55 protein-coding genes, 2 pseudogenes and 1 riboswitch (1 of these 58 running past the window's edge) are annotated in these 54,680 nt (G+C 74.0%); of the genes and pseudogenes, 28 read left to right on the forward strand and 29 right to left on the reverse strand.

Annotated features, from left to right (window positions below; translation table 11 throughout):
* From K7G60_RS23470 to K7G60_RS23480, 3 genes are all read left to right on the forward strand, one after another.
* A partial coding sequence (locus tag K7G60_RS23470; protein WP_225802907.1) for an FCD domain-containing protein occupies window positions 1-536 on the forward strand: 536 nt, incomplete at its 5' end.
* Window positions 490-1,275 (forward strand): cache domain-containing protein, encoded by a 786-nt coding sequence (locus tag K7G60_RS23475; RefSeq protein ID WP_225802908.1) that lies wholly within the window; start codon window positions 490-492, stop codon window positions 1,273-1,275. The genes K7G60_RS23470 and K7G60_RS23475, both read left to right, overlap by 47 nt.
* Before the next feature lie 146 nt (window positions 1,276-1,421).
* Entirely contained in the window at window positions 1,422-2,816 is a 1,395-nt protein-coding gene (locus K7G60_RS23480; RefSeq protein ID WP_225802909.1) for a VanZ family protein, read from the forward strand.
* A gap of 18 nt (window positions 2,817-2,834) precedes the next feature.
* Here the strand turns inward: K7G60_RS23480 and K7G60_RS23485 are convergent, their stop codons facing one another.
* The 3 genes from K7G60_RS23485 to K7G60_RS23495 form a co-directional block, all read right to left on the reverse strand.
* The gene (locus K7G60_RS23485) at window positions 2,835-3,473 is read right to left on the reverse strand and encodes a TOPRIM nucleotidyl transferase/hydrolase domain-containing protein (protein WP_225802910.1); all 639 of its coding nucleotides are present in this window, start codon (window positions 3,471-3,473) and stop codon (window positions 2,835-2,837) included.
* Between the two features lie 64 nt (window positions 3,474-3,537).
* Complete coding sequence (locus K7G60_RS23490; protein ID WP_225802960.1) at window positions 3,538-3,855, reverse strand: cupin; 318 nt, start codon at window positions 3,853-3,855, stop codon at window positions 3,538-3,540.
* Window positions 3,855-5,117, reverse strand: a complete 1,263-nt coding sequence (locus K7G60_RS23495; RefSeq protein WP_225802911.1) for an MFS transporter — start codon at window positions 5,115-5,117, stop codon at window positions 3,855-3,857. Before K7G60_RS23495 ends, K7G60_RS23490 begins: the two co-directional genes overlap by 1 nt.
* 128 nt (window positions 5,118-5,245) lie before the next feature.
* Here K7G60_RS23495 and K7G60_RS23500 point away from each other — a divergent pair, with 128 nt between their 5' ends.
* Together K7G60_RS23500 and K7G60_RS23505 are read left to right on the forward strand one after the other, a co-directional pair.
* A complete protein-coding gene (locus tag K7G60_RS23500) occupies window positions 5,246-6,124 on the forward strand; it encodes a LysR family transcriptional regulator (protein ID WP_225802912.1) in 879 nt (292 codons plus the stop codon).
* Between the two features lie 59 nt (window positions 6,125-6,183).
* The gene (locus K7G60_RS23505) at window positions 6,184-7,068 is read left to right on the forward strand and encodes a DMT family transporter (protein ID WP_225802913.1); all 885 of its coding nucleotides are present in this window, start codon (window positions 6,184-6,186) and stop codon (window positions 7,066-7,068) included.
* Here the strand turns inward: K7G60_RS23505 and K7G60_RS23510 are convergent, their stop codons facing one another.
* The 5 genes from K7G60_RS23510 to K7G60_RS23530 all read right to left on the reverse strand — a co-directional run bounded on the left by K7G60_RS23510 (window position 7,069) and on the right by K7G60_RS23530 (window position 11,671).
* Window positions 7,069-8,355: a M20 family metallopeptidase gene (locus K7G60_RS23510; protein ID WP_225802914.1), complete on the reverse strand. Its 1,287-nt coding sequence runs from the start codon at window positions 8,353-8,355 to the stop codon at window positions 7,069-7,071. It abuts the gene before it with no gap.
* A gap of 154 nt (window positions 8,356-8,509) precedes the next feature.
* Window positions 8,510-10,168, reverse strand: coding sequence for an acyl-CoA dehydrogenase family protein (locus K7G60_RS23515; protein ID WP_225802915.1), 1,659 nt, complete (start codon window positions 10,166-10,168; stop codon window positions 8,510-8,512).
* Entirely contained in the window at window positions 10,152-10,769 is a 618-nt protein-coding gene (locus tag K7G60_RS23520; RefSeq protein WP_225802916.1) for a TetR/AcrR family transcriptional regulator, read from the reverse strand. The genes K7G60_RS23515 and K7G60_RS23520 overlap by 17 nt, the downstream gene beginning before the upstream one ends.
* A gap of 88 nt (window positions 10,770-10,857) precedes the next feature.
* On the reverse strand, window positions 10,858-11,004 hold the full coding sequence (locus K7G60_RS23525) for a hypothetical protein (RefSeq protein WP_225802917.1): 147 nt from the start codon (window positions 11,002-11,004) through the stop codon (window positions 10,858-10,860).
* 82 nt (window positions 11,005-11,086) lie between these two features.
* On the reverse strand, window positions 11,087-11,671 hold the full coding sequence (locus tag K7G60_RS23530) for a TMEM165/GDT1 family protein (RefSeq protein WP_225802918.1): 585 nt from the start codon (window positions 11,669-11,671) through the stop codon (window positions 11,087-11,089).
* Between the two features lie 298 nt (window positions 11,672-11,969).
* Between K7G60_RS23530 and K7G60_RS23535 the strand changes: the two genes are divergently transcribed.
* From K7G60_RS23535 to K7G60_RS23545, 3 genes are read left to right on the forward strand one after another with little or no spacing between them, the layout of a single operon-like run.
* Complete coding sequence (locus tag K7G60_RS23535) at window positions 11,970-12,557, forward strand: TetR/AcrR family transcriptional regulator (RefSeq protein WP_225802919.1); 588 nt, start codon at window positions 11,970-11,972, stop codon at window positions 12,555-12,557.
* Window positions 12,554-14,026, forward strand: coding sequence for an MFS transporter (locus K7G60_RS23540; RefSeq protein ID WP_225802920.1), 1,473 nt, complete (start codon window positions 12,554-12,556; stop codon window positions 14,024-14,026). The genes K7G60_RS23535 and K7G60_RS23540 overlap by 4 nt, the downstream gene beginning before the upstream one ends.
* 1 nt (window position 14,027) lies before the next feature.
* A complete protein-coding gene (locus K7G60_RS23545; RefSeq protein WP_225802921.1) occupies window positions 14,028-15,137 on the forward strand; it encodes a PP2C family protein-serine/threonine phosphatase in 1,110 nt (369 codons plus the stop codon).
* A 78-nt stretch (window positions 15,138-15,215) separates the two neighbouring features.
* Here the strand turns inward: K7G60_RS23545 and K7G60_RS23550 are convergent, their stop codons facing one another.
* The 3 genes and pseudogenes from K7G60_RS23550 to wrbA all read right to left on the reverse strand — a co-directional run bounded on the left by K7G60_RS23550 (window position 15,216) and on the right by wrbA (window position 16,975).
* Window positions 15,216-15,677: a dirigent protein gene (locus tag K7G60_RS23550; protein ID WP_225802922.1), complete on the reverse strand. Its 462-nt coding sequence runs from the start codon at window positions 15,675-15,677 to the stop codon at window positions 15,216-15,218.
* Window positions 15,678-15,886: 209 nt separating this feature from the next.
* Complete coding sequence (locus K7G60_RS23555; RefSeq protein ID WP_225802923.1) at window positions 15,887-16,327, reverse strand: nuclear transport factor 2 family protein; 441 nt, start codon at window positions 16,325-16,327, stop codon at window positions 15,887-15,889.
* A 38-nt stretch (window positions 16,328-16,365) separates the two neighbouring features.
* Window positions 16,366-16,975: pseudogene (gene wrbA, locus K7G60_RS23560) on the reverse strand (NAD(P)H:quinone oxidoreductase).
* 152 nt (window positions 16,976-17,127) lie between these two features.
* Between wrbA and sigJ the strand changes: the two are divergent.
* Both sigJ and K7G60_RS23570 read left to right on the forward strand, forming a co-directional pair.
* Window positions 17,128-18,063 (forward strand): RNA polymerase sigma factor SigJ, encoded by a 936-nt coding sequence (gene sigJ, locus K7G60_RS23565; RefSeq protein ID WP_225802924.1) that lies wholly within the window; start codon window positions 17,128-17,130, stop codon window positions 18,061-18,063.
* Window positions 18,064-18,382: 319 nt separating this feature from the next.
* Window positions 18,383-20,278 carry a CocE/NonD family hydrolase C-terminal non-catalytic domain-containing protein gene (locus tag K7G60_RS23570; protein ID WP_225802925.1) on the forward strand — a complete coding sequence of 632 codons (1,896 nt, stop codon included), beginning with the start codon at window positions 18,383-18,385 and terminating at the stop codon, window positions 20,276-20,278.
* Between the two features lie 53 nt (window positions 20,279-20,331).
* Here the strand turns inward: K7G60_RS23570 and K7G60_RS23575 are convergent, their stop codons facing one another.
* Both K7G60_RS23575 and K7G60_RS23580 read right to left on the reverse strand, forming a co-directional pair.
* Window positions 20,332-21,696: an NtaA/DmoA family FMN-dependent monooxygenase gene (locus K7G60_RS23575; protein WP_225802926.1), complete on the reverse strand. Its 1,365-nt coding sequence runs from the start codon at window positions 21,694-21,696 to the stop codon at window positions 20,332-20,334.
* On the reverse strand, window positions 21,693-22,814 hold the full coding sequence (locus K7G60_RS23580; RefSeq protein WP_225802927.1) for an LLM class flavin-dependent oxidoreductase: 1,122 nt from the start codon (window positions 22,812-22,814) through the stop codon (window positions 21,693-21,695). The genes K7G60_RS23575 and K7G60_RS23580 overlap by 4 nt, the downstream gene beginning before the upstream one ends.
* A 607-nt stretch (window positions 22,815-23,421) precedes the next feature.
* Here K7G60_RS23580 and K7G60_RS23585 point away from each other — a divergent pair.
* Window positions 23,422-24,600: an alpha/beta hydrolase gene (locus tag K7G60_RS23585; protein WP_225802928.1), complete on the forward strand. Its 1,179-nt coding sequence runs from the start codon at window positions 23,422-23,424 to the stop codon at window positions 24,598-24,600.
* 18 nt (window positions 24,601-24,618) lie between these two features.
* Here K7G60_RS23585 and K7G60_RS23590 read toward each other — a convergent pair whose 3' ends face one another.
* The 4 genes from K7G60_RS23590 to K7G60_RS23605 all read right to left on the reverse strand — a co-directional run bounded on the left by K7G60_RS23590 (window position 24,619) and on the right by K7G60_RS23605 (window position 27,824).
* Window positions 24,619-25,203, reverse strand: coding sequence for a nucleosidase (locus tag K7G60_RS23590; protein WP_225802929.1), 585 nt, complete (start codon window positions 25,201-25,203; stop codon window positions 24,619-24,621).
* A gap of 49 nt (window positions 25,204-25,252) precedes the next feature.
* Window positions 25,253-25,453, reverse strand: a complete 201-nt coding sequence (locus K7G60_RS23595) for a DNA-binding protein (RefSeq protein WP_225802930.1) — start codon at window positions 25,451-25,453, stop codon at window positions 25,253-25,255.
* A 53-nt stretch (window positions 25,454-25,506) separates the two neighbouring features.
* Window positions 25,507-26,835, reverse strand: a complete 1,329-nt coding sequence (locus K7G60_RS23600) for a VWA domain-containing protein (protein ID WP_225802961.1) — start codon at window positions 26,833-26,835, stop codon at window positions 25,507-25,509.
* Between the two features lie 119 nt (window positions 26,836-26,954).
* On the reverse strand, window positions 26,955-27,824 hold the full coding sequence (locus K7G60_RS23605; RefSeq protein ID WP_225802931.1) for a MoxR family ATPase: 870 nt from the start codon (window positions 27,822-27,824) through the stop codon (window positions 26,955-26,957).
* 182 nt (window positions 27,825-28,006) lie between these two features.
* Here K7G60_RS23605 and K7G60_RS23610 point away from each other — a divergent pair, with 182 nt between their 5' ends.
* Together K7G60_RS23610 and K7G60_RS23615 are read left to right on the forward strand one after the other, a co-directional pair.
* Complete coding sequence (locus K7G60_RS23610) at window positions 28,007-29,242, forward strand: PP2C family protein-serine/threonine phosphatase (RefSeq protein ID WP_225802932.1); 1,236 nt, start codon at window positions 28,007-28,009, stop codon at window positions 29,240-29,242.
* Between the two features lie 136 nt (window positions 29,243-29,378).
* Window positions 29,379-29,744 carry a luciferase family protein gene (locus K7G60_RS23615; protein ID WP_225802933.1) on the forward strand — a complete coding sequence of 122 codons (366 nt, stop codon included), beginning with the start codon at window positions 29,379-29,381 and terminating at the stop codon, window positions 29,742-29,744.
* A gap of 22 nt (window positions 29,745-29,766) precedes the next feature.
* Here K7G60_RS23615 and K7G60_RS23620 read toward each other — a convergent pair whose 3' ends face one another.
* The gene (locus K7G60_RS23620) at window positions 29,767-30,258 is read right to left on the reverse strand and encodes a PaaI family thioesterase (RefSeq protein ID WP_225802934.1); all 492 of its coding nucleotides are present in this window, start codon (window positions 30,256-30,258) and stop codon (window positions 29,767-29,769) included.
* A gap of 98 nt (window positions 30,259-30,356) precedes the next feature.
* Here K7G60_RS23620 and K7G60_RS23625 point away from each other — a divergent pair, with 98 nt between their 5' ends.
* Window positions 30,357-30,833 carry a helix-turn-helix domain-containing protein gene (locus K7G60_RS23625; RefSeq protein ID WP_225802935.1) on the forward strand — a complete coding sequence of 159 codons (477 nt, stop codon included), beginning with the start codon at window positions 30,357-30,359 and terminating at the stop codon, window positions 30,831-30,833.
* A 16-nt stretch (window positions 30,834-30,849) separates the two neighbouring features.
* Here the strand turns inward: K7G60_RS23625 and K7G60_RS23630 are convergent, their stop codons facing one another.
* Entirely contained in the window at window positions 30,850-31,161 is a 312-nt protein-coding gene (locus K7G60_RS23630; RefSeq protein WP_225802936.1) for a hypothetical protein, read from the reverse strand.
* A gap of 181 nt (window positions 31,162-31,342) precedes the next feature.
* On the opposite strand from K7G60_RS23630, the gene K7G60_RS23635 reads away from it, so the two are divergent.
* Window positions 31,343-32,197: a YhjD/YihY/BrkB family envelope integrity protein gene (locus tag K7G60_RS23635; protein ID WP_225802937.1), complete on the forward strand. Its 855-nt coding sequence runs from the start codon at window positions 31,343-31,345 to the stop codon at window positions 32,195-32,197.
* Window positions 32,198-32,204: 7 nt separating this feature from the next.
* On the opposite strand, the gene K7G60_RS23640 is transcribed toward K7G60_RS23635, so the two are convergent.
* Both K7G60_RS23640 and K7G60_RS23645 read right to left on the reverse strand, forming a co-directional pair.
* Window positions 32,205-33,047 carry an ABC transporter permease gene (locus K7G60_RS23640; protein WP_225802938.1) on the reverse strand — a complete coding sequence of 281 codons (843 nt, stop codon included), beginning with the start codon at window positions 33,045-33,047 and terminating at the stop codon, window positions 32,205-32,207.
* On the reverse strand, window positions 33,044-33,952 hold the full coding sequence (locus tag K7G60_RS23645; protein WP_225802939.1) for an ABC transporter ATP-binding protein: 909 nt from the start codon (window positions 33,950-33,952) through the stop codon (window positions 33,044-33,046). The genes K7G60_RS23640 and K7G60_RS23645 overlap by 4 nt, the downstream gene beginning before the upstream one ends.
* Before the next feature lie 98 nt (window positions 33,953-34,050).
* On the opposite strand from K7G60_RS23645, the gene K7G60_RS23650 reads away from it, so the two are divergent.
* The 3 genes from K7G60_RS23650 to K7G60_RS23660 all read left to right on the forward strand — a co-directional run bounded on the left by K7G60_RS23650 (window position 34,051) and on the right by K7G60_RS23660 (window position 36,760).
* Entirely contained in the window at window positions 34,051-35,469 is a 1,419-nt protein-coding gene (locus K7G60_RS23650) for a sensor histidine kinase (RefSeq protein WP_374115668.1), read from the forward strand.
* Window positions 35,466-36,143, forward strand: a complete 678-nt coding sequence (locus K7G60_RS23655) for a response regulator transcription factor (protein ID WP_225802941.1) — start codon at window positions 35,466-35,468, stop codon at window positions 36,141-36,143. Before K7G60_RS23650 ends, K7G60_RS23655 begins: the two co-directional genes overlap by 4 nt.
* Window positions 36,144-36,256: 113 nt before the next feature.
* On the forward strand, window positions 36,257-36,760 hold the full coding sequence (locus K7G60_RS23660) for an NUDIX domain-containing protein (protein WP_225802942.1): 504 nt from the start codon (window positions 36,257-36,259) through the stop codon (window positions 36,758-36,760).
* Between the two features lie 42 nt (window positions 36,761-36,802).
* On the opposite strand, the gene K7G60_RS23665 is transcribed toward K7G60_RS23660, so the two are convergent.
* Entirely contained in the window at window positions 36,803-37,327 is a 525-nt protein-coding gene (locus K7G60_RS23665) for a hypothetical protein (RefSeq protein WP_225802943.1), read from the reverse strand.
* Between the two features lie 109 nt (window positions 37,328-37,436).
* Here K7G60_RS23665 and K7G60_RS23670 point away from each other — a divergent pair, with 109 nt between their 5' ends.
* The 3 genes from K7G60_RS23670 to K7G60_RS23680 all read left to right on the forward strand — a co-directional run bounded on the left by K7G60_RS23670 (window position 37,437) and on the right by K7G60_RS23680 (window position 38,950).
* Entirely contained in the window at window positions 37,437-38,102 is a 666-nt protein-coding gene (locus tag K7G60_RS23670; protein WP_225802944.1) for a DUF6629 family protein, read from the forward strand.
* A gap of 11 nt (window positions 38,103-38,113) precedes the next feature.
* Complete coding sequence (locus tag K7G60_RS23675; RefSeq protein ID WP_225802945.1) at window positions 38,114-38,326, forward strand: hypothetical protein; 213 nt, start codon at window positions 38,114-38,116, stop codon at window positions 38,324-38,326.
* 123 nt (window positions 38,327-38,449) lie between these two features.
* Entirely contained in the window at window positions 38,450-38,950 is a 501-nt protein-coding gene (locus K7G60_RS23680; RefSeq protein ID WP_225802946.1) for a peptidylprolyl isomerase, read from the forward strand.
* A 120-nt stretch (window positions 38,951-39,070) separates the two neighbouring features.
* Here K7G60_RS23680 and K7G60_RS23685 read toward each other — a convergent pair whose 3' ends face one another.
* The 3 genes from K7G60_RS23685 to K7G60_RS23695 form a co-directional block, all read right to left on the reverse strand.
* On the reverse strand, window positions 39,071-39,907 hold the full coding sequence (locus K7G60_RS23685) for an SDR family oxidoreductase (protein ID WP_225802947.1): 837 nt from the start codon (window positions 39,905-39,907) through the stop codon (window positions 39,071-39,073).
* A 120-nt stretch (window positions 39,908-40,027) separates the two neighbouring features.
* Window positions 40,028-40,276, reverse strand: a complete 249-nt coding sequence (locus K7G60_RS23690) for a type B 50S ribosomal protein L31 (RefSeq protein WP_030690121.1) — start codon at window positions 40,274-40,276, stop codon at window positions 40,028-40,030.
* Between the two features lie 124 nt (window positions 40,277-40,400).
* Window positions 40,401-42,926, reverse strand: a complete 2,526-nt coding sequence (locus tag K7G60_RS23695) for a SpoIIE family protein phosphatase (protein ID WP_225802948.1) — start codon at window positions 42,924-42,926, stop codon at window positions 40,401-40,403.
* Window positions 42,927-43,245: 319 nt separating this feature from the next.
* Between K7G60_RS23695 and K7G60_RS23700 the strand changes: the two genes are divergently transcribed.
* The 3 genes from K7G60_RS23700 (at window position 43,246) to K7G60_RS23710 (ending at window position 46,263) form a co-directional block, all read left to right on the forward strand.
* Window positions 43,246-44,010, forward strand: a complete 765-nt coding sequence (locus K7G60_RS23700) for an alpha/beta fold hydrolase (protein ID WP_225802962.1) — start codon at window positions 43,246-43,248, stop codon at window positions 44,008-44,010.
* Window positions 44,011-44,164: 154 nt separating this feature from the next.
* Entirely contained in the window at window positions 44,165-44,761 is a 597-nt protein-coding gene (locus tag K7G60_RS23705; RefSeq protein ID WP_225802949.1) for a hypothetical protein, read from the forward strand.
* Window positions 44,762-44,958: 197 nt separating this feature from the next.
* Entirely contained in the window at window positions 44,959-46,263 is a 1,305-nt protein-coding gene (locus K7G60_RS23710) for a phosphoribosyltransferase family protein (protein ID WP_225802950.1), read from the forward strand.
* Here K7G60_RS23710 and K7G60_RS23715 read toward each other — a convergent pair.
* On the reverse strand, window positions 46,247-47,128 hold the full coding sequence (locus tag K7G60_RS23715; RefSeq protein ID WP_225802951.1) for a transglycosylase SLT domain-containing protein: 882 nt from the start codon (window positions 47,126-47,128) through the stop codon (window positions 46,247-46,249). The two genes, K7G60_RS23710 and K7G60_RS23715, sit on opposite strands and share 17 nt — an antisense overlap.
* Before the next feature lie 4 nt (window positions 47,129-47,132).
* Window positions 47,133-47,317: riboswitch (cyclic di-AMP (ydaO/yuaA leader) on the reverse strand.
* Between the two features lie 379 nt (window positions 47,318-47,696).
* Between K7G60_RS23715 and K7G60_RS23720 the strand changes: the two genes are divergently transcribed.
* Window positions 47,697-48,299, forward strand: coding sequence for a hypothetical protein (locus tag K7G60_RS23720; RefSeq protein WP_225802952.1), 603 nt, complete (start codon window positions 47,697-47,699; stop codon window positions 48,297-48,299).
* Between the two features lie 108 nt (window positions 48,300-48,407).
* Here K7G60_RS23720 and K7G60_RS23725 read toward each other — a convergent pair whose 3' ends face one another.
* A complete protein-coding gene (locus K7G60_RS23725) occupies window positions 48,408-50,432 on the reverse strand; it encodes a phosphocholine-specific phospholipase C (protein ID WP_225802953.1) in 2,025 nt (674 codons plus the stop codon).
* Between the two features lie 216 nt (window positions 50,433-50,648).
* Window positions 50,649-51,194 (reverse strand): annotated as a pseudogene (locus K7G60_RS23730) (DeoR/GlpR family DNA-binding transcription regulator); the annotation flags it as partial.
* A 174-nt stretch (window positions 51,195-51,368) separates the two neighbouring features.
* Here K7G60_RS23730 and K7G60_RS23735 point away from each other — a divergent pair.
* Together K7G60_RS23735 and K7G60_RS23740 are read left to right on the forward strand one after the other, a co-directional pair.
* Window positions 51,369-52,292 (forward strand): SIS domain-containing protein, encoded by a 924-nt coding sequence (locus K7G60_RS23735; RefSeq protein ID WP_225802954.1) that lies wholly within the window; start codon window positions 51,369-51,371, stop codon window positions 52,290-52,292.
* 39 nt (window positions 52,293-52,331) lie between these two features.
* Window positions 52,332-53,165 (forward strand): class II fructose-bisphosphate aldolase, encoded by an 834-nt coding sequence (locus K7G60_RS23740; RefSeq protein ID WP_225802955.1) that lies wholly within the window; start codon window positions 52,332-52,334, stop codon window positions 53,163-53,165.
* Window positions 53,166-53,224: 59 nt separating this feature from the next.
* Here K7G60_RS23740 and K7G60_RS23745 read toward each other — a convergent pair whose 3' ends face one another.
* The gene (locus K7G60_RS23745; RefSeq protein ID WP_225802956.1) at window positions 53,225-53,671 is read right to left on the reverse strand and encodes a nitroreductase family deazaflavin-dependent oxidoreductase; all 447 of its coding nucleotides are present in this window, start codon (window positions 53,669-53,671) and stop codon (window positions 53,225-53,227) included.
* 190 nt (window positions 53,672-53,861) lie between these two features.
* On the opposite strand from K7G60_RS23745, the gene K7G60_RS23750 reads away from it, so the two are divergent.
* Window positions 53,862-54,680, forward strand: partial view of a serine/threonine dehydratase gene (locus K7G60_RS23750; RefSeq protein ID WP_225802957.1) — the 5' portion only. 219 nt of this gene lie beyond the right edge of the window; 819 of the gene's 1,038 nt are visible here — the first part of the coding sequence; the start codon lies at window positions 53,862-53,864; the stop codon falls past the right edge of the window.

Consider the following 54,680-nt stretch of genomic DNA (forward strand, 5'->3'; position numbering starts at 1 on the left):
AGCGGCTGGGCGCCCGCCTCGCCGCCGGGTCCCCGGGGGAGCGCCGCGACCGCGGCGACCGCTGGGCCGCCGCCCCCGGCGCCGCCGCCCTGCTCGCCGCCCGCCGCACCCAGCCCGGAGACCTGCGCCCCCTCACCCGTACCGTCGAGGAGCTCGCCGCCGCCGAAGATCCGGCGACCCGCAGCAGGCTCTACGGCCGCTTCCACGTCGAACTCGCCGCCGCCGCCCAGTCCGCCCGCCTCACCCGCGAGGAGATCGCCCTCCAGACGGACCTGGGCGCGCTCCTCTGTCTCGTCCTCGACGACCCCGCCCACATCGGCAATGTGTCGGATCGTCACCGCGCCGTGATCTCAGCCGTGCAGGATGAGGCCGACGAGCGGGCCAGAACGCTCGCCGAGACGTGCGTACGGGAGTCAGTGGGGCGGCTGATCGCGCTGCGCCTCGGCACCCCCGGCCGCGCAACCGAGCCTCGTCCCGAGGAGGACACGCATGGGCAGGAGCACCGGGCTCGCGGGCCCCGCGGGGGCCGTCGCTGACACGGACCCGGTCGGCGCGGTCGTCGGCCGCGTCCGGGACACCCTCGAAGGGGTCTTCACCGCCGTCGCCGAGACCGGAGCCGACACGGGCGCGCTGCTCGCCGGGGCGACCGGACCGGACCGCGCGCCCGTCGCCGCCGACCTGGCCGGCCTGCGCCCCGGACTGCGCGCCCGGCTCGCCTCCCATCCGCTGGTCTCGGGCGTCGGCTTCGTCGCCGCTCCAGGCCTCCTCACCGACGCACCGGGCTGGCTGGAGTGGTGGCAGCGCGGCCCCGACGGAACCGTCCGGCCGCTCCTCCTCGACCTCGACCCCGAGCACTCCGCCTACTCCGACTACACCCACTGGGACTGGTACACCCTGCCCCGCGAGACCGGGCGCCGGGCCGTCGCCGGCCCGTACGTGGACTACCTGTGCTCCGACGAGTACAGCCTCACGCTCTCCGCGCCGGTCGCCCTCGACGGCCGGTTCGTGGGCGTGGCCGCCGCCGACGTCTACCTGCGGCACTTCGAAGCGGCCGTGCTCCCCGTGCTCCAGCGGCTGCCCGCACCGGCCCGGCTCGTCAACGCGCGGGGCCGGGTCGCCGCCTCCACCGATCCGGCCCACCTCGCCGGTTCCCTCACCAAGGGCCCCGACTTCGCCGCCGTCCTCGCGGGCCCGCCGGCCGAACACCGCGCCGACGGCCTGCGCCTGCGGCCCTGCGGGGGCACGCCGCTCGTCCTGGTGACGGCGGACGACTGAACCGCCGAGGCCCGGGCGCCCCCCCCTCCGCGGGGAGCGACCTGACATAGCCCAGGGGCTGCCGAAACCGTTCATCACGAAGGCTCCGTCTGCCGGTGCGGGGCCGTTCGGCCTTCTCACGTCCCGAACCGGCAAGGAACGCACCCGTGTTCACCGCGATCTTCCAACAGCACTACGCCTACCTGGCCGGCTGCGCACTCGTCGCCCTCGCCCTCGCGGCGGCGGCGTGGTGGACGGCCCACCGGCTGGGCAGCCCCCATGGCGGATGGTGGGCGGGGCTCGCCGCCACCCTCACCGCCATGCTCGGCGTCACCTTCATGGGGAGCGGTGATGCCGGCGGCGAATGCGTCGTCAACCACGACCTCCTCGAACCGTTCCACACCACTCAGGGCCTGTGGAACCTCGCGATGACGGTGCCGCTCGGACTCTTCGCCGTGCTCGCGTCGCGCCGCCCCCTCCCCGCACTCGTCGGTGTCGTCTCGCTGCCCCTCGCCGTCGAGTTCACCCAGGGGACCGTGGACGGACTGGGGCGTCTGTGCGACAGCGCGGACGCCGAGATGAACGTCCTGGGAGGCATCGCGGGCGCTGCCCTCGCCCTCGTGGCACTCACCACGCCGGGGCGGGTCGACTGGCTCGCCGGCGCCAAGGCGGCACTGTTCGCGTCCGCGGCCCTCCTGCTGATCGGAGTGGGGGTGGCGCGTCCGGCGGTGACCTTCACCCATGTGGACGGTACGGGCCTCTCGACCGCCGACACAGACCAGGGCGAGGCGGTGGAGAAGGCGCTGGGGGATGCGTTCGGCGACCGGTACGTCCTGGGGAAGACGTACGACCAGCCGTGCGCGGACGTGCCCTGCACGAATGTCGTGTTCGGTCTCTTCCGCCGTGACGAGGCGCATCCGGAGGGGTACGGCAACGGGACGCTGTCCTGGCCGGACGGGGAACGCCCGAACATCTCGTTCGAGGACGGCGACCGCCCCACCGTCATGGGGTTCCCGGTTCCCGGTGCCGAGGCGCCCTCCACCGGGAAGGAGGCGTACGAGACGGCTCGGGCGTACATGCGGGCGCACCATCCCTGGGCGCGGGAGGCCGGGGCCCACGAGACGTACCCCATGGGGAAGGAGGCGGAGTTCGGGTGGACGACCCGCTGGACCTGGACGCAGGACGGCGTCCTGATGCCCCGGTCGCTGGACGTGGAGGTCGACCGGCAGGGCCGCGTCTCCCAGCTCGACGTGACGCGCGGGCCCGCGCGCCTGGACCTCGAGAAGGCGAAGCTGAGCGCGGAGCAGGCGGAGCGAGCCGTGTGGGAGGACTTCGTCGCACGGTCCGAGGGGAGGGGAGTCCCGGACGACGTCCGGTTCGAGGCGTTCGCGCTCAAGGCCGTGGAAAGGGGCGGCACCTGGCGTCCGGAGTGGCTGGTGAACCTCACGGCGGGCGCGGGGGAGCGGACGGCGTCCCCGCCGGACCCGGCCACGACGGACGTGCGGTGGGTGGACTCCCTGTCGGGAGACGTCCACAACAGCGCCTTCGGTACGGGCCGGTGACGTCGCGCCTCCAGCTGCTCACACACGCGCCAGGAGGTCGTCGAGCGGCGCCGGCGCCCGGCCGGCGTCCAGGGCCTCCACCAGGAGGGCGCCGTAGCGGATCTTCCGGCCCTTCTTCGTGCCGAGGAAGCGCCGCAGCTGCTGGTGCCGGGGCCGGCCGTGCTGGGCGGGCTGGCTCAGGAAGGTCTGCCAGGGGCGGAGGTCGCCCTCCGCCCGGATGATCTCCTCGACCCTCGCCGGGCCCAGCGCGCGGATGAGTTCGTCCTCCAGGTCCGCCACGCAGACGAAGAAGTCCTCGCGCGGCGCGCCGGCCCGCGTCAGACCGCGCTCGTAGAAGCCCCGCTCACGCTCGTCGCACAGGCCCGTCAGACGCAGGTCGAGACCGGGCGGGCCGAGCAGTTCTGCGTAACGGGCGATGCTCATCGCCCCGCCCATGGACACCACGCACACGCCTTCCGCGGCGAGGTCCCGCCCGCGCCGCGCGGCCAGCGTCTCGACGGCCGCGAAGTCGCTCGGGCCCTCCAGGAGCACCGCGGTGCGCAGTCCCAGACCCACGGCCAGGTCCCGCGCCGTGTCTCCGCCGGAATCGCCGACCGCCCAGCGGCCCACCTCGTCCCGGAACGCCCTCGTGTCCGCCAACGCCCTCGTGTCTGCCATGGGGCGAGTCTGCACGTCCACGGTCCGGCAGCGCAGCGAATATCCGCCGACCGGGACCGGTGCCTCAGTCGTTCACGGCCGTCAGCAGCACCACCGCGTCCTCCAGCGCCGTCAGCCCGTGCCGTTCCTTGGGGAGCATCCGCAGCGTGCCGGCGCGCAGCTCCTCCGCCCGCCCGGCCGCCGTCAGGCTCACCCGGCCCCGCAGCACCTGGATGCTCGCCGCCGGCGGCGCGTTGTGCTCGTCCAGGGAAGTGCCCGAGGTCAGGGCGATGACGGTCTGCCGCAGCACTCCGTCGTGCATCACCAGATGGGCGCTGCGTCCGTGCGGCGCCGTACGGGCCGCGGACAGGTGCTCGTCGGCGAGGGCGGTGAGGTCCAGCATCATGACTCTCCCTGCGGGGTGCGCGGGCGGATACCCCCAGCCTCCCGTGTGGCGTCCCGGACGCAACTCGGGACCGCCGGTCGCGCGGAGACCACCACCAGGCCGCCGACGGCGACGCACGCCCCCGCGGCGAGGAGCGCGGCCGGCCAGCCGTGCGCCGAATACAGCCAGGACCCGGCGAGGGAGCCGACGGCCCCGCCGCCGAACGTGGCCAGCATGAAGACCGTGTTGACCCGCGCCGCCACCGCCCGGCCGATCCCGAAGATCCGCGCCTGGTTGGCCACCTGACACGAGCTGACCCCCACCACCAGCAGATTCGCCCCGGCGACCAGGGCCACGGGGGAGTACGGGGCGAGGCCGGCCACCGCGAGGCCGAGCCCCGCGCACACCAGCCCCCCGGCGTTCACCGCCGAGGCCCCGTACCGGTCGGCCAGCGGCCCGGCCGCCGCCGAGAGCAGCGCCGCCGGCAGGGTCAGCACCCCGAAGAGGCCCGCGGCCCCCGGCCCGTACCCGAGCGGCGGGGCCGCCAGGTGGAAGGCGAGCACGGACCAGAAGACGCTGAACGCCGCGAAGACGCACGCCCCCAGCAGCGCCGAGGTCCGCAGCTCCCGGTGGACCGCCAGGAGCCGGGGAAGCCCGGCCAGGAGCCCGGCGTACGAGGTGCCTCCCCCCGGCCCCAGCCGCTCGGGCAGCCGGTGGGGGAGCACGAGGAGCAGCGCGGCCGTCGCCACGGCGGCCACCGCGTAGGCGCCCCGCCAGCTGCCGCTCGCGTCGGCCACGGCGCCCGAGACCGTCCGGGAGAGCGTCGAGCCCAGCGTCAGGCCCAGGCCCACCAGACCCACGACGCGGCCCTGCCGTCCGGGCCCGGCGAGCACCGCCGCCACCGGGGTGAGGATCTGCGGCAGCACCGTCGTGGTGGAGAGCGCGAGGGTCGCGAGCGTCAGGGTGACCACGTCGGGCGCCGCCGCCGCGACGAGCAGGGCGGTACTGGTCAGGGCGAGCAGCACCGAGGCGAGGCGGCGCAGCCGCGCGGAGTCGGCGAGCGGCACGAGCAGCAGGATGCCGAGCGCGTACCCGATCTGGGCGGCCGAGGCGATGAGACCCGCCGTCCGCTCCGACACGTCCAGGCCGCGCGCCACGGCGGCGAGCAACGGCTGCGGGAAGTAGATGTTGGCGACGGTGACCGCTCCGGCCACGGCGAGGAGCAGGACGTTCACGCGCGGGGCGGAGGCGGCGACGGGGGCGGGGGAGCGCAGGACCACGGAGGCTCTTCCGTACGGGGAGGGGGACGCCCCCAGGCTCCCGGTCGCCGCCCCGGCCGATCAAGGTGTCATCATGAAACCGGCGTTGAGCCACACTCAACGATCAGCGGACGTCAAGGAGCGGGCCGGTGCTCGAACGGTACGAACTGGAAGCGTTCCTCACGCTCGCCGAGGAACTCCACTTCGGGCGCACCGCCGAGCGCCTGGGCGTCTCCACCGGCCGGATCAGCCAGACCGTCAAGAAGCTGGAACGCCGCGTCGGCACCCCGCTCTTCGTCCGCACCAGCCGCAGCGTCCGGCTCACCCCCGTCGGCCACACCCTGTACGAGGACCTCCTGCCCGCCCACCGGCAGATGCGGGCCGCCCTCGAACGCGCCACCGCAGCCGGGCGCGGCGTCCACGGCAGGCTGAGCGCCGGCTTCGCCACCCCGTGGGGCGGCGAACTGCTCACGGCGGCCGCCGACGCCGTGCACGCGCTCCACCCCGACTGCGAGATCACCGTCCACGAGGTTCCCCTGGACGGTGGAGTCCACGCCCTCCAGGACGGGACGCTGGACGTCCAGTTCGCCGCCTTCCCCGTCCGCGAGCCGGACCTCACCACCGGCCCCGTCGTCGTCACCGACGAGCGGGTGCTCCTCCTGCCCGTCGGCCACCCGCTGGCCGGCCGCGCGTCCCTCGGCCCGGAGGACCTGGCGGGCCTCGACCTGATCGCCCCCGGCGGCGCCGTCCCCCGCTACTGGGTCGACCACCACTACCCCCGCAGCACCCCGTCCGGCGCGCCCGTCGGCCGGGGGCCGGCCGCCGCCACCTGGCAGGAGGTCCTCTCCCACGTGACCGCGGGCCGGGGCGCGTCCCCCGGCGCGGCCCGCGGCGCCCGGTACCACCCGCGCCCCGGCATCGCCTACGTGCCCCTGCGCGACTGCCCGCCCATGGAGTACGGACTGGTGTGGCCGACCGCCGCCGAGTCCGCCCTCCTCCGTGCCTTCGTCGCCGCCGTCACCGTGTGACAGGCCCGGGGAGCCGTGTCCCGGCCGGCTCCGGGGCCCCCGCCGCTTACCGTGAACCGGTGCGACGCGCCACCACCGACCAGGCCACCCTCGTGGCGTTCGCGGTCGCCGCGCTCCTCGCCGGGGGCAACGCGGTCGGCGTCCGCTTCAGCAACCGCGAGCTCGACCCGCTGTGGGGAGCCGCGCTGCGGTTCGGTGCCGCGTCGATCGTCCTGTTCGTCCTCATGGCGGTCCTGAGGCTCCCCTTCCCGCGCGGAAGGGCGCTGCGCGGCGCCGTCCTGTTCGGGGCGCTGAACTTCGGCGTCACGTCCGCCCTCGTGTACTACGCCCTCGTCCGCCTGCACGCCGGAATCGGCCAGACGATCCTCTCGCTCGTCCCGCTCGCCACCCTGCTGCTCGCGGTCTCCCAGGGCCTCGAACGGTTCCGGCCCGCCGCGGCCGTCGGAACGGTCCTGGCCGCCGCGGGGGTCGCCGTCGTCTCCGGGGCCACCCCGAGCGGGTCCGTCCCCGTCCTGTCCTTCCTGGCCCTGCTCGGCGGCATGCTGTCCTTCGCACAGGCCACGGTGCTCGTCCGCCGTCTCCCGCACGTGCACCCGGTGACGATGAACGCCGTCGGCATGGGCGTCGCGTCCGTCCTCCTCCTCGCCGGATCCCTCGCCGCCGGCGACACCCGGCGCCTGCCGGACCGGGCGGCGACCTGGTGGGCGCTCGCCTACCTCGTGGTCGCCGGCTCCGTCCTCACGTTCGTGCTGTTCCTCTTCGTCGTGCACCGCTGGAGCGCCTCACGGGCGGCGTACGTCTTCGTCGTCATCCCCGTCGTGACGATCGTCCTCTCGGCCCGGCTCGACGACGAACCCCTCACCGCCTCCCTGCTCATGGGTACCCCGCTGATCCTCGCCGGCGTCTACCTCGGCGCCCTCCGCAAGCCCCGCCCGCACGCGTGATCACGGGACCAGGGTCCCCGCCAGATGGTCGTACGCCACGTGCGCGTGGAGGCGGACGCCGGTGACGAGGGTGTCGTCGTCCGCGTAGAAGTGCGGGTTGTGGTTGGTGACGAGCCCGCGCCCGCCCTCCTCCGCAACCGGTCCGCCAAGGGCGTCCAGCGTGGCGTCCTGGACGCCGAGCATCACGTACAGGCCGCCGAACCGGCCGATGAGCTCGGAGACGTCGTCGTACCCGAGGGTCGCCCCCGTCTCCACCACGCGGTCCCCGCCGGCCACCCGGCGGAGGGTCGGCAACCCGGCCTCCACCCACGGCCCGCTGTTGTGCACGGGCGGCACGGACTGCAGGTACTCCACCGTGGCCGTCGCGCCGTACGCCGCCGCGGAGTGCTCGGCCAGCGTCGTCAGACGGCGCCGGACCTCCGCCATGTCGGACTCCACGGCGCAGCGGACCGTGCCCCACAGGGTCACCGTCTGACCGATGATGTTGAAGCGGCCCACGTCCTCGACGTGCCCGATCGTCACCGTCACCGGGTCGAAGGCCGAGACCTGCCGGTAGAGCTGGCCGATGCCGGTGAGGACCGCGCCGGCCGCCGGCATCGGGTCGATCCCCTCCCAGGGCGTGGAGCCGTGCACCTGCTTCCCGGTGACGACGACACGGACCAGGGTGGACGCGCCGTACTGGTTGCCGATCCTGTACCCCACGTACCCCTTCGGATACGGCGTCACGTGCATGCCGAAGGCCATCGTCGGCACCGGGTCGGCGAAGGCGCCCGCCTCGACCATCGCCAGCGCCCCGCCCCGCTCCGCCACCGGTGGCCCCTCCTCGGCGGGCTGGAACACGAAGAGGACCGTGCCGGGAAGCCGTTCGCGGACACCCGCGAGCACCGTCGCCGCACCCATCAGCATGGCCGTGTGGCAGTCGTGCCCACAGGCGTGCGAGACGGGGAACGGGCCGCCCGGATAGGCGGTGTCCACCACGTCGGAGGCGAAGTCCGCCCCGCACAGGTCCTTCACCGGCAGGGCGTCCGTGTCCGCCCGCAGCGCCACGACCCGCCCGCCGCCCGGCGCCGTCCCGCGCAGGACGCCCACGATCCCGTGCCCCGCGATGCCCGTACGGACCTCGTCGAGGCCCAGGGCGCGCAGGTGGTCCGCCACCAGGCGGGCCGTGTTCACCTCCCGGTTGGACAGCTCCGGATGCCGGTGCAGGTGGTGCCGCCAGGCCACCACCTGATCGGCCGTCTTCGCCGCCCGCTCGTCCAGTTCGTCGTGGATCGCCTCGCTGCCCAACGGGGAACTCCCTCTCGTGCCGGCTGGCGCCGTGGCCGGGGAACCGTGCGCCACCAGCCTGCCACCGAGGACGCGTCGGGACGAGGCGGGCCGTGCGGCGTTCCGCCGTCCCCGGTGGCCGCACGAGAGGCGGAGGCGGTGTGCGCGGCACCGGTCAGGCCGGCGTGCCCACCGCTTCCGGGCCGCTCCGCGCGATGATGGCCGCCGTGTCCACGCCCGCCGGCAGCGTCCCGAACGCGAGGCCCCGGTCGCCGTCCAGGCGGGAGGCGCAGAACGCGTCCGCGACCGCCGGGTGGCCGTGCCGGACGAGCAGCGAACCCTGCAGGGCCAGGGCGAGGCGCTCGACGAGGCGCCGTGCCCCGTACGCCGCCGCGTCCGGGTCGCCGAGCCCCGCGAGGTCCTTGCGGAGGCCCGCCACCGCCGCGTCGAGACGCCGGTCCGCGCCCGCGCCCCGGTCGACCTCCGCGAAGTACGCCTCCACCGCCTCCGGCTGACGGGCCATCGCCCGCAGCACGTCGAGCGCGGCGACGTTCCCGGAGCCCTCCCAGATCGACGGCAGCGGCGACTCCCGGTAGAGCCTCGGCAGGCCCGAGTCCTCGACGTAGCCGTTGCCGCCGAGGCATTCGAGCGCCTCGGCCGCGTGCGCGGGGGCCCGCTTGCACACCCAGTACTTGGTGACCGCGAGACCGAGCCGGCGCAGCTGCTCCTCCTCGGCGTCACCGCGGGCCGCCCGGTCCACCGCCCCGGCCAGCCGCAGCGCCGCGACCGTCGCGGCCTCCGCCTCCACCGCCAGGTCCGCGAGGACGTTCCGCATCAGCGGCTGGTCCACCAGGCGCGCCCCGAACGCCTCGCGGTGCGTGGCGTGGTGCACGGCCTGCACGAGCCCGAGGCGCATGCCGGAGGCCGAGCTGATGGCGCAGTCGAGCCGCGTCATGTTGACCATCCGGATGATGGTGGCCACCCCGCGCCCCTCCTCGCCGACCAGCCGGCCGAGGGCGCCCTCGTACTCGATCTCCGAGGAGGCGTTGGACCGGTTGCCCAGCTTGTCCTTGAGGCGCTGGAGCCGGATCGCGTTGCGGCTGCCGTCGGGCAGCACCCGGGGCACCAGGAAGCAGGACAGTCCGCCGGGAGCCTGCGCCAGGGTGAGGAAGACGTCCGACATCGGCGCCGAGGTGAACCACTTGTGCCCGGTCAGCGCGTACTGCCCGGGCTCTCCCGTCGGCACGGCACGGGTCGTGTTCGCCCGGACGTCCGAGCCGCCCTGCTTCTCGGTCATCGACATCCCGGCGATGATCCCGCGCTTCTCCGTCGGAACCCGCAGCCCGAAGTCGTACGCGGAGGAGGTGAGCAGCGGCTCGTACACCTCGGCGAGCTCCGGCTGGACGCGCAGCGCGGGCACCGCCGCGTACGTCATGGAGACCGGGCACAGGTGCCCCGCGTCGGCCTGCCCCCACACGAACACCTTGGCGGCGCGCGCCACGTGCGCGCCCGGCCGCTCGTCGCGCCAGGGGGCGCCGTGCAGTCCGTGCCGCACGGCCGTGTCCATCAACTCGTGCCAGTACGGGTGGAACTCGACCTCGTCGATCCGGTGCCCGAACCGGTCGTGGGTGTGCAGGACGGGGGAGTGGCGCTCGGCGAGCCGCCCCCACTCCTGGGCCTCCTCGCCTCCCGCCTTCGCCCCGAGCTCACGGACCTCGGCCTCGGCCCAGCCCGCGCCCTCCCGGCGCAGCGCCTCCAGGAGCGCGGGGTCGGCGGAGACGTCGTGACCGGTCAGCGGCGGTACCTGGTTGGTGACCTCATGCGTGGTCGGCATCGGGAACTCCCAGTGCTCGCAGGGTGAACGTGACGAGGGCGGGTACGGTCCCGGGGCCGACGGACCCCTCCGCGAGCGGTCCGACGAGTGCCTCCGCTCCCGCTCCGACCAGCGCCGAGGCCGTCAGGACCGGGTCCTGGGGCGGCAGCTCGCCCGAGCGCACGCCCTCCTGGACGCGCTCGGCGAACACGTCCCGGAACGCGCGCCGGAAGACGAGCCGCTCCGCGTCCACGGCCGGGTCGACCGGTTCGGCGAGCAGCGCGTAGGCGAGGCGCGGCGATTTCAGGGCCCGTTGGGCGAAGGTCTCGATCACGGCGACCACCCGCTCGGCCGCCGAACCGTGCCCGGGGTGCCCGGCCGCCTCGGAGACGGCCGCCACTTCCCGGCTCACCACGGTCCTGAACAGCTCGACGGCGAGTTCGGCCTTGCTCGGGAAGTGGCGGTAGACGCTGCCGGTGGCGATGCCGGCGCGCGCGGCGACGGCGGCCATCGTGCAGCCCGCGTACCCCTGCTCGGCGAGCAGCCCGAGGGCCGCGTCGACGACCGACGCGCGCTGGGCGTCGAGCCGGGCCTGGACGGCGGGGGTGCGTCGGTAGGGCATGGAAGGAGTGAAGCAGTGATTCACTTCTTCATCAAGAGGGCGGGCGAGGACGTCACCGCGACGCGGAACTCCAGTCGTCGGCGGCCGGTCAGGTCGCGGGGCGGGCGCCGCCGGAGAGGAAGGAGTCCAGCTCCTGGCGGAGGCGGGCGAGTTCCTCGCGGAGCCGGAGGCGCACGTCGACGAGCCGGCTCCCGAACGCCGTGAGGGGGTCGGCCGGTTCGGAGACGGTGGCCACGGGACGCGTGTTTCCGGCCGGTGCGGGACGGTGCACGCCCCTTCCCGGGTGGGAAGGGGCATGCGCCGGGCAGTGGGCGTGCTCAGCCGGTGAAGACCTCGGTCAGCGACCAGACGGCGAGTCCCGCCATGCAGACGCCGCCGATCCGCTGCACGGTCCTGAGGGGAACGCGCTTGGCGATGAAGCGGCCGGCGATCAGGGCGAGGGCGGAGACCGTCGTCAGGGCGGCGAACGAACCGATCGCCGTCGACCAGGTGCCGTTGGTGGCGGCCAGGTTGGCGGTGGTGATCTGGGTCAGGTCGCCCCACTCGCTGATGAAGACGGCCGTGAACGCGGTCGAGAAGACGGGCCAGAAGCCGCTGACCGTCCGGCCGCCCTCGTCGGCGTCGTCGTCATCGCCCCCGCCGCGCAGCAGCATGAAGGCGCCGAAGCCGAACATCAGGGCCGAGACCAGTTTGACGGTCCAGCCCGGGAGCAGCCCGAGCAGGCTGCCGGCGCCCACCGCGATGGCGACGTGGGCCAGGAAGGCGGTGGAGGTGCCGATCCACACGTACAGCGGACGCATGCGCGTGCCCATGGCGAGGGACGCGAACATCGTCTTGTCGGGAAGCTCGGCGAGGAAGATCAGCCCGAAGGCGGTGAGGATCGCCAAGGGGTCGAGGTGCATACCGGGGCTCTCTGCTCGGTCCGGGCCCCATGGCTCCGCACGACACCTCGGTGGGCGACGGGAGGACCACTCGGCCCGGCATGACGGACCACGCCCACGGGAACGCGGACGCGGCTGTTGCCTGGCCGAAGGTCTCGCCCGTCCGCGTGATCCGCGGACCCGGTCACCGGGAACCCGAAGGCTCCAGTGTGTCGACGACCGGTTCGCAGGGCTACTCCCCTTCGCTGTCGCCCAGTGTAACGGACGGGAGCGCGGAGGTGAGTAGACACTGTCTACTCGATCTTGGTAGACAGTGTCCATGTCACTGAAGGAACATGAGGACGGGCTGCGCGGCCGGCTCGTCCGGGTCGGCGTCGAACTGGTGAACTCCGAGGGCGTCCAGGCCCTCTCGCTCCGCGAGATCGCCCGCCGCGCCGGCGTCTCCCACGGAGCCCCGCGCCGGTACTTCCCCACCCACCTGGAGCTGCTCTCCGCCATCGCCCGCCAGGGCTTCGCCGAACTGGCCGCCCGCGTCGCCGAGGAGGACCCCGAAGGGGCCACGGCACGCGAACGGATCGGGGTGCTCGCCCGCGTCTACCTCGACTACGCCGGCACCCGGCGCGGCATGTACGAGCTGATGTTCCGGCACGACCTGCTGGAGAGCGGACGGCTCGGGCTGCGCGAGACCAGCCTGCCGCTCTTCGCCCACCTCGCCGGGCTCGTCGCCCGTGTCCGCCCGGCGGCCGACCCCGCCCTCCTCGCCGGTGCCCTCTGGGCCAACCTGCACGGCCTCGCCCAGCTCTGGCACTGGGGCAGCCTCCGCCTCGCCACCGGCGGCGACGACCCGGCACCCCTCCTGGCCACCGCGCTCGACGCCCACCTCGGCCCCGTGGAGCCCGCCCCGTGAACCGCACCCTCGCCTGCAGCGTCGTCGGCGCCGCCGTCGTCGCCCTCGACGGCACGGTCCTGACCGTCGCCCAGCCCGCCCTCCAGCGCGACCTGGGCGCCGAGGTCGGCCAGGTGCAGTGGACCAGCACCGGCTACCTCGTCGCCGTCGCGAGCCTCCTCGTCCTCGCGGGTCGCCTCGGCGACCGGTACGGCCACCACCGGGTCTTCGCCGTCGGCGCCCTCGGCTTCGCCGCCGCCTCCACCGGGATCGCCCTGGCCCCCGGCATCGGCACCGTGATCGCGCTGCGCGTGCTCCAGGGCGTCTGCGGGGCGCTCCTCCAGCCCGCCACCCTCGGCATGCTGCGCACCGCCTTCCCGCCCGAGCGGCTCGCGACCCCGATCGCCGTCCGCACCGCCGCCATCGGTCTCGCCGCCGCGGCCGGTCCCCTCGTCGGCGGCGCGCTGGTCTCCTCGTACGGCTGGCGCGCGGTCTTCCTCCTCGGCGTGCCCCCGACCCTCGCCATCGGCCTCCTCGCCCTGGCCCCACCGGACCGCCGACGGACGGGCTCCCCCGGCCGCCCGGCGTCCGGCCCCGCCTCGCCCGACCACCCATCGACGGACCCCGCCCACCGCCCCGCCTCCGGCCCCGCCGCGCTCGACCCGCTCGGTGCCCTCCTGCTCGCCGCCGCGCTCGGTCTGCTCGTCCACGGCCTCGACGAGGCCTCCCGTCCCGGCGGCATCGGTGCCGCCGCCCTCGCCTGCGGCGCGGCTCTCGGCGCCGGGGCGGCCTTCGCCCGGCACGAGCGGCGCGTCGCGGACCCGCTGCTGCCCCCGGCGCTGCTCCGGAGCGTGCCGGTCGTCGCCGGCCTCGCCGCGCTCCTCGCCGCCTCCGCGGCCCTCTTCGGCGCGCTCTTCGTGGCGACGTACTTCCTCCAGGACGTCCAGGGGCTCGATCCCCTCGACTGCGCGCTGCGCGTCCTGCCCCTCGCCGTCCTCATGGTCCTCGGCGCGCCGCTCTGCCCGCCGCTCCAGCGCCGTTTCGGCCCCCGGCGCACCGCCACGGCCGGGGCCGCGCTGCTCACGCTCGGAGTCCTGCTGCTCTCCCGGCTCGACGCGACCGCCGGGGCGACCCCCGTCGGCGTCGCCTCCGCGCTCCTGGGCGCCGGGTTCGTCACGCTCATGGTCACCGCGACCTCCGTCGTCGTGCACCGAGCCCCCGAGGCCCATGCCGGGGTCGCCGGCGGCCTCCAGCAGACCGCGATGAACGTCGGCCCGGCGCTCGGCGTCGCCACCGCGACCCTCCTGCTCGCCCTCGTGCCCGACGGCGGCTTCGTACCGGCCCGGGGCGCCGCCCTCCCGGCCCTGGCGACGCTCGCCGCGCTCGCCCTCCCGGCCGCCCTGGCCCTGCCCGGCCGAGCCGACCGCCGGGGGACACGCCCGGACCCGGCGGCACCCCGGCCCGGCGGACGGCCCTGCGTACGATCATGAGATGCCCGCAGCCGGTCACCGCCGTCCTCCCGGCACGGCGCGCACCCAGTTCAACCTCGGTCGCGCGCTGCCCTTCCTGGCCCTGATCCTGACGGTCGTCGCCGACCTCGCCACCCCCGACGGGGAGCGCTTCGACCGTCTCCTCGTCATCGCGCCCGCGCTCGCCGCCGTCACCTGGAGCGTGCGCGGGACCGTCGGCATCGGGTTGCTCGCCATGGTCGTCCGCCTGCTCCTCGTCCCGACCCGGGGGGCGCCCACCCGCGAGCTCCTCGTCAGCGAGGCCGTCATCGCCGCCGTGACCGCCCTCGCGGCCTGGGTCAGCCGGGTCAGGACCCGCTACGAGCGGGACCTGCGGGAGGTGACCGCCGTCGCCGAGGTCGTCCAGCGGGTCGTCCTGCGTCCCCTGCCCGAGCGCCTCGGCCGCTTCGACCTGCACCTGCTGTACGTCGCGGCCGCTGCCAAGGCGAGGATCGGCGGCGACTTCTACGAGGCCGTCAGGATCCCCGGCGCGGTGCGCGTCATGCTCGGCGACGTCCAGGGCAAGGGGCTCGGCGCCGTCGAGACCGCCTCCGTCCTGCTCGGCTCCTTCCGTGCCGCCGTCAACGAAGCCCGCGACCTCGCGGACCTCGCGGACCGGCTCGACGAGGGCCTCGCCCGCTACGGTGCCTGGGACCCTGACTCCGACGCCGCCGAACGCTTCGCCACCGTCGTCCTGGTGGAGCTTCCCGACGGCCGTGACGTCGCACGGCTCCTCAGCTGCGGCCACCCCGCCCCGCTGCTCCAGCGGGCGACCGGCGTCGAGCCCGTGCACTTCGCCGACCCCTCGCTCCCCGTCAACCTCGCCGGTCTCGCCGACAGCCACCACCGGATCGAGGAGGTGCCCTTCGGACCGGGGGACCGGCTGCTCCTCTACACCGACGGCGTCAGCGAGACCCGCGACCGGGCCGGCACCTTCTACCCGCTGGAGCTGCGGCTGGGCGGCTGGGCCCGGGAACCGGCCGCGGAGCTGCCCGAGCTCCTCCATCGGGACCTGTCCGCCTACGGGGCGGACGGCCTCGACGACGACGTGGCCGCCGTCCTCGTGGTCCGCCCGCCCGCAGGGCCCGCCTGACGATTCGCGCCCGGCCCGGCCCGGCCGGAACGTACCCCCGTACCCGGGAAGTCCGATCCGGTCACCGCGATCGCGCTCTCAGCGCAGGATTTCGAGCCGCACCCTCTCGTCCGGCGTCGCGATGTCCCAGAAGCGGGCGATGCCCCGCGCGCCACGGTAGACGCCCGTACCGCCGGTGATGGCCATGTCGAGGGAGGCCGCTCCCCTCGTCCACAACGACTGCATCGTCAGGGAACCCTGCTCGACCTCCATCGTGATCAGGCACTGCGACGTGAGCTCTTCGCCCTTCGGATGGATGACCTGACAGGATCCACCCCCACGTCCGACACTGTGCCCGTCCTTCAGGGCGGTGCCGGAGTACACGTCCATGTCACCCAGGCTCGGCCCGGCGGGGCCGAGGTCGGAAGCCGTGTACTGATCGTTCCGAACCTCGAGTTCGAGAACCTCGACACGCCCCTTCTCCGGGGTTCCGGCGTGTGCGCTGTCGACGGCCCAGACCCCCACCGCGACCGCGGCGAGCGATGCCGCGACGAACGTCATGAGCGTCGCTCGTCCGCGCGGATTCCGCCGTTCCCCCCGATGCGCGAGAGTGGAACCCGAACCGCTGGTGACCATGACGAATGCTCCTCACTGTGAATTCCATGGGCGAACGCCTTCGACGCGGGACTCCTGACGCGCGCCTGCGGTGGGCGCGGTTGCGGTGGGACCGGGTCGTCGGCCGGCCCGGCCCCGGACGGTCGGGCCGGGGGTCAGGCGGGTTGGTCCTTGTCGGAAGGGAGCCAGACCGTCATGGTCGCCGGGTCGATCGGGATCGAGATGTGCTCGTGCGTGATCGACCACGTGCCGTTCGACCGCTGGAGGCAGACGCTCTCCCGTACCCATATCGAGGCCTGGAGCCCGCCCTTGCGCTCCCCCGAGTCCAGGTGGAGCATGTGCGCGAACGCGGTGTCCCCGCCGGTCGCGAGGGTGAGGTCGTGCGTCTCCAGGCTGATGGGGCCGACGTATCCGTCGAACCAGCGCAGGAAGTTGCGCCGGATCTCGTCGGGTCCCGTGAACCGCAGCGGGGGGACGACGTCGTAGTAGACGGCGTCGGCGGCGTAGAACGACATGAGCCGGTCGATGTCCTTGGTCTGCTGGGCGTCGGCGCGGCTCGCCAGGAGCGCCCGGATCTCGGACTCGTGGGTGGTCATCGCGTACTCCTTCGGTTGTGGTGTGCTGCGGGACGTGATCAGGCGGCGCGGCCGGCCTTGAGCGCGGCGGCGACCTCGACGACACGACGGGCCTGGTGGCGAGCCGCCTCCAGACTCACCTCGCCGGGTTCCCCGTCGCCGACCACGTGCGAGGTCCCGTAGGGATTGCCCGACTTGAACTGGACCGGGTGGGTGTAGCCGGGGGGGCACGATGACGCCGCCCCAGTGATAGAAGGTGTTGCCGAGCGCCAGAAGGGTCGACTCCTGGCCGCCGTGGGCGCTGTTGGAGGCGGTGAAGGCCGAGTACACCTTGTCCGCGAGCCTGCCCTCGAACCACAGGGGCCCGGTGGTGTCGATGAACTGCCGCAGCTGGGCGGCGGGGTTGCCGAAGCGGGCCGGGGTACCGAACAGCACCGCGTCCGCCCACTCCAGGTCGCCGTGCCCGGCCTCGGCGACATCGGCGGTGTCCTGGTGGTGCCGGGCCCAGGCCGGATGGGCGTCGATCGCCTCGGGCGGAGCCGTCTCGGCCACCTTGCGGAGCCGGACGCACGCGCCGGCCTTCTCGGCGCCCTCGACGGCGGCTCGTGCCAGGGCGTGCACGTTGCCGCTGGTGCTGTAGTAGACGACTGCGACGTTCACGGGCTCCATGCCGGTGTACCTCCGTTTGCTTCCGCCACGTTCCGTTGTCAGGTAGGACGAGACGGCCCGGCGGAATGTGAGGCGGAGCGCCGATCTCACATTCCGGGGCGCCGCCCCGTCATAGAGGTGAGGGAAGAACCGACCGAGGGAGCCTCACGACCATGACGCCCAGTTCGACCGCGCCGCAGGACGGCCGACTCGACCCGATGTCGAGCGCGCTCACGGAGGAACGCCGTCGGCTGCTCAACCTCGCCTACCGGATGCTGGGCTCCCTGGCCGAGGCCGAGGACGTCGTCCAGGAGACGTACGCCCGCTGGTACGCGATGTCCCGGCGACAGCAGGAGGCGGTGGCGTCCCCCAGGGGGTGGCTGGCCAAGGTCGCCGGCCGCATCTGCCTCGACGTGCTTCGCTCGGCGAGGGTGCGGCGGGAGCGTTACGTGGGGGAATGGGTTCCCGAGCCGCTGCCCGCCCGCGACGAGTGGCCCGGCGGCGGAACGGACGACAGCACGGCCGATCCGGCCGATCGCATCACGCTCGACGAGTCGGTCGGCATGGCCTTCCTCGTCGTGCTGGAGGCCATGACCCCGGCGGAGCGCGTGGCGTTCGTCCTCCACGACGTCTTCCGCTACCCCTTCTCCGAAGTGGCCGACATCGTCGGCCGCACCCCGGCGGCCTGTCGCCAGCTGGCGGCCTCGGCCCGCCGCCGCGTCGACGCCTCGCGGGCCCCCTCGGCGCCGACGACCCAGCGGGCCCGTGTCGTCAGGGAGTTCAAACGGGCGTGGCAGGCCCAGGACATCAGCGCCCTCATCGGCCTGCTGGATCCCGACGCCACCGCCGTCGGGGACGGCGGCGGCCTCGTCACGGCGCTGCTCCGTCCGATCGAGGGCGCCGAGCGGATCGCCCGCTTCTTCGCCGGCCGGACCCGCCCGGGGCGGCTGGTGGTCCGGGAGTGCACGGTCAACGGTCAACCCGGCCTGGCGGCCCACCTGGACGGCGCCGTCCTGTCGGTGTACGCGTTCGACATCGCGGACGGCAGGATCCGACGGATCTGGGCCGTGCTCAACCCCGAGAAGCTCCGGCCGTGGAAGAGGGGGTGACGCCCGCCCCGCCGGTGGACCGGCGGGCGGGGGCGGCGGCCCGGGTGGTACGCGCGGACGGCGCCGGAGTACGGATGTCAGGCGTCTCCAGCCGCTTTCACCACGGCCCTGGCCCGGCGTCTCCAGCCGCTTCCGCAACGGGCCCGGGTCCCCGTGTCCTCCCGAACACCGTGCTCGGGGCGGCTTGTGCCGTTGCCACCCGGTTGCGCGTCCCGTGCGCCGTTCGTGCGCTCTGGTCGCTCCGTTCCCGGTACGTGAGGCTTGCGACCGTCCGCAGAGCGGACCGCCAGCAGCCCCAGTGGAGAGGAAACGGGTGCCCGTGCCCCAGGACAACCCCTTCGCCAACGGAACGTCCGAAGAATTCCCCGGCTTCCCGGGCATCACGACGGGCCTCACCGCCGCCGAGGCCTCCCGCATCACCGGCCGCGGCCTCTGGACCGCCGACGGCACCGTCGACCCCGACGTCGTCCGTCTCGGCCGCACCCTCGCCACCGCCCTCCTGAACGGAGGCGGCGACGGCCCCGAGGCCCCGCTCCCCGACGGACTCGCCGCGCGCGTCGAGGAGGTACGGGACCTCGCCCTGCCCGCGTACCACCGCATCGAGGCCACGGACGGCATCCGCCTCTCCGCCCTCAGCCTCCGGCAGTCGGCCCCCGGCCCCCACCCGCTCGTCGTCGTCCCGGCCGGCTGGACCCCCTTCGGCTGGCCGCTGTTCCTCTGGTCCTACCTCGACCTCGCCCGCAGGGGCCACCACGTCCTCGCCTACACGCCCCGCGGCCTCGGCACCCCCGGACTGCCCTCCACCTCCGAAGGCTTCGTCGACGTCGCGGGGCCCCACGACTGGGCCGACGGCTCCGCCGTCATCGACTTCGCGACCGACTACCTCGCCCCGAGCGCGATCGGCTTCCTCGGCGAGTCCTACGGCTCCGGCATCAGCCAGCTCGTCGCCGCCCACGACGACCGGGTCACCGCCGTCGTCGCCCTCAGCACCTGGGGGAACCTCGCCACCAGCCTCCACGACCACGGCACCCGCCACCTCGCGGCCGTGAAGGCCCTCCTCGCGCTCACCGGCGGCCCGGTGGAGACCAAGTTCGACAAGGCGAACCAGGAGGTCCTGGCCGACTTCCTCGCCGGCCGGAACCTCGACCGGTTCGTCGAGTGGGGCCGGCTGCGCGCCCCCGAGTCGTACCTCCACCTCACCAACGAGAACGAGACCCCCACCTTCTTCTCGAACACCTGGCACGAGGGCCTCTTCGCCGTCAACCAGCTCCTGGAGACCTTCGACGGCCTCCGGGTCCCCAAACGGCTCAACCTCTGGATCGGCGACCACTCCGCCCCCGAGGGCCCCGGACTCGTCGGCACGGAGCCCGACGAGGAGAACCTCCCCCTGGCCGAGGCGTACGCCTGGCTCGACCACCATCTCAAGGGCGAGCGCAACGGGGTGGAACACTGGGAACAGGTCTGCGGCCAGGTGATGTTCACGTACGTCACCGAACCCGTCCTCGACCCCGGCACCGGCGAGCCGACCGGCGAGAACCGCATCGTCGAAGAGGCCTCCCGGGAGAGCCGCGCCGACTGGGGCCGGGTCACCACCGGCGTCGAGGTCTTCGGCCTCACCGGCGACGGCGCGGGCGGCACCGACGGCCGGCTCCTCCCCGCCGGCGAGACGACGACTCCCGCGGAGGTCACCGGCTGGCGCCGCGCGTTCCTCGCGGGCGTGGAGACCGAGGCCACCGTCATGGACGGCCCCATGGGGACCGGCCAGGCGGAACGCGCCGGCAACCCCAGGACCTACGACACCCGCAAGATCGACCGCAGGCACGCCGTCGTCTGGACCACCACACCGCTCGCCCCCCTGGCCGGCGGGGGCGCGGCCGGCCGCCGCGTCCGGGGCGCCCCGCGGCTGCGCCTCACGGTCCGCTCCACGGCCGGCTCCGCCGGTCTCGTCGCCCGTCTCTTCGACGTCGCCGAGGACGGCACGGCCCGGATCATCACCCACGAGCCGCTCAACGTCCACGGGCTGACGCCCGACCAGGAGCGCACCGTGACCTGGCGGCTCCAGGCCGCCGCGTACGACATCCCCCCGGGACACCGTCTGATGCTGGTCCTCGACAGCAAGGACCCGCTGTACGGGGACGCCTCCGTGACCTGGACGCAGACGGTCCTCAGCTCCCCGGAGGGCGCGCCGGCCTTCCTCGAACTGCCGCTGGGCTGAGACCGGAGGCCGCGCCGCGGGTGCCCGGTTCCTCGGGCACCCGCGGCGCGGTGTCACACCGCCGGCGCGAGCCCCAGATGCTCCCGCAGCGTCGTCCCCGTGTACGCCGTGCGGTACACGCCCCGCTCCTGGAGCTCCGGCACGAGCAGGTCGACGACGTCGTCGAGTCCGTCCGGCACCAGGTACGGCGAGATGTTGAATCCGTCGACGGCTCCGTACCGGGCGAACCGGGCGAACTTCTCCGCGAGCCCGGCCGGGGTGCCGACGTGACCGCGCTGCGGACCGAGCTCGATGACCGTCTCGCGCAGCGACCAGCCGTTGGCGTCGGCCTTCGCCCGCCACTCGGCCACCGTGTCCAAGGTCTCGCCCAGCTGACGGGTGCCGAACTTCCCGTCGTACTCGGCGACCACCGGATCCTCGGCCGGCAGCGGCCCGTCCGCGTCCCGCCCGGACAGGTCGAAGCCCCACAGCCGGCTCGCGATGCCCAGCGCGACGGCGGGCGTGACCTGTTCGAGGCGGACCCAGCGGGCCTTCTCCTCCGCCTCCTTCTCGGTGGCCCCGATGACGATCTCCGTCCCCGGCAGGATCCGCAGGGCGTCCTCGGGCCGCCCGGCCGCCCGCAGCCGGCCCCGGACGTCCTCGGCGAAGGCCAGCGCGTCGTCGAAGTCCGTACCGTGCGCGGAGAAGATCACGTCCGCGTTGCGAGCCGCGAAGTCCCGCCCCTCGCCGGAATCGCCCGCCTGGAAGATCACCGGATGCCCCTGCGCGCTGCGCGGCAGCGTCGGTGCCAGATCGACGTCGAAGTGGTCGGTCCGCGACCGTACGCGACCCACCGCACCCGGCACCGACCAGGTCCGGGCCCCGGCGGAAGCGGCGACCGCGCCCTCCGCCCAGCCGTTCCACACGGCGCGCGCGACGGAGAGGAACTCCTCGGCGCGCCGGTAGCGGTCGGCGTGGTCGAGGAAGCCGCCCCGCCGGAAGTTCTCGCCGGTCCAGGCGTTGTGGGTGGTCACCACGTTCCAGCCGGCCCGGCCGCCGGAGAGCAGGTCGAGTCCCGCGAGCCGCCGGGCGAGGTCGCCGGGCTCGTTGAAGGTGGTGTTGGACGTGGCGACCAGACCGATCCGTTCGGTGGCGGCGGCGAGCGCCGAAAGCTGGGTGATCGAGTCCGGGCGGCCGGCGACGTCCAGCTCGTGGATGCCGCCCTCCGACTCGCGCAGCCGCAGCCCGTCCCCGAGGAAGAACGCGTCGAAGAGTCCGCGCTCGGCGGTCCTGGCCACCCGCAGGAAGGACGCCGGATCGATCTGGGAGCCGCTGGACGGGTCCGACCAGATCGTCCAGTGGTTGACGCCCTGGAAGAACACCCCGAAGTGCAGCCGGGCGTCCGGGCGCGGGACGTCGTTCGCATCGGCGCGGGTCATCGGGTCTCCTCCCGGACGGGCGCGGCGGCGCCGTCGGTCGTGAAGCGGCTGAGGGGCCGGGGTAGGCCCAGAGAGGTGCGCAGGGTGGTGCCCGGCAGCGGGCGGGCGGCGATCCGCCGCGCGAACAGCTCGGGCAGGACGAGGCGGGAGAGCACCGCCAGGTCCTCGTCGAGGACGAGCGGCCGCAGCCGCACCCCGTCGACATGACCGCCCAGCTCCGCGAGGAGGTCCACGAGACCGGCCGCGGGACCGGTGTACCGCAGCCGGTCCGGGCCGCCCTCCCACGGGGAGTACCGTTCCAGGTCGGCGATCCGCTCCCGGGCCGTCTCGCCCGGGGTGTCGAGGGCGACCTCCAGCTCGGCGAAGGCGAGCGGCGCGCCCGCGGCGGTGGCCGCCTCGCCCGCCCCGGCCGGCGTCGGCCCGCCGACGAGGGCCACATCGGTGAGACCGGCCGGGACGAGACCCGGCCGGGAGAGGACCACGGGGCGGCCCTGTGGCGGGCGCGGCACGATCGACGGCCCCTTCACGGAGTACGTCTCCCCCGTGAAGTCGATGGCGTGGAGCCGCGACCGGTCCAGGTAGCGGCTGGTGGCCACCGATCGGATCACCGCGTCGTCCTCCCACGAGTCCCACAGGTCCCGTACGACGCGGAGACCGTCGTGCGCCTCCCGGGCGAGGGCATCGGCCCCCTCGACGACCGGCCGTCCCCAGGCGCGCGCGGCGGCCGGATCCTCCTCGACCCCCACCACCCAGCCGGCCCGGCCGGCCGAGACGTGGTCGAGCGAGGCGAGCTGCGAGGAGACGTGGAACGGCTCGGCGTACGTGGTCGCCACGACCGGCGCCACGCCGAGGACGCTCGTCGAAGCGGCCACGAACGCGGCCCGCTCCACCGCGCCGATCCGGCCGACGGGACCGGAGCCGTTCCCGGAACCGGGCGGCAGGATCGAGTCCTCCAGGGTGACCAGGGTGAACCCGGCGTTCTCGGCGACGGCCGCGACCCGGGCGAGCCGACGCGGGGTCAGCAGCTCGCCGGGGGAGTGGGCGGCGCGGCGCCACGCGGCGGGATGGGCACCGTCGCCGTCGATCTCGACGGCCAGGTGCAGGGCAGGGCGGGGCATGGGAGTCCTTCCGAACGACAGGGACGCGCGACGGCACGGCAGCGGCGCGGGGCACGGCTGCACGGGGCCGGGCGACGGGACGTCACGGGACGCGCGGACCCACGCGGGGCGGGGTCAGGCGCGAGGGGAAGGACAGATGGCCGAGGAGGTACGGCAGAAGTCGACGTGCCGGCGGCAGACCAGACGGGCACGCGAACGGGCGGGGACATGTGCCACGGCGACCACTGCCGACACGTGCGCCTCCCCCCGGTTCCGGTCCCGTCCAGGTGTGCGGACGGGGACGCCTCACCATAGGCAGGCCGCCTTCCGCACTGTCAAGACCGTTCCGACCGCCGGGACGTCAGGGCGCCGGAGGAGGAGGGGAGTTGGGAGCGGGACAGGGGGAGCGGGTCGTGTCGGGACAGGTGGGAGGGAAGCGGGACCGGCAGCCCGCCGGTCCCGTCCCGGATCCCGCCGGTCCCGTCCCGTAGTCCGCCGGACACCCGTCCTGGTCCCGCTCCGTCCTCACGCTCCCCCTCGGGCCGGATCCCGTGTCAGACCCCGGGCTGACGGAAGGTCGGCCCGTGGACGGACGCGCGGGCCCGGCGCCGGCGCCTAGCGTGCCCCCATGATCCGATTCACCAGGGCGGCCGCGGCCGCCGTTCTCGTCTGCTCCCTCGCCTTACCGGCCGGCATCGCCACGGCGGCCGTACCGGCAACCGGCGCTCCGGCCGTCGCCGGTACGGCACCGGCGGCCCGGGCCGCCACGCTGCCGGCGCCCACCGGACCGTACTCAGTCGGCAGCACGGTCCTGCCGCTCGTCGACCGCTCCCGTACCGACCCCTGGGTGCCCACCGCCGACGGCCGTGCGCTCATGGTCACGCTGCACTACCCGGCCGCCCGTCCCGGTGGCGGCCGCCCCGCCCCGTACGCCACACGGGAGGAGGCGCGGCTGCTCGCCGAGCAGCTCGGGCCCGGCGTCTCCGGCGACGTGCTCGCCCGCACGCGCACCCACGGCAGGACCGACGCCCGGCCCGCGCCCGGACGGCACCCCCTGGTGCTGCTCTCGCCGGGCTTCAGCGTCTCCCGCTGGACGCTCACCCATCTCGCCGAGGACCTCGCCTCGCGGGGTTACGTCGTGGCCTCCGTCGACCACGCCTACGAGTCGTTCGGGACCAGCCTTCCCGGCGGCCGCACCCTCACCTGCGTCGCCTGCACGGCCCTCGACGAGGGCGGGGTGCACGGCAGTGTCGTCACCTCCACGCGCGCCGCCGACATGCGGTACGTCCTGGACCGGCTGACCGGGCCGAAGCCCGTCTGGCGGTACGCCGACGCGATCGACGCGCGCCGCGTCGGCATGGCCGGGCACTCCATCGGCGGGGCGAGCGCGGCCTCCGCGATGGTGGCCGATCCGCGCATCGACGCCGGGATCAACATGGACGGCTCCTTCTGGGAGGAGCTCCCCGCGGAGGGCCTGCGGGGCCGCCCGTTCATGATGCTCGGGACGCACGACAGCATGCACCTGCCCGGCGGGCAGGACGCCAGCTGGGACCGGGCGTGGACCGCGCTCGACGGCTGGAAGCGCTGGATCACGGTCGCCGGATCCGAGCACTTCACCTTCTCCGACGGCCCCGTGATCCAAGGCCACTTCGGCCTGCCCCAACCGGAACTTCCCGCCGACCGGGCCGTCGCCGTCACCCGGACCTACGTCGCGGCCTTCTTCGACCAGCACCTGCGCGGGCTCCCGCGCCCGGTCCTCGACGGCCCGACGCCCGCGAATCCGGAGGTCCACTTCCAGCACCGCTGAGCCGCTGCCGGCCAGGAGTCAGGAGCGGTACGGGGTGTTCGCCTCCGCCCAGTCGGCCAGCGCCCGCGCGCACTCGGCGACCGATTCCCGCCAGGTGCGCGCGGCACCCTCGCCGGCCTCGTCGCTGACGTGCTTCACGATGCGCAGCGGCACCCCGGCGAGCTCAGCCGCCGAGGCCAGCGCGTACCCCTCCATGTCGACCAGCGGCGCCCGCTCGGCGAGCCGGGCGCGGGCCGCCTCGTCCGAGACGAACGTGTCGCCGGTGGCCAGGACCACGTCACCGCCGTCCGGCAGCGTCAGCGGAGCGCCGTACGTCTCGCCGGTCAGCGTGGCGAGCAGCTCGCCGTCGAGGTCGTGCTGCACCACCGTGCCGACGACGTGCGTCCCGGTCCAGCCCGGCCGCAGGGCCCCGGCCGTCCCGAGGTTCACGATCCCGGACGGCCGCGGGCCCCGGCCGAGGACGGTCGCGAGCGCGGTCGCCGCGTTCACCTTGCCCATGCCGGTGAGCAGGACGGGCAGCTCCGTGTCGAGGAACTGCGCCTCCTCCTTGACGGCGAGGACGAGCAGGGGGCGGTCGGCCGTGATCTCTCCCAAGAGTTCCATGGGGCCCACGCTAGTTCGAGGGCCCGCCCGTCGTACAACCGGGCGGGCCTCAGCCCGGGGAAGAGCCCTGTTCCGCGGGCGCCTCGCTCAGCACGCGCAGGGCCTTCGGCCCCACGCCGCCCAGAGCGGCGAGCTCGGCCGCGGGCACGCCGTCGAGCCGGGTGCACCCGGCCGCGGCGGGCGCGTGGGTTGCGGGCGCGCCGATCCCGCGCGGGAGGTCCGTCTCGGGCCGGTCGGACGCCTCGGCCATGGACCGGTCGTGCCACGCGGGGGAGCCGGAGGCCGGCGAACGGCGCGGGCCGCTCACACCGGGAGCAGTCGGCCGATCAGTTCCCCCAGCTGACGGGCGTTGCGGCACGGGCGCATCTCCACGAGCTCGGCGTAGGCCGGGGCCACCGAGTCGCCCGTACCCCAGAGCGAGGGCTGTTCGGGGTTGAGCCAGTGGACCCGGCGCGCGCGGTCCGCGATGAGACGCAGCGCCGCGAGGTTCGGGTCGGCACCGTTGGTGCGGGCGTCGCCGAGGACGAAGACGACCGTGCGCGGGCCGATCGCCTGCGCGTACCGCTCGGCGAACTCCCCGAGCGCCGTCCCGTAGTCGCTCTGCCCGTGCCACCCCGTGAGCTCCGCCTCCGCGAGGATGCGGTCGCCGAGCCCCGCCGGGTCGGCCGCGCCCCGCGCGATCAGCCCGGTCACCTCGTCCACCCGGTTGACGAAGGCGAAGACCCGCACCCGGCTGAACTGGTCGTGCAAGGCCTGCACGAGCAGCATCGTGAACTGCGCGAAACCGGCCACCGAACCCGACACGTCGCAGAGCAGGACCAGTTCGGGGCGCCGGGGACGGCGCCGTCGCAGGACCGGACGCACCGGCACGCCCCCGGTCGACAGCGAGCCGCGCAGGGTCCGCCGCAGATCGATCTCCCCGCGCGCCGCCCGGCGCCGCCGCGCCGCGAGCCGGGTGGCCAGCTTCCGCGCCAGCGGCCGTACCGTACGCCGCAGCTCGTCCAGCTGCGCCCGCCCCGCCAGCAGGAAGTCCACGCCGTCCGCCGTCCCCGCCACCGCCCGCCGCGCGACCCGGTCACGGCCCTGCCGCTCGGCGACGCGCCGCCGGGCCTCGGTCCGCACGCGCTCCCGGAAGGCCTCGACGCGCCGCCGGATCTCGTCGTCGAGCAGCCGCTCGGTGAACTCGGGACCCTCGGCCGCTGCCGTCGCACGCAGCCGCTCGCGCACCCGGGCGAGCAGCGTCTCGGGGCGCAGCCGGGAGAGCGTCTGGTACGAGGACCAGCCGTCCGACTCCGGACCGGAGCCGTAGCCGCCGAACCCGCCCACCGCCTCGGCGGCCAGCCGGTCGAGCGCGGCGCCGTCTCCGGCGGCGAGGGCCTCCGCGAGCCGGTCGCGCAGGGCGGCGAGGTCCGCGGGCGTGTCCCCGTACGCCTCGGCCGGTCCGGGAGCGGTGCCGAGCGGGAAGTACAGGTCGAAGACCTGGTCGAACACCCTCCGTCGGCCCTCTCCGTGGAGCAGCGTCGCCGCCAGCGCCTCCCGGACCCGCTCCCGGTCGGTGAAGCCGACGGCTTCGAGGGCCAGCCCCGCGTCCACGGTCTCCCCGGTCCCGATCCCGAATCCGTGCGCGCGCAGCGCCGCGACGAGCCCGGTGAGCCGCGCCGCGACCCCGGCGGCGTCCGCCGGACGGTCCGTGCCGGCCGGGCTCGCCGCGACCCCGGCGGCGTCCGCCGGTCGGTCCCCGTCCGCCGGGCTCACACCGTGTCCAGGTCGAGCTTGGCCGCCGCCTTCGCGATGTCTTCCTGGTGCTTGAGGAGGACGCCGAGGGTCTCCCGGACGACCCGTTCGTCCAGCCGGTCCGCACCGAGCGCGAGCAGCGTGCGGGCCCAGTCGATCGTCTCCGACACGGACGGCACCTTCCGCAGGTCCATCGCCCGCAACGCCCCCACGACCCGTACGACGGACGCGGCGAGTCCGGCGTCGAGGCCGGGGACCTTGAGGGTCACGATCCTGCGCTCCAGCTCCTCCTCGGGGAAGCCGATGTGCAGGAAGAGGCAGCGCCGGCGCAGGGCCTCGGACAGCTCGCGGCTCGCGTTCGAGGTGAGCACGGTGAACGGCCGCCGCGTCGCCTTGATCGTGCCGAGCTCGGGCACGGTCACCTGGAAGTCGCTGAGGACCTCCAGGAGCAGCCCCTCCACCTCGACGTCGGCCTTGTCGGTCTCGTCGATCAGCAGCACCGTCGGCTCCTCGGACCGGATCGCGGTGAGCAGCGGCCGGGGGAGCAGGAACTCCTCGCCGAAGATGTCCGTCCGCGCCTCGTCCCAGGACTCGCCCCGCCCGGCCGTGATGCGCAGCAGCTGCTTGGCGTGGTTCCACTCGTAGAGCGCGCGGGACTCGTCCACGCCCTCGTAGCACTGCAGTCTGACCAGACGTGCCCCCGTGACCTCGGTGACGGCCTTGGCGAGCTGCGTCTTGCCGACGCCGGCCGGGCCCTCGACGAGCAGCGGCTTGCCCAGCCGGTCGGCGAGGAAGACGGTGGTGGCGACGGCCGGCGACGCCAGGTAGCCGGTCGTGGCGAGCCGTTCGGCGACGTCGTCGACGGAGGTGAAGAATCCGGTCGTCATGGCTGTCCCCCCGGGGAAGCGGAATCTCTTACTGGCCAGTAGCCTCAGCTGTACTTGATCAGATCGGGCACCACCGCACAACCGTCCCGCGCGAGCTCCGTGCCGAGCGCGGGGCGGCGGGCACTGGTGCAATGGGGGGACCGGGTGTGCCACCCGGAGGCCCGCACGGCGGTGGAGGTGTCGTGACGGAACGGGACGAGGCCCTCCTCACCAGGGCACGGGCCCTGGAGCAGGCGATCGGCGAGATCGGCACGACGCTCGACGAGACGACCACCTGCCGCGAACTGGCGTCCTTCCTCGCCCGCCACCTCCACGGCTCCGTCACGGTCGACCTGCTCGACGAACCGGGAGGCCGGCCCCGGCACGCGGCGTCGGCCGACCCGCAGGGCCCCGGATCTCCCACCGGCATCCCGGCCGCGTCCCGGCCTTCCGCCACGGGCCCGTCCGCCTCCGAAGCTTCCGCCCCCGGCCCGGCGGCCTTCGGGGCTTCTCCCGAGGAGCGGGCCGTCTCCGCAGCTTCCGCCGGGCCCCCGGACGCCCCCGGTCTCGCCGTACCCCTCGCCGTCCACGACGAGGAGCCCTTCGGGACCGTGATCGTCACGCGTCACGGGCCCGGTTTCTCCGCCGACGAGTTCGCGGTCCTCCGGCACGCGGCCCGGCTGGCCGCACGGCACCTCGGTCATGCCCGCCGCCTCGTCGCCACCGAGGACACCGCGCTCCACCTCCAGCGCGCCCTCGTCGCCGAACCGGGCCGGCCGCACCCCAACCTGGAGATCGCGGGCGGCTACCTCCCGGCGGGCCCCCGCGCCCTCGTGGGCGGCGACTGGTTCGAGACCGTGCGCCTCCACTTCGGCCGCAGCCTTCTCGTCGTCGGCGACGTGATGGGCCACGGGCTCGACGCGGCCGTCGACATGAACGCCTACCGCACGGCGCTCCGCGAGGTCGCCGCGACCGATCTGCCGCCGCACCGGGTGCTGCGCCACCTCGACTCGGTGGTCGCCGGGGACGACGCCCGTCGCCCCGCCACCTGCCTGCTCGTCCGGGTGGACCCGGCCCGTGGCACCGCCACCTTCGCCAGCGCCGGGCATCTGCCACCCGTCGTGTTCGGCCCGGACGGCTCCGCCGAGCTCGTCGACCTCCCGGTGGGGCCGCCGCTGGGCACCGGCGTCGGCGGCTACGAGCCCACCACGCGCCCGCTCGCCCCGGGCGAGACCCTGCTGATCTTCACCGACGGCCTCGTCGAACGGCGCGGGGAGGACATCGACCTCTCGCTCGCCCGCCTCGCCGCCCTCCGGCTCCCCGCGGGCTCCGGCCCCGAGCAGGTCGTCGAAGAGGTGCTCCACCGCCTCGACGCGCATCACGCGGAGGACGACGTGGCCGTCCTCGCCGCCCGCGTCCGCGCCCGCCCCACACCGTGACACAGGGTCACCTCATCCCCACGCGTAGCCGTGACGCACGGTCACGCCACCCCCGCCGACTACCTGTTTCACGCCGTGGCGTGATTGTTGCGGCAGGACGCTTGTGCGTGGCCCCGGGGCCCGGCACGCTCCTCGTATGAACACGGCCCGGCATGCCAGTGAACGTCTGATGAGCTGGCCCTCGCTGACCCCCGGCCGCGCCCATTGCGGCGCCGAGCTCGGACTGGGCACCGGGACGCAGGAGATCGTCCACTTCCACGGTGAACACGAGGCGGACGTCCACCTCACACGCGCCATGGTCGCGAAGCTGCGCCCGGCCCTCCTGGGGTCGAGCGCCGTCCGGCTGCGGGCCGGATCGGGCTGGGTGACGGTCCGTCTGGACATGGGCTCGGACATCGACCTGCTCGCCACCCTGGTGAGCGCCGCCCTCCAGGCCAACGGCGTCCCCGACGCCGCTCCGGACGGCTGCACCCGCACCCTCCCGGTCCCCCGCACCCGCTGAGCCCCCGGAAGTCGCCGCAGGACTACGAGGGGACCGGGAAGAGCATGCACGTGCTCGTCGCGTGAGCGAGGAGCCGGTCCTCCGCGTCGTACAGGCCAGCCTCCGCCAGTGCCGTGCGGCGCCCCTGCGACAGCACCGTGCCGACGGCCCGGATCTTGCCCGTGTCCATCGTGACCGGGCGGAGGAAGCGGGTCGACAGGTCGAGCGAGGTGTACGCCGTGCCCAGCGGGAGCGTGCTGTGCACCGCGCAGCCGGCGGCCGAGTCGAGCAGGGTCGCGTAGACCCCGCCGTGCACGCTTCCGATCGGGTTGTAGTGCTCCTCGCCGGGTTCGAGCGCGAACACCGCGCGCCCCGGCTCGACCTCCTCCAGGGTGAAGCCGAGCAGGGCGGCGATCGGCGGCGCGGGCAGCCGGCCCGCCACCATCTCCCGCAGGAAGTCGATGCCCGCCATCGACATCGCGGCGCGCGCGGTGACCCCGGCGTCCTCCCACTCGACCGTGCGTGACCGCCCCATCGCCACTCCACTCCGCTCACCATCTGGCTCTGTATGGCGAAGCTAGCCTCGGTGCCGGCTGACTGTCAACGACAGAGCCAGCTGGCTACAGTGGGCGGATGAACTGGCTGGAGACGGATACGGAGAACTGCCCGGTTCGCCGTGCCCTGGACGTCGTGGGCGAGAAGTGGAGCCTGCTCATCCTGCGCGAGGCCTTCAACGGCGTCCGCCGGTACGACGAGTTCCGCCACCACCTCGGCCTCTCGGAAGCCGTCCTCGCGGACCGCCTCCGCAAGCTCGTCGCCGCCGGGGTCCTGCGCAGCGAGCCCTACCGCGAACCCGGCGCCCGCACCCGCCACGAGTACCGGCTCACCCGCAAGGGCGTCGACCTCTGGCCCGTGCTCCTCGCCCTCAAGCAGTGGGGCGACACCCACGCCGCCGAGCCCGAGGGGCCGGTCCTCGACATCCGGCACACCGACTGCGGCGCCCCCGTCCGCGTCGTCGTCCAGTGCGAGGGCGAGGAACGGGCCACCCTCACCGCCCGAGACGTCACCGTCCGCCCCGGCCCCGGCGCCCGCCCGCTCCCGGCCCGCTGAACCGAGCCGGACCGCCTCAGCCGGACCGATCCGCGGGGGTGCCGTCCGCACCGTAGAAGCGGCCCTCTTCACAGAGGGCGTCGATCTCGGCGTTCTCCTCCTCGCTCAACTGTCCGTCCAGCGCGACGCCGATGACGTGCCGGGCACGGGACAGGCGCCGGGCGACGTCCCAGTCGAGGACGAACGTGCCGAGGGTGTGGGCGTCAGCGGTTCCGGACGCCATGCGGGATCCGATCCGGTCGAGCGAGACCACGAACTCGTTCAGGTCCCGCAGGACGGAGACGACCTCGTCGAGGGGGAGACGGATCTCCCGGTGGGACACGTCCATCGACCGATTCAACTCCTGGAACTCGTGAACCCGCGCTTCTGCCCCGACCGTGATCCCGCTCGACCCGTGCCCGTGCGCCGTGCGGAAGCCAAAAGCCGGACGGTCACCGTACTCCGCCGGCCCCACCCGTTCGGCCCCACCCCTGAGATGTCCCGGCGCCCCGCCGGGTACCTCACCAGGCATGCCCTCCACATCCGGTCCGCCGCGCGACGGTCCCCCCGCCGAACACGGCCACTGGTTCGCACGGCTCCACGCGCGCGTCCTCGCCTCCTCGGTCGGCCTCGCCTGGAGCCGCGGCCGGGCCATGGAACTCATGCACCGCGCCATGGGCTTCGCGGCGCTCAGCCTGCTCACCCTCGTCCCCCTGCTCATCGTCGTCGCCGCGGCCGACCTCGCCAGCGGCCAGGGCTTCGCCCGCTGGCTGGTCCAGGGCCTCGGAGTCTCCGAGGTCTCGCAGGAGGAGGTCGAGCGGCTCTTCGGCCAGCCGGGACAGGCGCTGCAGCGCACCACCGCCTTCGGTCTCGCCGCCCTCGCCGCCTTCGGCGTCACCTTCGGCTCCGCCGTGCAGACCGGGTACGAGCGGGTCTGGGACCTCCCCACCGCGCGCTGGCACACCATGTGGCGGCACGTCGTCTGGCTCGCCGTCCTCGTCGCGTCCCTGCTGCTCTTCGTCGCCTTCCCCGCACCCGAGAACGCGCCGGCGGGCGTCACCGCCCTCGTCGCCCTCGGCGACCTCCTCGGCACCTTCGTCTTCTTCTGGTGGTCCCAGCGCTTCCTGCTCTGCGGTCGCATCCGCTGGCGCGCCCTCGCCCCCGGCGCCGTACTCACCGCCCTCGGACTGCTCGGGCTGCGGATCTTCTCGCAGCTCGTCTTCTCCCCGCTGATCGCCTCGAACGCCGTGACGTACGGTCAGTTCGGCACCGTCCTCGTCCTCCAGTCCTGGCTCGTGGGCGTCGGCTTCGTCGTGTACGGAGGCGCCCTCGTCGGACGCCTCGTCCACGAACACCTCCTACGCCGCCGACTGCGCCGCCTGTGACGGGCGCCTACTGGTCCCGGCCCCGCACCGCGAGGACCGTCACCGCCGCCCCGCCCAGCGCCCACAGCGCGAACACCAGCCACGCGCCGCCCGCCGACCACGGGAACAGCTCCTCGGCGGGCGGCCCCGCGTCCGCGAGCCGCTGCCAGGCGTGCAGCGGGGTCGCGTGCGCGAGCACCGCCGTCAGGTGACGCCGGTCCGAGAGCACCGCGGGCAGCAGCAGGAGCAGGACGAACGCGCCGACGATCGAGACCGCGCTCTTCCGCAGCAGCGCGCCGACCGCCATCCCGGCCACCGCGCACACCGGGGCGAGCAGGGCCGAGGCCACGACGATGCGCAGCGCTCCCGGGTGGGTGATCGGCAGCCCGATGTCCCGGGCCGACAGCACGGCCTGCGTCGACCAGAACGACCCTGCCGCGACCACCGCCCCGAAGAGGACCTGCACCACCGTCACGACCAGCACCTTCGCCGCCATGAGCGCGCCCCGTGCCGGCACCGCCGTGAACGTCGTACGGATCAGCCCGCTGCCGTACTCGCCGACCACCGCGACCGCCCCCATGGCGCCCGAGGCGAGGATCAGGACCAGCGCCGCGTTGTACGTGAAGGCGTCCCACAGCGCCATGCCGTTCGCCATGAACTCGGCCCGGCCCCCCTCGTCGTACTGGAGCCAGTAGCGGTAGTGGTCCCAGGCGGTGCCGAGGTTGAAGGCGACCACGGCGAGCGCGCCGAGCAGCAGCGACCAGCCCGTCGAGCGCAGCGACCACAGCTTCAGCCACTCCGACCCCACCAGGTCACGGAAACGGGCACGGGGCTCCACCACGGGGGCCACGGGAGCATCGAAGGTCGTCATCGGGCGTCTCCTGCCGGGTACTCGACGCTGTCGGCGGTCAGTTCCATGAACGCCTCCTCCAGGGAGGCCGTACGGGTGGTCAACCGGTCGAGCAGCACCCGGTGCTCAAGCGCCAGTTCGCCGATGCGGGCCGCCGGCAGCCCGGTCACCGTCAGCAGACCGGCCTCCTCATCGACCTCCGCGCCCTCGCCGAGCAGCAGCGCCGTCAGGCGTGCCCGGTCCGGCGTGCCGACCGTCACGCCAGGGCGCCTGCCCCGCGCGGCGAACTCCGCCAGGCTCTCCGCCGCGATCAGCGCCCCCCGGCCGATGACCACCAACTCGTCCGCCGTGTGCTCCATCTCCGTCATCAGATGACTCGACACGAACACCGTGCGGCCCTCCGCGGCCAGCCGCCGGAACAGCCCCCGCACCCACTTCACGCCCTCCGGGTCGAGGCCGTTCAGCGGCTCGTCGAACAGCAGCACCGGCGGGTCGCCGAGCAGCGCCCCGGCGATGCCGAGCCGCTGCCGCATGCCCAGCGAGTACCCGCCGATCCGGCGCCTGGCCGCCCCCGCCAGCCCCACCTCCTCCAGGACCTCGTCGACCCGGGAGAGCGGGATGCGGTTGCCGCGCGCCAGGACCGCCAGGTGCGCCCGCGCGGTGCGGCCCCCGTGCACGTCTCCGGCGTCGAGGAGCGCGCCGACGTGCCGCAGGCCGCGCGGCCGGTCCGTGAACGGCCGGCCGTCGACCGTCACCGACCCGCTCGTCGGCGTGTGCAGGCCCAGGACCATCCGCAAGGTGGTGCTCTTGCCCGAGCCGTTGGGGCCGAGGAATCCGGTGACCCGGCCGGGCCGGACGGTGAAGGTGAGCGCGTCGACGGCGGTCGTGGCGCCGTAGCGCTTGGTGAGTTCCCTGACTTCGATCATGGGCACCACCGTGCCGTCCGGGCTCCGCGCCGGGCATCGGACCGGCAGGGACAATCCGCGGCGGGCCCTGTCACCCCAGGTCGTACACCCCTGGTCCGATGCCCGCGGCAGGGGCCGCCGTTTACGATCACCGCATGTCCGCCACCCCGTCAGCACCGTTCTACAAGAGGGTCGCACCCGGCGGGTGGGCCGCCGTGGCCTGGGGCGCGGGCATCGCCTTCACGGCCCTCCTCAGGATCCCCGTGCCCGGTCAGGAAGGGCCCGACGTCCTGCCCGGCTTCGTCATCCTGCGCTGGGACGGCCTGTCCATGCTGGCCGTCGCCACCCTCCTCACCCTGCGCGGCAGCGCCCTCCTCGCCCGGCGTCCGACCGCCGCCCTCAACCACCTCCTCGTCGCCTCGGTCATCGCCTCCACCCCACTCGGCGTCACGGCCATCCCCTTCGCCCAGTACCTCGCGGTCGACGTCGCGCTCTACGCCGTCGCCGCCGCCCGCCCCCGCCCCGAGGCCCTGCGGGCGCTCCTGCTCGCTCTCGGACTGCTCGTCGTCTACGTGGCCGTTCGCCTGCTCGCCGGCTGGAGCGCCGGCACCACGAGCACCCTGGCGGTCGCCCTGACCGCCCTCGTGGCCTGGCTCCTCGGCCGCTCGGAGGGACAGGCCCGGGAATACGCGGAGCGGAGTCGCGCCCAGGCCGCCGCGCAGGCCGTCACCGCCGAACGCCTCCGGATAGCCCGCGAGATGCACGACACGGTCGCCCACAGCATCGGGATCGTCGCCCTCCAGGCCGGGGCCGCCCGCCGGGTCATCACGACCCAGCCCGAGGCGGCCCGGCAGGCCCTCACCGAGATCGAGACGGCGAGCCGCGAGACCCTCGCCGGCCTGCGCCGGATGCTCGGCGCCCTGCGTACGGCGGACAGGGAGACGGAGACCCGGCCCGAGACGACCCCGGCCGCCCCCGGCCGTACGACGACCGCCCCGAGCAGCACCGCGACCGCCGGCGGATCCACGACGGCCGCCCCCGGCCGTACGACGGCCGCGACCGGCGGCGCCGAGACCTCCCCCGGCCGTACCGCGATCTCCGCCGGAGCCCGGGGACTCCCCGAGATGCCAGGTCTCGCCGCGCTCGACCGGCTCGCCGAACTCACCGGGAACGCCGGCGTCCGGGTCGCCGTCCGCAGGGTCGGAACCCCGTCCCCGCTGCCCCCGGACCTCGACCTCTCCGCCTTCCGGATCGTCCAGGAGTCCGTCACCAACGTCGTACGGCACTCGGGCGCCGACTCCTGCACGGTCACCGTCGACCACCACGACCCCGGACACCTCACCGTCACCGTCGAGGACCGCGGCCCCGCCCCCGGCCACGCGCGCGTGAGCCCCGGCCCGGGCTCCGGGTACGGCCTCACCGGGATGCGGGAGCGCGTCGCGGTGCTGCACGGAGAGTTCACCGCGGGACCCCGCCCCGGCGGCGGCTTCCGCGTCACCGCCCGCCTTCCCCTGCCCACAGGAGTCACCGACCGATGAGCCAGACCACCACCGGGCAGCCGGTCCGCGTCGTCCTCGCCGACGACCAGCCCCTGGTGCGCGCCGCGCTCCGGATGGTCATCACCGACACGGCGGACCTCGTCGTCGTCGGCGAGGCCGCGAACGGCGCCGAGGCCGTCCGCCTCGTCGGGGAGACCGGCGCCGACGTCGTCGTCATGGACCTGCGGATGCCCGGCACGGACGGCATCGAGGCCACCCGGATCATCACCGGGGACCCCACCGGTGCCCGTGTCGTCGTCCTCACCACCTTCGACGACGACGACCACGTGTACGCGGCGCTCCACGCGGGCGCGTCCGGATTCCTCGTCAAGGACATGGCCCTGGACGACATCCTCGCCGCCGTCCGCGTCGTCGCCTCCGGCGACGCCCTCATCGCGCCCAGCGTCACCCGGCGCCTCATCAAGGAGTTCACCGACCGCCCCAGGACCCCGCCCGCCCCGCGCCGCCGCGCCGAGGGGATCACCGACCGCGAGCGCGAGGTCCTCACCCTCGTCGGGCGCGGCCTCTCCAACGCCGAGATCGCCGAGGCGCTCCACATCAGCATCGCCACCGCGAAGACCTACGTCACCCGGCTGCTCGCCAAGCTGGACGCCCGCGACCGCGTGCAGCTCGTGATCATCGCGTACGAGGCGGGCCTGGTCTCCGCCGCCTGAGGGCCCCGGCGGCGCTCACACGATCCGGTGATCCACTCGCGAGCCGCCGGCCGTCCCGTCACGGCCCGCTTGGATGGAGGCGACCCATCCGGTCCGTCGAGAGAGAGCCGCCCATGGCGAACACCTGGCTGCCACCCGCCGAGTACGTCCACACGCTGCCGAGAGCGACCGCGTACGCCTGCCTCTACTTCACCGACACCGCCGGCCGCCCCTTCCAGCTCCGGGCCGCCTACCCGACCGAGCCGTGGCAGTGGCCCGGCGGCAACATGGACCCGGGAGAGACCCCGTGGGAGACCGCGGTGCGCGAGTGCCACGAGGAGACCGGGATCGTCTTCACCGGCGAACCGCGCCTCCTCGCCGCCCACTTCGTCACGGACCGGGGCGCGGACTGGCCGGCCAACCACATCGGCTTCATCTTCGACGGGGGCGAGCTGACGGACGAACAGATCGCCGCCGTCGTCCTCGACCCCGAGGAGCACAGCGAGTACCGCCTGCGGACCCTGGACGAGTGGGAGCGGGAGATGAACCCGCGCGAGTTCGCCCGCCTCGCCGCGATCGACCGGGCGCGAAGGACCGGTTCGACCGTGTACGTGGAGAGCGGACGCACCGCGACGTGAGTGTGGGGCCCGTCCACCGGGACGGGCCCCGACCGTGCGCGCTCAGGCCCGGCAGCCCACCGTCGGGTGGGCGATGTCGACGACGAAGCGCTCCGGCGAGTGCAGCCGGAAGGTCTTGTACGCGGGCTTGGTGTCGAAGGCGGCTCCGATGCCGACCACGCCCTCGAAGTCGCCGGTCAGGGCGACCCCCTTGAGCGCGGGCAGATAGATCTTCAGCAGCCGGGGGCCCTGGTAGACGGACCGGCCGGCGTCGTCGTGGGCGGCCGCGGGGGAGAGCTTGATCTCCAGGAAGTACTTCCCCGCGAGCGGGACCCTCTCTCCCGAACCGTCGTAGTGCAGCGAGCGGGACTGAAGGACGGTGACCGGGGGCATGGCACCCCGTACGTCGATCACGAGCCGGTCGAAGGTGGCGTGGCCGCCCCAGCGGGCGTTGACGACCAGGGCCGTGGCCGGGGTCGAGGCGCTCGGGGTCGGGGTGCCGGCCGCGCCCGCCGGGATCGTGGCGCCGATCCCGGCGGTCAGCAGGATTCCCGCGGCGACGGCCGCGAGGGTGTGGCGGTGATGCATGACGTCCCCCATTTTCTGCGGTTCCGGGGACAGTGGTGTCACTGGCAGAGACAACCACCACAACGATACGGTTCCACCCTTTTCAGGGTATATGGGGTAAAAATTCTCCATGTGCTGGAGCGCGACCGCCGACCTCTGGGCGGGCCTCGGGATCGCCGCCGTCGGCGGCGCCTCCCTGGCCTCCGTACGCCGCCCCGGGGACGCGCCGCTCGCCGCCCTGCCCCTGCTCCTCGGCGCCCACCAGGTCGTGGAGGCCGCCGTCTGGCACGCCGGCGGCGGAACCGGGCCCGCCACCCTCGCCTGGGCCGTGATCGCGCTCCCCCTGCTGCCCCTCTGGGTGCCCCTCGGCGTCCTCTCCGCGGCCCGCCCCGCCGACCGGCCGCTCCTGCTCCCGCCGCTCGCCGCCGGCCTCGTCACCGCCTCCGTCCTCGCGTACCGCCTCACCGTCCGCCCCGTCTCCGCCGAGATCCGGGGCCACACCCTCGGCTACGCCGTCGACCTGCCGCACGCGCCGCTGGTCCTCGTCGGATACCTGTTCGCCACCGTCGGCGCGCTGCTCCTCGCCCGCGACCGGCTCCTGCGGATCCTCGGGCTCCTCACCGGCCTCGGAGCGGCCGTCTGTGCCCTCCTGTGGCGCACCGAGTTCGTCTCCACCTGGTGCGCCCTCGCGGCGGCCGCCTCGCTGCTGCTGCTCGTCTGGACCCGTCGCCGACGCCCGGTGACATCCGCGGAGGATCCGAGCCCGGTCGGCCGTAACCCGACGGCCTCTCAGTAGTTGACCCGGGCATGAAGAAGCGCAGCATGCTCGCCATCGCCTCCCTCGCCGCAGGCGTCGTCACCGCCATCGTCACCCCGCCGCCGCAGGCCAGCGCCACCGAGAACCCTCTCGCCGGCACGACGGGCCTCCTCCAGGACGACCAGACCGCCACCGTCCTCCACGAGACCGTCCAGGGCGCCGAGGGCGCCCTCCAGAACCAGCAGGGTGGCGGGCTGCTCTGACGCCTCGTCCCAGGTGGCGACCGGTGCCCCGCGTTCCCGACGGACGCGGGGCACCGGCACGCCGTGACCCGGGAGGAGGCAGCCCGTGCGCGCGCCGTGCGTGAGTAATGACAGGATGTCCCCATGAGCAACGAGAACGTTTACTTCGAGATCAACATCAACGACAAGCCCGCGGGCCGCATCACCTTCAAGCTGTTCGACGACGTCGTCCCGAAGACGGCGCAGAACTTCCGCGAGCTCGCGACCGGCGAGCACGGCTTCGGCTACGCAGGCTCCCCGTTCCACCGCGTCATCCCGAACTTCATGCTGCAGGGCGGTGACTTCACCCGCCGCAACGGCACCGGCGGCAAGAGCATCTACGGCGAGAAGTTCGAGGACGAGAACTTCAAGCTGAAGCACGACCGTCCGTTCCTGCTCTCGATGGCGAACGCGGGCAAGAACACCAACGGCTCGCAGTTCTTCATCACCACGGTCGTCACCAGCTGGCTCGACGGCAAGCACGTCGTCTTCGGCGAGGTCGTCGAAGGCCAGGACCTGGTCAAGCAGATCGAGTCCCTCGGCTCCGACTCCGGCGCCACCAAGGCCAAGATCGAGGTCGCCGAGTCCGGCATCGTGAAGGCCTGATCGCCCTTCGGAGCTGAGCGGAGGGCCCCTGCGCCCTCGCTCGCCCAACCCGGACGGGGCGGGGAACGCGGTCCATCGGACGCGAGCCCCCGCCCCGCCGTGGCTCCCGCCCCCGACGCCTCAGGCGAAGGCCGGCGCGTTCCGCACCGCCCAGGCCGAGAAGGGCCGGGGCGCCCGCCCGAGCACCCGCTCCACATCGGGGCTCACCCGCTGCTCGTCCGCGCGGGGCTCGCCCATCACCGACAGCATCCCGTCGACGGCCACCTCCGGCAGGAACCGCGTCAACTGCGACCGGGCCTCGTCGGCGCTCTGCGCCACGAACTCCACCGGCGCGTCCAGCGCTTCGGCCAGCGCCCGCACCTGCTCCCGCGGCGAGACCGCGGTCGGCCCCGTCAGGACGTACGTCCGCCCGGCGTGCGCCGGGTCGCGCAGCGCGGCGGCCGCGACCCCGGCGATGTCCGCCGGATCCACCAAGGGCAGCGCCACATCGGCGAACGGGGCCGCGACGGTACGGGCCGAGCGCACCTGCTCGGCCCAGAGGAAGGCATTGGACGCGAAGCCGCCGGGCCGCAGCACCGTCCACTCGACACCCGACTCCCGTACCGCGGTCTCGAACGCGCGCAGGATCTCGTGCGACGCCGAATCGGTCCGCGTCCCCACCAGCTGCGAGGACTGGAACACGATCCGCCGCACCCCGCAGGCCACCGCCGCCGCCACGATCTCGCGCGGACGCAGCTCGTCCCCGAGGCCCGCGACGAGCAGGTACACGGCCTCCGCGCCCTCGAACAGCCCCTTGAGGCCCTCCGCATCGGCCAGGTCGCCCTGCCGGTGCGCCACACCGACGGGCAGCCCCTCGGCCGGACGGCGGCTCACCGCCGTGACCTCCTCGCCGGCCGCGGCCAGCATCTCCACCAGCGGTCGCCCGACGTTTCCGGTCGCTCCGGTCACCACGATCACAGCTGTTCCCCTCCAGGGAGTCCATGGCGGAGCGCGAACGCCCCGCCGTCTTCGTGACCTCATCCTGGAAGGCGAACCGGCCACCTCCTGGCCAGTTTCACGGACGGATTTGCGGCAGGGTCACTTCTCCTCGCCGTAGCGGCGCTCGAACCGGGCGATGCGGCCCTCGGAGTCCACGGTCCGCGCCTTGCCCGTGTAGAACGGGTGGCTCTCGGACGAGATCTCGACGTCGATCACGGGGTACGTCTCGCCGTCGTCCCACTCGATGGTCCGGTCGCTGGTCGCGGTGGACCGCGTCAGAAACGCGTACCCCGCCGAGCGGTCACGGAACACAACGGGGCGGTAGTCGGGCTGCTTGTCCTGCTGCACGTGTCCTCCTCGGGCTGCTGCCCTGACTCGTCCGGCCTGATCGGCACGGCACCCCCAGCCTCCCCGGCCCCCCGGTCCCCGACCAGCGCCACGGGCCCGACCGGGTGACACCCGCCCGATCGGCTCAGCCGCCGTGCGTCCACCGCGCCGCCAGCAGCAGCGCGATGTCGTCCGGGCGGGACGTGGCGGCCCTGGCCTCCCGGATCAGCCGGTCGGCCGTCTCCGTGAGCGACAGCGAGCCCGTCGCGGCGAAGGCGCGGCTCAGCTGCCCGATTCCCTCGTCGATGTCCTGGCCCGGTCGCTCCACCAGACCGTCCGTGAACAGCGCCAGGACCGCCCCCGGGGCCAGCCGCAACCGCGTCACCGGATACGACGCCCGGACGTCGACGCCCAGGACCATCCCGCCCGCCAGCTCCACCTGCTGCGCCGTGCCGTCCGGCCGCCTCAGCAGCGGCTGCGGATGTCCCGCCCGCACCGCCCGCGCGTCACCCGTCTCCGGGTCGAGCAGCACGTAGCAGCAGCTCGCGAACTGCCCCGGGTCCAGATCGATCAGGAGCCGGTTGGTGCCGCGCATCACGTCCTGCGGCCGGTGTCCCCCCAGCGCGAACGCCCGGACGGCACTGCGCAGCTGCCCCATGGTGGCCGCGGCCGCCACGCCGTGCCCCTGCACGTCGCCGATCACCAGGGCGAGCCGCCCCTGTCCGGTCTCGATCACGTCGTACCAGTCGCCGCCCACGTCCATGCCCTGCGTGCCCGGCAGATAGCGGCCCACCGTCTCCACCCCCTCCCGCACCGGCAGCCGGTGCGGGAGCAGCGCGTCCTGCAGCCCCCGCGCGACCGCCGACTCCGTGTCGTACCGCTGCGCCCGTTCCAGCGCCTGCGCGATCAGCCCCGCCAGCGCCGTGAGGACGGTCCGTTCCTCCGGACTGAAGCCGCGCGGCGAGTCGAAGCCGAGGATGCAGGAGCCCACCGGCCGGCCCGAGGCGATCAGGGGAAGGAAGGCCCGCGCGCCCGAGTGCGCGTCCATCGGGAGATCCGGATAGGCCCGCCCCAGCTGCTCCATGGACTCGAAGAAGAGCGGCCTGCCGGTCGTCAGGGTCTCCACCCCCGGCACGTGGGAGTCCAGGGCCACGCCGTCGAAGGGCTCGAGGAAACCCGGCGGGAAGCCCGTCTCCCAGGCCAGATAGAGCCGTCGGTCGCTCAGCAGGTAGATCGCCAGCTGCCGTCCGCCGAAGGCCGGCAGCAGCTCCTCCGTCACCACCGCCGACACCTGGCGCGCCGTCACCGCCTCGGAGAGCGCGATCGCCAGGGCCACCGGCCGGTACAGCGCCGCCGCCCGGTCGTCCGGCGCCGACAGGACGTCGTCCGTCCGCCGTTCGCTCGCCGTCGGAGCCGGGGGCGCCGGATCCTCTTCCGGCACCAGCACCATCGTCACCCCGTCCCGGCCCGGGTGGAGCGAGACCGACAGCCACCGGCCCCGCTCCGGACGGGCCAGGAAGTGCACCGGCTCGCCGGAGAGCAGGGCGGCGCGCAGCTGCTCCTCGTGGAAGGGGTGACCGAACCAGGGCAGCGCCTCCCACAGCGGCCGCCCCGCCAGAGCCCCCCGCGGCCTGCCCAGCAGGTGCTCCGTCTGCTCGTTGAGGTAGGTGACGCGGCCGAGCCGGTCGACGGCCAGGATGGCCCGCGGCAGCCGGTCCGTGGCGTCCGAGCCGACCAGCCCCGTACCGAGGTCCACCAGCGTCCCCTCCAGTCGGCCGCCCGTGGCTTCCGTGCCCGGCCCGCTCCGCCGCGCACGCCCGGACACCTCAAGCAGGTGCAGGCCGCCGTCCGGCCCTCGCAGCCGGAGCCTGCGGACCGACGGCCGGCCGTCCGTGCCCGTCGCCTGCCGGGCCGCCGCCCACAGCGCGTACCCGTCCTCGGGATCGAGGAAGGACGTCAGCACCTCGATCGAACAGGGCGAGGAGACACCCGCTCCGAGGACGGCGAGGAGCCCTTCGTCCAGCGTGACCGTGCCCGTGTCCAGGTCCCAGGCGAAGGAGCCGAAGCGGACCGGCGGTCCCGAAGCGGTGGGCAGCTGCACGCACACCGGATCCCCGGGCCACTCGACCTCGGTCCCCCGCCGGGCCAGATCGGCCAGGGCCTCACCGAGGCGGAGCGCGTCCCCGGTCATCCGGTTCCGGTCCCGCGCGTTCACCGGCACCCCCGGGGTCGGCGCCCGCAGTACCACGAGCACGCCGAAGCGCTCGCGGCCCGCGACCACCGGCGCGTACAGCGAGGCGAACGGGAACGGCAGGCTCGCCACCAGCTGGGGGAAGCGCTGCATGGCCTCCTCGACGTCGGCGAGATGGACGGACTGGCCCGAGCGGTGCACCTCCGCCACGGGGAACGGCCGGTTCGCGTGCATCCGCCACCACGGCCGGAACAGCGGCCCCGGCAGCCCCACCAGGACCGCGAGCCGCAGCAGCCCCGGGGTCCCGGAGCGCAGGTACACCCCGCCCGCGTAACCACCGACCTCCTCCACCGCCGCGAGGGCCGCCTCGGCGAGGACCCATGTGAGCGCGCGGGAAGCAGGCCCGTTGTCGGCTCCGTTCCCGGACGGACTCCCGGTGCCGCCCGCCGGGCCGGGGCCGGACGCGCCGTGCGAGGTCACACAGCCAGGATGCCCCCGTACCCGGAGGGACGCGAAAGCACCCGGATCCCGGTCATGAGGCGTGCCGGTGTCCGGGACCGGGGACGTGCCGAGGCGCCTTCCCGCCCCGGATCCGACGCGGTGTCTCCCCGCCCCGGATCCGACGCGGTGTCTCCCCGCCCCGGACCCGGACGTGTCGAGGTGTCTTCCCGCCCCGGATCCGACGCGCTCCCGCGCGCCCCTCCCGATGGTGTTGACCCCACGCGCCCGCGCCGTCACACTCGGTCGTCGACCGCCGCCGTCGGCGCGCGGCGGCACGACCTCGCGAGCAGGGGGCATGATGACGGGGCAGGTTCTTCCGTACGACGTACACGGCGAGGGTCCTCGGAGGACCCTCGTGCTGCACAACTGGTTCGGCGACCGGACCAGCTTCGCCCCGCTGCGCGCCCATCTGGACGGCGGCTTCGGCACGTACGCCTTCCTCGACTGCCGGGGCTACGGCGACGCCCTCGACCACGCGGGCGCGTACACCATGGAGGAGGTCGCGGCCGACGCCCTGGCGGTCGCCGACGACCTCGGCTGGGACTCGTTCTCCGTCATCGGCCACTCGATGGGCGGCAAGGCGGCCCAGCTGATGCTGCTCGACGCCCCCGACCGGATCAGCTCGATCATCGGCGTCTCACCGGTCTCCGCCGCCGGTTTCCCGCTCGACGGGGAGACCTGGGAACTCTTCGCCGGAGCCGCCGACGAACCGGCCAACCGGCGCGCGATCATCGACAACACCACCGGCGGCCGCTACGACGACGCGTGGCTGAGCGCACTCGTCGACCGTTCCGTCACCCGCTCGTCCCCGACGGCCTTCCGCGCCTACCTGGACTCCTGGTCCCGCGCCGACTTCCACGAGCGGGTCCGCGACAACCCCACCCCCGTCCTGCTCGTCGTCGGCGCCCACGACCCCGCGCTCGGGTCCGAGGCGATGGAGGCCACCTGGCTGCGCTGGTACCCCAACGCCCGCCTCGAAGTCCTCAAGGACGCCGGTCACTACGCCCCCGAGGAGACCCCGCAGGCACTCGCCGAGGCCATCGAGGCCTTCCTCGGCGCCTGAGGTTCCCGGTCCCGGCTTCCGGCCTCATCCGAAGGTCGACGGAGCCGACGACTTTCGAGGACAGCGGCGGGGCTCCTCGGCAACGGATCATCGTGCTCACGACCTCAGGGGGCGGTCTTGCAGGGACCGCCCACGACCGGCAGGAGCACGACCGATGGGCCTCGCACAGTCGCAACACCGCTTCCTCGTCCGGCAGAAGGTGACGCCCATGGCCAACCGCTACCTGGTGCACACTGTCGGGCCGGACGGGAGGGAGGGCGAACTCGTCGCCTTCGCCCACCAGAAGAGGATGGCGCTCAAGGAGCACGTCACCTTCTACACAGACGAGTCCCGGCGTCAGGTCCTCTTCACCTTCAAGGCCCGTCAGGTCGTCGACCTCGGCGCGACCTACGACGTGGCCGGCGCCTCCGGCGCCCGACTGGGCGGTTTCCGGAAGGACTTCGGCGCGTCCCTGCTGCGGAGCACCTGGCACCTGAGCCGGGAGGGCGAGGAGGGGGAGGCCACCGGGCAGGAGCGGAACCGGGCGGTGGCGCTGCTGCGACGGGCCTGGGATCTCCTGCCCTTCGTCGACCTCGTCCCGTTCGTGGTGCCGTACCACTTCGACTTCGCCGACGGCGGGCGGCCCGTCATGTCCGTCGACAAGCTCCTCGGCATCCGGGACCGGTACGTGCTCGACATAGCCGATCCGGAGCTCGACCGGCGGCTCGCCATAGCCCAGACCGTGGCCCTCGACGCACTGCAGTCCCGCTGACCGGGCCGCCTCACCGACCCCGCTGACCGGCCGCCCCACCGACCCCGCTGACCGGCCGCCCCACCGACCCTGCAGGCCCGCGGTCCGGGCACCTCGTCGACCCGGGCGACGCGTCTACCCTGGAGAGACGGGCAGGGGACGGGGCACTCCGTTCCTCCCCGCGCCCGAGCCGCGCACCAGCGGAAGGGCGGCGGACCATGTTCTTCAGCGATCGCACCGACGCGGGGCGGCAGCTCGCCGCCAGGCTCGACCACCTCAAGGGCCATGACGTGGTGGTCCTCGGGCTTCCACGGGGCGGTGTGCCGGTGGCGGCGGAGGTCGCCGAGGCCCTCGACGCGCCGCTCGACATCTGTCTGGTGCGGAAGCTCGGTGTGCCGCACCAGCCGGAGCTCGCGATGGGGGCGCTCGGGGAGGGAGGCGTGCGGGTGCTCAACGAGCGGGTGCTCCGCGAGACCCGGGTGAGTGACCGCGACCTCGCCGCGGTGGAGGAGCGTGAGCACGCCGAGCTCGACCAGCGCGCCCGCCGGTACAGGGGCGCCAGGCCCTCCGTGCCCCTCGACGGCCGGACGGTCGTCGTGGTCGACGACGGACTGGCGACGGGGGCCACGGCGCTGGCGGCCTGCCGTGTGGTCCGGGCCCGGGGCGCCGCCAGGATCGTCCTCGCCGTCCCGGTGGCACCCCGGGGCTGGACGACCCGCGTCGGCGACGATGCCGACGAGGCCGTCAGCGTGCACACGCCGGACCTCTTCTTCGCGATCGGGCAGTTCTACGGGGACTTCTCGCAGACCCCGGACGCCGAGGTCATCGCCTGCCTGGAACGGAGCAGAGCCGCGCGGGAACCCGTCGGACAGGGCACGGACGTGCGGATCCCGGTCTCCGGCGTCACCCTCGGCGGACGGCTCACGGTGCCCGGCGGCGCCGGTGGCGTCGTCCTGTTCGCCCACGGCAGCGGCAGCAGCCGACACAGCCCCCGGAACCGGGCGGTCGCCGGGGTGCTCAACCGGGCAGGCCTCGGGACGCTCCTCTTCGACCTGCTGACCGAGGAGGAGGCGGGGGACCGGGAGCGCGTCTTCGACACCCCGCTCCTCGCCGGGCGGCTCGCCGGGGCCACGGAGTGGCTGGCGGGGAGACCCGAGGGCACGGGACTCCCGCTCGGGTACTTCGGCGCGAGCACGGGCGCGGCCGCCGCGCTGTGGGCGGCCGCCGACCCCGCGTCACCGGTGAGCGCCGTCGTCTCGCGCGGCGGCCGGCCGGACCTCGCGGCCGAGCACCTGGCCGGGGTGCGAGCCCCGACGCTCCTGGTGGTGGGCGGCGCGGACCCGATGGTCCTGGACCTCAACCGGCGGGCCCTGGCCCTGCTGCGCTGTGAGAACCGGCTCGCCGTGGTGGGGGGCGCCGGCCACCTCTTCGAGGAGCCGGGAGCCCTGGAGGAGGTGGCGGACCTCGCCACCTCCTGGTTCGCCGAGCACTTCCGGCCTCGGGGGATCAGTACGCCGAGTTGACGTTGTCGATGGAGCCGTAGCGGTCGGCCGCGTAGTTGCAGGCGGCGGTGATGTTGGCGACCGGGTCGAACAGGTCCATGGAGGTGCCGGGCACGTGGTAGGCGAGGAAGGTCGGCTCGATGACCTGGAGCAGGCCCTTGGAGGGGGTGCCGGCGGCCGCGTTGGAGTCCCAGAGGTTGATGGCCCGGGGGTTTCCGGACGACTCGCGCATGATGTTGCGGAGGATCCCGTCGTAGGAGCCGGGGATGCCGTGCTGGCCCATGATGGCCAGGGACTCCCGGATCCAGCCGTCGAGGTTGTCGGCGTAGTTCGTGGCGGCGGCGGGGGCCGCCTGACCGGCGGGGGCGGCGGCCGGGGCGGCCTGCGCGGCGGAGGCGCCCGTGCCGGTGGCGACGGCGGGAGCGGCCGGCCGGCGCTCGGAGCGGCTCGCCCGTTCGGTCGTGGCGGACTTCTTGGCCTTCGCCTGCGTGGGGGCGGCCTTGGCGGAATCCCGACGGATCGTCAGTTCGAGACCGGGGTGAATGAGTGACGGATTGTCACCCACCGTGCTCTTGTTGGCGCGGTAAAGGCTCTTCCAGCCGCCCTGAATTCCCTTCTTGTGGGCGATCAGGGAAAGCGAGTCGCCGCTCACGACGGTGTACGTGTGCGCGGCGGCCGGGGCGGCGGGGGCCTTGGGCGCGGCCTGCGGGGCGGGAGCGGCGAGGGACTGGGTGGCGATCTCCGGGGCGCCGGACACGGGCGCGGCGCCGGCGACGGCCGGGGTGACGAGCGGCAGGGTGAGTGCGGCGCCACCCGTGCCGACCAGGGCGAGGCCGCGGGAGACGCGGCTGCGGCGGGGGCGGCGGTGCTTACCGTGAGCAGGCATGACGGTTTCCTCTCCGGCGCCTGCGGGGTGAGCTGTCGGGTTCGGACGGGAGATGTCCGGCCGCGCGCACGCGGCTTCACCCCGAGCCGTTCCGGATTCCGGACCGGCGTATTCGTGGGTCCCCCGCTCCTGCCGTCGGGTGAAAAGGGAGGTTTACCGAGCGGCGGCAGGATTGGGCGTTCCGCTCGAATGGAGGTGACCGTAGGCCAGTAATGCGGCGGATAACAAGGGGAGTGGGTGCCGGATATCCGGAAATGGATCACATAATTCGGAGAATTCAAGATCGATGCCCTCCGGGAGGTGGCGAACTTCCTTGCCCGGTACGGGGCGGGGGAGGGCGGTGCCGGGCCGTGGGGCCGCGTGAGTGAGTCGCGTCACTCGAAGCGCAATGTCCTATATGGTGTGTAATTCCGTTCATGAGTAAATGAGGTGATAATCCACCCGATGGGGGGTTGGTCGGGAGGGGGGAAGAGGGTGTGAGATGGGCGACTCTCCGCGTAAGAGCAAAAGTCGCAAAACCGACATTCCATCTTGAAAGATGGAGGGAGTCGACCCAGGAGACACTCCTATGCCGCCCTCCACCTCCCTGCTCAGCCCCGACACCCTCGACCGCGAGGCGGCCGCCCTCTTCGAGAGCGCGACCTGGCAGCGGATCGTCACGGACTGGACCGCCCCCCAGGAGTCGCCGCCGGCGGAGGAGGGCTGGCGGGCGCTGCTCAGCGTGCCGGTGGACCGGCTCGTGGCCGACGCCCTGGCCGCCCTGCCCCCGGAGCTCCCCGCCGAGCGCCGTATCCCGGGGCGGCTCGGCGCTGTACTACCGGACCGGTTGCACACCTGGCGCCGCATCGGGCAGACCGAGCTCCGCCCCTCGGTCCACCTCGGCTACGCGCGCCTGGTGCTGACGGAGTGGGGCTGGCAGAACGCCCCGTACAAGCTGCGTGACGCACGGGGCGCCCGGTGTGTCTGCGGTGCTCTCCTCGCCGCCCACCGGCTCGGCTACGGCAGCGCCGACACCATGAACGAGGCGGCCGCCTGGATCATGACCGAGCTGCGGTCGCGCGGGTGGCAGGGGCTGATCGGGCCGTGGAACAGGGCCCCCGGCCGCACCGGGGCGGACGCGGTGGCGCTCCTCGACGCCACGGTCCGCCGCGCCGCGCACGCCGGCCGCTGACACCGCGCACGCCGGCCGCCGGCACCGCGCGCCTGTCGCCGACGTCGCGCCCCCGGTGCCGGGCGGCGGCCGCCCGGAAGGCCGCCGCCCGGCACGCGGGGGAGGGGATCAGCCGCTGACGCTCGGGGCTCCCGTCTCGATGTGGCCGGTGTACCGGCGCGACCAGCTCCCGTCGATGTCGGCGAGGATCGTGAAGTCGTACCAGCCGCCGTTGTACGCCACCGCGTTGAAGAAGTCCTCGCGGCTGGAGTTCGCCGGCACCGTGTACGTCCACGGACCGTCCGAGCGGTAGGCGTTCGAGCGGATCGTGAAGGTGACGGGCCCGGCCGAGGTGTTGGTCATCCTGAACCACAGGGCCGTCTTGCCGGTCCCCGCGTCGGGCGCGAACCGGGCCGCCACTTCGACGGCCTTGCCCGCCTTGGAGGCGTCCCCGACGAAGCGGCGCAGGAAACGGTTCGGGCCCATCATCGAGATGTCGTACTTCCCCGACCCCGAGCCGAGACCGATGTTGAAGTAGTCGGTGGCCGTGCCGCCGGGGTCGACGGTGTACTGCCAGGCGGCGGTGTCCCGGTACTGATGCGGGTGGATCGAGAAGTGCGCCGACCGCTTGGCCTCCGCACCCTGGTTGGTCATGGAGAACCAGGCGAGGATCTTGCCCGCGGGGCCGAACTCGAAGCGGTCGAGGTTGCCGTTCACCTGATAGGGCAGGGCGCGCGCCGGCCGGGTGCCGGACTCCTGGGCGGGCAGCGCGTTGTTCTGCGGCGCCGGGTTCGGCAGCGGGCCGCAGGTGGCCTGCCCGATCACCTTCGCCGTGGACGGAAGGCCGGCGGGCACTCCGTACACCGGGTGGGCGAAGTCGAAGACCCCGGTCAGGTCGCCGGTGACCTTCCGCCGCCAGGCGCTGATGTTGGGGCAGGTGGCCGGGGTGCCGAGCGCCGTCGTCCAGCTCTCCATGAAGCGCAGCACCGAGGTGTGGTCGAAGACCTCGGAGCTCACCCATCCACCCCTGGTCCACGGGGACATGACAATCATCGGGACGCGGAAGCCCAGGCCGATCGGCACGCCGTCGAGGTACTCGCCCGCAGTGCCCGGCGGGGCGACCGGAGGCGGCACGTGGTCGAAGAAGCCGTCGTTCTCGTCGTAGTTGAGGAACAGCACCGTGGAGTCGAACACCTCGGCGTCGGCGGCCAGCGCGCGGTAGACGAGGTCGACGAAGTGGGCGCCGTCCGCCGGAGGGGCGTAGGGGTGCTCCGAGAAGGCCTCGCTCGCGACCACCCACGACACCTGCGGCAGGGTCCCCGCGACGACGTCGGCGCGGATCGCCGCGGCGATGTCGTCGGGCGTCGAGCCCGTCACCTTCGGGACCGAGCCCATGCCCCGGTCGTACAGCGGGTCCCCGGGCCGTGCGTCGGCGAACCTCTTGAAGTAAGCGAGGCCGTTGTCGCCGTAGTTGTCCTGGGCGTTCTGGTAGACCTTCCAGCTCACCCCGGCGCGCTGGAGGGCCTCGGCGTACGTCTCCCAGGTGAGGCCCGACTCGTCGCCGCCGTCCTTGCTGGAGCCGTCGATCTTCCCGCTCCACAGGAACGTGCGGTTGGGGCCCGTGGCGCTCAGCGCCGAGCAGAAGTACGCGTCGCAGATCGTGTAGTGGTCGGCGAGCGCGTAGTGGAACGGGATGTCCCCGCGGTCGAGGTGACCGAGCGTCCGGGTGTTGCCCACGCCCGTGACCCAGTTGTCGAGGCGTCCCTTGTTCCATGCCGCGTGCTGCGAGGTCCAGCTGTGCGGCAGGTCGCCGTTGCACTGCGCGAGGGTCTCGCCGTCGACGCCGCCGGCGGGCGGGGTGTCGCTGAGCTTCCAGGGGTACTGGCGACCGCCCCAGTTGGGCTGGTTGAACATGCCCCAGCCGCCGGGCAGGTTGCCGGCGGCGCGGTCGCCGAAGCCCCGTACGCCCTTCAGGGTGCCGAAGTAGTGGTCGAAGCTGCGGTTCTCCTGCATGAGGATCACCACGTGCCGGACGTCGGCGAGGGTGCCGGTCGCGGTGCTCGCGGCGGCGGAGGCCCTGGCCGGCGGGAGCGCGGCTCCCGCCATGAGCCCCGCGCCGATTCCGACGAACCCCCTGCGGCTGATGGGAATCATGCCTCGCCCCTCCTGTCACGGTGTGCCCCAGCGGCACGCCCGAGCCATGATGGGGGAGGGGAGCTTAAAGGTATACAGCCGCGCGGTAATTACTCGATGAATACGCGCAGGACCTGAGATACCGAGTACTGGATTGGTCAGAGATCAGACCAATGGGCTGGGTGTCGGACCAATGGGTCGGTGTCGGGCGATCGGCCGGGCGTCGACGAGGAGCCGGACGGCGAGGACCTCCACTCCGGCTCCGGTGAACTGCGCAACCGTCTCCGGGGCGACGCCGGTGTCGGTCACGAGCGTGTCGATCCGGTCCGGGCCGCAGATCCGCGCGAACGCCCTGCGGCCCGTCTTCGAGGAGTCGGTCACCACGGTCGGCGCGGGCCCCGTCGGCACGGCGGTTCCCGGAGGCTCGGTGTGACCGCTCGCGAGCCGCAGGGCGAGCGCCCGCGCGACCTCCGTCGTCGTCGTGCTCCCGCTGAGCCCGACGACCTCGCCGGGCGCGACCGGATCCGCCACCGTCTCCGCGATCCGCCGCTTCTCCGGCGCGTGCCGCGTGGACTTGTGGCGCAGTGGCAACTCCTACGAGACGCCGTGCACGGCCGCCCCGCCCCGCGTCCGCACCGGCAGTTGCTGCTCGGCCGGCTCGTCGAGGTCCCGGCGGATCGTGGCGACGGAGACGTCGAGCGCGGTCGCCGCCTCCTCCACCTCCGGCTTCCCCGAGGCCGCGAGCGGCTCCAGAAGTGTGTTCCGCCGCTCGTGCCTGGCCATGGGTCCCTTCCTCCACCGGGGGCGCGACGCATGACCACCCCGCTCGTCCGCACATCCGATCCTGGTCGCCGACGGGCGTGGGATATGGAAAGAGGATGCAGGTTGCTGCTTGAATAAGCGCATCTTCAAGCATCTTCCATCATCATCGCGCACTCTTCTTGCAAGGAGATCGGCATGACCCCCACTCGCACAGCCGTGGAGATCGACTCCCAGCCGACGACCTGGCGCCAGGCGGCCCGCACCCTGTCCCAGCACGTCGCGGCCCTGCCCCGACGCGGCGAGCGGGTCGCGGTGATCGGCTGCGGCACCTCCTGGTTCATGGCCCTCGCCTACGCGGAGCTGCGCGAATCCGGCGGCCATGGCGAGACCGACGCCTTCGCGGCCTCGGAATTCCCCTACGGCCGCCGCTACGACCGGGTCCTCGCCATCACCCGCTCCGGCACCACCAGCGAGGTCCTCGCCGTCCTGTCCCGGCTGCGCGGCACGGTCCCCACCGGCGCGATCACGGCCGACCCCACGACCCCCGTGATGGACCTGGCCGACGAGGTCGCCGTCCTCGACTTCGCCGACGAGGAGTCCGTCGTCCAGACGCGCTTCGCGACCACCGTGCTCGCCCTGCTCCGCGCGCACCTGGAGTCCGAGGACGCCCTCCCGGAGGGGCTCGCCACCGTCGAGGACGCCGCCCGCGATGCCGAGCGGGCCCTCGCCTCCCCGCTCGACGAGAGCGTGCGCACGGCGGAGCAGTTCACCTTCCTCGGCACCGGCTGGACCTACGGACTCGCCCTGGAGGCGGGCCTGAAGATGCGCGAGGCGGCCGGCGCCTGGACCGAGGCGTACCCGGCCATGGAGTACCGCCACGGCCCGATCAGCATCACCGGCCCCGGCCGGGTGACCTGGGGCTTCGGCGCCCTGCCCGCGGGACTCGCGGACGAGGTGCGCAAGGTCGGCGGCACCCTCGCCGAGAGCGACCTCGACCCGCTCGCCGAACTCGTCCGCGCCCAGCGGCTCGCCGTCGCCGTCGCCGAGGACCGGGGGCTCGACCCGGACACTCCCCGGAACCTGACCCGCTCCGTCGTCCTCACCGACGTCCGTGCCTGACCGCCCCTCCGCCCCCGCTCACCGCCCGGGAGAAGCACCATGCCGCTGACGCCCACCGACGAGATCGTCCGCCGCGCCCGCGCCGCGGGCACCGGGGTGGGGGCGTTCAACGTCCTCCAGCTCGAACACGCCCAGGCCATCGTGGCCGGCGCCGAGGACGCCGACCGCCCGGTCGTCCTCCAGATCAGCGAGAACACCGTCCGCTACCACGGCGCCCTGGAACCGGTCGCGCTCGCCTCCCTGGCCGTCGCCCGCACCGCCAAGACCCCCGTCGCCGTCCACCTCGACCACGCGGAGAACCCCGACCTCGTCCGGGAGGCCGTCGCGCTCGGCCTGGGCTCGGTCATGTTCGACGCCTCGAAGCTCCCGTACGCGGAGAACGTCGCCGCGACCCGCGAGGTCGTGGAGCACTGCCACAGCCACGGCGTCTGGGTCGAAGCCGAACTCGGCGAGGTCGGCGGCAAGGGCGGCGCCCACACCCCGGGCGTGCGCACGGACCCCGAGGAGGCCCGCGCCTTCGTCGCCGCCACCGGCGTCGACGCCCTCGCGGTCGCGGTCGGCAGCGCCCACCAGATGGTCACCCGTGACGCCGTCCTCGACTTCGGCCTGATCGCCCGGCTGCGCGCGGCCGTCGACACCCCGCTGGTCCTGCACGGCTCCTCGGGCGTCTCGGACCCGCACCTCACCGCGGCGATCGCGGCGGGCATGACCAAGGTGAACGTCTCCACCCACCTGAACAAGGCCTTCACCGAGGCCGTCCGCGCCCACCTCGCCGAGCACCCCACGACGGTCGACCCCCGCACGTACCTGACCCCGGCCCGCGCGGCCGTGGCCCGCGAGGTATCCCACCTCCTGGCGGTGCTCTCGCCCTGACTCCGGCCCGCACGAGACCTCCTGAAGCGCCGTCAGGAGGCTCGTCGGGCAAAGCAGGCCTACGCGTCCTGGACGACCGGCTCCGCGACGAAGAGGGGGATCTCCCGGTCGGTCCTGCGCTGGTAGTCGGCGTAGTCCGGGAACGCCGCGACGGCCCGTTCCCACCACGCCTGCCGTTCCTCGCCGGTGACCAGGCGCGTCTTCATGTCCCACACCTGCGTGCCGTCGCGCAGCTCGACCAGGGGCGTGGCCACCAGGTTGTGGTACCAGACGGGGTGCTTGACCGCGCCGCCGTTGGACGCGACCAGCGCGTACGCGCCCTCGTGCTCGACCCGCATGAGCGGGGTCTTGCGGAGCTTGCCGCTCCGGGCGCCGACGTTCGTGACCAGGACGACGGGGAGGCCCCGCATCGTCGTGCCCTCGGTGCCGCCGGACGATTCGTACAGCTCGACCTGGTCGCGCACCCACTTCGTGGTGCTGGGCTCGTACTCGCCTTCGAGGGGCATGGTGCGTGTCCTTTCGGATGGCGTCCGGCGGTGCCGGCCCGGGTGCCTCCGACGCTATCCGACACCTCGCGACTCGCAGCAGGGGAACAGGCGTACGGGGGCGTTCCCGGGAGGAACCTTCCCGCACGCACCGGACGTTGAGAAGATCGTCGGCACGACCGTCCGGCCCCGGCCCCTTCAGGAGCATCTGGTGCACACCCTCGCGTACGCCGACGTCAAGACCGCCGCCGACCGGATCCGCGGCCACGTCCGGCCCGTCACGGTCGCCCCCGCCGAGCCCGCAGACGGGCCGTACGAGCTCCACCTCGCGCTGGAGCTCATGCAGCACACCGGCTCCTTCAAGGCCCGCGGCGCGCAGAACTTCCTCCTCGCCCACCGGGAGGAGGGCACCCTTCCCGCCGCCGGCGTCACCATCGCCTCCGGTGGCAACGCCGGCCTGGCCTGCGCCTGGGCAGCCCGCCGGCAGGGCGTCCGCGCCACCGTCTTCCTCCCCGCCACCGCTCCCCAGGTGAAGATCGACAAGCTGCGCGGCTACGACGCCGACGTACGGCTCGTGGGGACGGAGTACGCCGAGGCGCTCGCAGCCTGCGAGGCGTTCGCCGCCGACACCGGCGCCCTCGCCTCCCACGCCTACGACCATCCCCTGATCGCCGCGGGGGCCGGCACCCTCCTCGACGAGATCCACCAGCGGATCCCGGACCTCGACACCGTCGTCGTCGCGGTCGGCGGCGGCGGACTCTTCGCCGGGGTCGCCACCGCCGCCCGGCACCACGGCATCCGCACCGTCGCCGTCGAGCCCGAGAACTGCCGCGCCCTCGACGCCGCCCTCAGGGCCGGACACCCCGTCGACGTGACCGTCGACTCCGTCGCCGCCGACGCGCTCGGCGCCCGCCGCGCCACCCCCCTCGCGGTGAGCGCCGCCCAGCGGGAAGGCGTCCACTCCGTCCTGGTGACGGACACCGACATCGTCCGCGCCCGCCAGGCCCTCTGGGACGACCGCCGCCTCGCC

This window comes from Streptomyces sp. NK15101, from assembly GCF_020400725.1.
Lineage (GTDB): Bacteria > Actinomycetota > Actinomycetes > Streptomycetales > Streptomycetaceae > Streptomyces.

Bases quoted from the DNA above. Each gene is read 5' to 3' on its own strand.
- K7G60_RS23620 (WP_225802934.1), bottom strand. From the start codon at position 30,258: ATGGGGCGGTCACGCACGGTCGAGTGGGAGGACGCCGGGGTCACCGCG.
- K7G60_RS23580 (WP_225802927.1), bottom strand. From the start codon at position 22,814: ATGCCCCGCCCTGCCCTGCACCTGGCCGTCGAGATCGACGGCGACGGT.
- K7G60_RS23575 (WP_225802926.1), bottom strand. From the start codon at position 21,696: ATGACCCGCGCCGATGCGAACGACGTCCCGCGCCCGGACGCCCGGCTG.
- K7G60_RS23535 (WP_225802919.1), top strand. From the start codon at position 11,970: ATGTCACTGAAGGAACATGAGGACGGGCTGCGCGGCCGGCTCGTCCGG.
- K7G60_RS23705 (WP_225802949.1), top strand. From the start codon at position 44,165: ATGGGCCTCGCACAGTCGCAACACCGCTTCCTCGTCCGGCAGAAGGTG.
- K7G60_RS23710 (WP_225802950.1), top strand. From the start codon at position 44,959: ATGTTCTTCAGCGATCGCACCGACGCGGGGCGGCAGCTCGCCGCCAGG.
- K7G60_RS23515 (WP_225802915.1), bottom strand. From the start codon at position 10,168: ATGCCGACCACGCATGAGGTCACCAACCAGGTACCGCCGCTGACCGGT.
- K7G60_RS23595 (WP_225802930.1), bottom strand. From the start codon at position 25,453: ATGGCCGAGGCGTCCGACCGGCCCGAGACGGACCTCCCGCGCGGGATC.
- K7G60_RS23735 (WP_225802954.1), top strand. From the start codon at position 51,369: ATGACCCCCACTCGCACAGCCGTGGAGATCGACTCCCAGCCGACGACC.
- K7G60_RS23485 (WP_225802910.1), bottom strand. From the start codon at position 3,473: ATGGCAGACACGAGGGCGTTGGCGGACACGAGGGCGTTCCGGGACGAG.
- K7G60_RS23655 (WP_225802941.1), top strand. From the start codon at position 35,466: ATGAGCCAGACCACCACCGGGCAGCCGGTCCGCGTCGTCCTCGCCGAC.
- K7G60_RS23530 (WP_225802918.1), bottom strand. From the start codon at position 11,671: ATGCACCTCGACCCCTTGGCGATCCTCACCGCCTTCGGGCTGATCTTC.
- K7G60_RS23490 (WP_225802960.1), bottom strand. From the start codon at position 3,855: ATGCTGGACCTCACCGCCCTCGCCGACGAGCACCTGTCCGCGGCCCGT.
- K7G60_RS23630 (WP_225802936.1), bottom strand. From the start codon at position 31,161: ATGGACGTGTCCCACCGGGAGATCCGTCTCCCCCTCGACGAGGTCGTC.
- K7G60_RS23725 (WP_225802953.1), bottom strand. From the start codon at position 50,432: ATGATTCCCATCAGCCGCAGGGGGTTCGTCGGAATCGGCGCGGGGCTC.
- K7G60_RS23520 (WP_225802916.1), bottom strand. From the start codon at position 10,769: ATGCCCTACCGACGCACCCCCGCCGTCCAGGCCCGGCTCGACGCCCAG.
- K7G60_RS23665 (WP_225802943.1), bottom strand. From the start codon at position 37,327: ATGCATCACCGCCACACCCTCGCGGCCGTCGCCGCGGGAATCCTGCTG.
- K7G60_RS23645 (WP_225802939.1), bottom strand. From the start codon at position 33,952: ATGATCGAAGTCAGGGAACTCACCAAGCGCTACGGCGCCACGACCGCC.
- K7G60_RS23675 (WP_225802945.1), top strand. From the start codon at position 38,114: ATGAAGAAGCGCAGCATGCTCGCCATCGCCTCCCTCGCCGCAGGCGTC.
- K7G60_RS23550 (WP_225802922.1), bottom strand. From the start codon at position 15,677: ATGACGTTCGTCGCGGCATCGCTCGCCGCGGTCGCGGTGGGGGTCTGG.
- K7G60_RS23590 (WP_225802929.1), bottom strand. From the start codon at position 25,203: ATGGAACTCTTGGGAGAGATCACGGCCGACCGCCCCCTGCTCGTCCTC.
- K7G60_RS23475 (WP_225802908.1), top strand. From the start codon at position 490: ATGGGCAGGAGCACCGGGCTCGCGGGCCCCGCGGGGGCCGTCGCTGAC.
- K7G60_RS23715 (WP_225802951.1), bottom strand. From the start codon at position 47,128: ATGCCTGCTCACGGTAAGCACCGCCGCCCCCGCCGCAGCCGCGTCTCC.
- K7G60_RS23660 (WP_225802942.1), top strand. From the start codon at position 36,257: ATGGCGAACACCTGGCTGCCACCCGCCGAGTACGTCCACACGCTGCCG.
- sigJ (WP_225802924.1), top strand. From the start codon at position 17,128: ATGACGCCCAGTTCGACCGCGCCGCAGGACGGCCGACTCGACCCGATG.
- K7G60_RS23635 (WP_225802937.1), top strand. From the start codon at position 31,343: ATGCCCTCCACATCCGGTCCGCCGCGCGACGGTCCCCCCGCCGAACAC.
- K7G60_RS23585 (WP_225802928.1), top strand. From the start codon at position 23,422: ATGATCCGATTCACCAGGGCGGCCGCGGCCGCCGTTCTCGTCTGCTCC.
- K7G60_RS23625 (WP_225802935.1), top strand. From the start codon at position 30,357: ATGAACTGGCTGGAGACGGATACGGAGAACTGCCCGGTTCGCCGTGCC.
- K7G60_RS23740 (WP_225802955.1), top strand. From the start codon at position 52,332: ATGCCGCTGACGCCCACCGACGAGATCGTCCGCCGCGCCCGCGCCGCG.
- K7G60_RS23720 (WP_225802952.1), top strand. From the start codon at position 47,697: ATGCCGCCCTCCACCTCCCTGCTCAGCCCCGACACCCTCGACCGCGAG.
- K7G60_RS23640 (WP_225802938.1), bottom strand. From the start codon at position 33,047: ATGACGACCTTCGATGCTCCCGTGGCCCCCGTGGTGGAGCCCCGTGCC.
- K7G60_RS23700 (WP_225802962.1), top strand. From the start codon at position 43,246: ATGACGGGGCAGGTTCTTCCGTACGACGTACACGGCGAGGGTCCTCGG.
- K7G60_RS23680 (WP_225802946.1), top strand. From the start codon at position 38,450: ATGAGCAACGAGAACGTTTACTTCGAGATCAACATCAACGACAAGCCC.
- K7G60_RS23670 (WP_225802944.1), top strand. From the start codon at position 37,437: ATGTGCTGGAGCGCGACCGCCGACCTCTGGGCGGGCCTCGGGATCGCC.
- K7G60_RS23615 (WP_225802933.1), top strand. From the start codon at position 29,379: ATGAACACGGCCCGGCATGCCAGTGAACGTCTGATGAGCTGGCCCTCG.
- K7G60_RS23555 (WP_225802923.1), bottom strand. From the start codon at position 16,327: ATGACCACCCACGAGTCCGAGATCCGGGCGCTCCTGGCGAGCCGCGCC.
- K7G60_RS23545 (WP_225802921.1), top strand. From the start codon at position 14,028: ATGCCCGCAGCCGGTCACCGCCGTCCTCCCGGCACGGCGCGCACCCAG.
- K7G60_RS23605 (WP_225802931.1), bottom strand. From the start codon at position 27,824: ATGACGACCGGATTCTTCACCTCCGTCGACGACGTCGCCGAACGGCTC.
- K7G60_RS23745 (WP_225802956.1), bottom strand. From the start codon at position 53,671: ATGCCCCTCGAAGGCGAGTACGAGCCCAGCACCACGAAGTGGGTGCGC.
- K7G60_RS23650 (WP_374115668.1), top strand. From the start codon at position 34,051: ATGCCCGCGGCAGGGGCCGCCGTTTACGATCACCGCATGTCCGCCACC.